53 protein-coding genes, 1 tRNA gene, 1 pseudogene and 1 riboswitch (1 of these 56 running past the window's edge) are annotated in these 55,180 nt (G+C 66.5%); of the genes and pseudogenes, 25 read left to right on the top strand and 30 right to left on the bottom strand.

Annotated elements, in window-relative coordinates; all coding sequences use genetic code 11:
• Positions 1-134: 134 nt before the first annotated feature.
• From KAK09_RS03580 to KAK09_RS03540, 9 genes are all read right to left on the bottom strand, one after another.
• Complete coding sequence (locus KAK09_RS03580) at positions 135-830, bottom strand: ABC transporter ATP-binding protein (protein ID WP_210877484.1); 696 nt, start codon at positions 828-830, stop codon at positions 135-137.
• A complete protein-coding gene (locus tag KAK09_RS03575) occupies positions 814-1,536 on the bottom strand; it encodes an ABC transporter ATP-binding protein (RefSeq protein WP_210877483.1) in 723 nt (240 codons plus the stop codon). The genes KAK09_RS03580 and KAK09_RS03575 overlap by 17 nt, the downstream gene beginning before the upstream one ends.
• Positions 1,533-2,465, bottom strand: coding sequence for an ABC transporter permease subunit (locus tag KAK09_RS03570; protein ID WP_210877482.1), 933 nt, complete (start codon positions 2,463-2,465; stop codon positions 1,533-1,535). The genes KAK09_RS03575 and KAK09_RS03570 overlap by 4 nt, the downstream gene beginning before the upstream one ends.
• On the bottom strand, positions 2,462-3,382 hold the full coding sequence (locus KAK09_RS03565; RefSeq protein WP_210877481.1) for a branched-chain amino acid ABC transporter permease: 921 nt from the start codon (positions 3,380-3,382) through the stop codon (positions 2,462-2,464). Before KAK09_RS03565 ends, KAK09_RS03570 begins: the two co-directional genes overlap by 4 nt.
• Before the next feature lie 16 nt (positions 3,383-3,398).
• Positions 3,399-3,995 carry a hypothetical protein gene (locus tag KAK09_RS03560; protein WP_210877655.1) on the bottom strand — a complete coding sequence of 199 codons (597 nt, stop codon included), beginning with the start codon at positions 3,993-3,995 and terminating at the stop codon, positions 3,399-3,401.
• Between the two features lie 35 nt (positions 3,996-4,030).
• Entirely contained in the window at positions 4,031-5,320 is a 1,290-nt protein-coding gene (locus KAK09_RS03555; protein ID WP_210877480.1) for an ABC transporter substrate-binding protein, read from the bottom strand.
• Between the two features lie 95 nt (positions 5,321-5,415).
• On the bottom strand, positions 5,416-6,765 hold the full coding sequence (locus KAK09_RS03550; protein WP_210877479.1) for a hypothetical protein: 1,350 nt from the start codon (positions 6,763-6,765) through the stop codon (positions 5,416-5,418).
• The gene (locus KAK09_RS03545; RefSeq protein WP_210877478.1) at positions 6,762-7,481 is read right to left on the bottom strand and encodes a 2-dehydro-3-deoxygalactonokinase; all 720 of its coding nucleotides are present in this window, start codon (positions 7,479-7,481) and stop codon (positions 6,762-6,764) included. The genes KAK09_RS03550 and KAK09_RS03545 overlap by 4 nt, the downstream gene beginning before the upstream one ends.
• A complete protein-coding gene (locus KAK09_RS03540; protein ID WP_210877477.1) occupies positions 7,478-7,897 on the bottom strand; it encodes a protein tyrosine phosphatase family protein in 420 nt (139 codons plus the stop codon). The genes KAK09_RS03545 and KAK09_RS03540 overlap by 4 nt, the downstream gene beginning before the upstream one ends.
• Positions 7,898-8,022: 125 nt before the next feature.
• Between KAK09_RS03540 and dapB the strand changes: the two genes are divergently transcribed.
• Positions 8,023-8,841: a 4-hydroxy-tetrahydrodipicolinate reductase gene (dapB, locus tag KAK09_RS03535; protein WP_210877654.1), complete on the top strand. Its 819-nt coding sequence runs from the start codon at positions 8,023-8,025 to the stop codon at positions 8,839-8,841.
• Between the two features lie 60 nt (positions 8,842-8,901).
• A complete protein-coding gene (locus KAK09_RS03530) occupies positions 8,902-9,252 on the top strand; it encodes a dihydrodipicolinate reductase (RefSeq protein ID WP_210877476.1) in 351 nt (116 codons plus the stop codon).
• Positions 9,253-9,259: 7 nt separating this feature from the next.
• Here the strand turns inward: KAK09_RS03530 and KAK09_RS03525 are convergent, their stop codons facing one another.
• Positions 9,260-9,442, bottom strand: coding sequence for a DUF1674 domain-containing protein (locus KAK09_RS03525; RefSeq protein WP_210877475.1), 183 nt, complete (start codon positions 9,440-9,442; stop codon positions 9,260-9,262).
• A 65-nt stretch (positions 9,443-9,507) separates the two neighbouring features.
• Here KAK09_RS03525 and KAK09_RS03520 point away from each other — a divergent pair, with 65 nt between their 5' ends.
• The 9 genes from KAK09_RS03520 (at position 9,508) to KAK09_RS03480 (ending at position 21,136) form a co-directional block, all read left to right on the top strand.
• Positions 9,508-10,767 (top strand): RsmB/NOP family class I SAM-dependent RNA methyltransferase, encoded by a 1,260-nt coding sequence (locus KAK09_RS03520; protein ID WP_210877474.1) that lies wholly within the window; start codon positions 9,508-9,510, stop codon positions 10,765-10,767.
• 86 nt (positions 10,768-10,853) lie between these two features.
• Complete coding sequence (locus KAK09_RS03515) at positions 10,854-12,596, top strand: heparinase II/III family protein (protein WP_210877473.1); 1,743 nt, start codon at positions 10,854-10,856, stop codon at positions 12,594-12,596.
• 32 nt (positions 12,597-12,628) lie between these two features.
• Complete coding sequence (purH, locus tag KAK09_RS03510) at positions 12,629-14,218, top strand: bifunctional phosphoribosylaminoimidazolecarboxamide formyltransferase/IMP cyclohydrolase (RefSeq protein WP_210877472.1); 1,590 nt, start codon at positions 12,629-12,631, stop codon at positions 14,216-14,218.
• A gap of 10 nt (positions 14,219-14,228) precedes the next feature.
• Positions 14,229-14,699, top strand: coding sequence for a signal peptidase II (gene lspA, locus KAK09_RS03505; protein WP_210877471.1), 471 nt, complete (start codon positions 14,229-14,231; stop codon positions 14,697-14,699).
• 51 nt (positions 14,700-14,750) lie between these two features.
• Positions 14,751-15,278, top strand: coding sequence for a DUF3035 domain-containing protein (locus KAK09_RS03500; RefSeq protein ID WP_210877470.1), 528 nt, complete (start codon positions 14,751-14,753; stop codon positions 15,276-15,278).
• A gap of 65 nt (positions 15,279-15,343) precedes the next feature.
• Entirely contained in the window at positions 15,344-16,669 is a 1,326-nt protein-coding gene (locus tag KAK09_RS03495) for a M16 family metallopeptidase (RefSeq protein WP_210877469.1), read from the top strand.
• Entirely contained in the window at positions 16,666-17,979 is a 1,314-nt protein-coding gene (locus KAK09_RS03490) for a M16 family metallopeptidase (RefSeq protein ID WP_210877468.1), read from the top strand. Before KAK09_RS03495 ends, KAK09_RS03490 begins: the two co-directional genes overlap by 4 nt.
• Positions 17,980-18,137: 158 nt before the next feature.
• Positions 18,138-19,487 (top strand): aminotransferase class III-fold pyridoxal phosphate-dependent enzyme, encoded by a 1,350-nt coding sequence (locus tag KAK09_RS03485; protein ID WP_210877467.1) that lies wholly within the window; start codon positions 18,138-18,140, stop codon positions 19,485-19,487.
• A gap of 134 nt (positions 19,488-19,621) precedes the next feature.
• Complete coding sequence (locus tag KAK09_RS03480) at positions 19,622-21,136, top strand: YifB family Mg chelatase-like AAA ATPase (protein WP_210877466.1); 1,515 nt, start codon at positions 19,622-19,624, stop codon at positions 21,134-21,136.
• A gap of 129 nt (positions 21,137-21,265) precedes the next feature.
• Here the strand turns inward: KAK09_RS03480 and KAK09_RS19195 are convergent.
• The 5 genes and pseudogenes from KAK09_RS19195 to KAK09_RS03460 form a co-directional block, all read right to left on the bottom strand.
• Positions 21,266-21,361: pseudogene (locus tag KAK09_RS19195) on the bottom strand (protein NO VEIN domain-containing protein); the annotation flags it as partial.
• A 348-nt stretch (positions 21,362-21,709) separates the two neighbouring features.
• A tRNA-Ser gene (locus KAK09_RS03475) sits at positions 21,710-21,799 on the bottom strand.
• A gap of 71 nt (positions 21,800-21,870) precedes the next feature.
• Positions 21,871-22,845, bottom strand: coding sequence for a quinone oxidoreductase family protein (locus KAK09_RS03470; protein ID WP_210877465.1), 975 nt, complete (start codon positions 22,843-22,845; stop codon positions 21,871-21,873).
• Positions 22,846-22,907: 62 nt separating this feature from the next.
• On the bottom strand, positions 22,908-23,762 hold the full coding sequence (locus KAK09_RS03465; RefSeq protein ID WP_210877464.1) for a universal stress protein: 855 nt from the start codon (positions 23,760-23,762) through the stop codon (positions 22,908-22,910).
• Between the two features lie 13 nt (positions 23,763-23,775).
• A complete protein-coding gene (locus tag KAK09_RS03460) occupies positions 23,776-25,266 on the bottom strand; it encodes a SulP family inorganic anion transporter (RefSeq protein ID WP_210877463.1) in 1,491 nt (496 codons plus the stop codon).
• A gap of 299 nt (positions 25,267-25,565) precedes the next feature.
• Between KAK09_RS03460 and surE the strand changes: the two genes are divergently transcribed.
• From surE to KAK09_RS03445, 3 genes are read left to right on the top strand one after another with little or no spacing between them, the layout of a single operon-like run.
• The gene (gene surE / locus KAK09_RS03455) at positions 25,566-26,348 is read left to right on the top strand and encodes a 5'/3'-nucleotidase SurE (RefSeq protein WP_210877462.1); all 783 of its coding nucleotides are present in this window, start codon (positions 25,566-25,568) and stop codon (positions 26,346-26,348) included.
• Positions 26,345-27,001: a protein-L-isoaspartate(D-aspartate) O-methyltransferase gene (locus tag KAK09_RS03450; RefSeq protein WP_210877461.1), complete on the top strand. Its 657-nt coding sequence runs from the start codon at positions 26,345-26,347 to the stop codon at positions 26,999-27,001. The genes surE and KAK09_RS03450 overlap by 4 nt, the downstream gene beginning before the upstream one ends.
• Positions 27,002-27,045: 44 nt before the next feature.
• Positions 27,046-28,242, top strand: a complete 1,197-nt coding sequence (locus KAK09_RS03445) for a peptidoglycan DD-metalloendopeptidase family protein (RefSeq protein ID WP_210877460.1) — start codon at positions 27,046-27,048, stop codon at positions 28,240-28,242.
• Between the two features lie 55 nt (positions 28,243-28,297).
• On the opposite strand, the gene nusB is transcribed toward KAK09_RS03445, so the two are convergent.
• The 3 genes from nusB to ribB are packed head-to-tail and all read right to left on the bottom strand — an operon-like array spanning position 28,298 to position 30,466.
• Entirely contained in the window at positions 28,298-28,774 is a 477-nt protein-coding gene (nusB, locus tag KAK09_RS03440) for a transcription antitermination factor NusB (RefSeq protein WP_210877459.1), read from the bottom strand.
• A complete protein-coding gene (locus KAK09_RS03435; protein ID WP_210877458.1) occupies positions 28,771-29,316 on the bottom strand; it encodes a 6,7-dimethyl-8-ribityllumazine synthase in 546 nt (181 codons plus the stop codon). The genes nusB and KAK09_RS03435 overlap by 4 nt, the downstream gene beginning before the upstream one ends.
• Position 29,317: 1 nt before the next feature.
• On the bottom strand, positions 29,318-30,466 hold the full coding sequence (gene ribB, locus KAK09_RS03430) for a 3,4-dihydroxy-2-butanone-4-phosphate synthase (protein WP_210877457.1): 1,149 nt from the start codon (positions 30,464-30,466) through the stop codon (positions 29,318-29,320).
• 136 nt (positions 30,467-30,602) lie between these two features.
• On the opposite strand from ribB, the gene KAK09_RS03425 reads away from it, so the two are divergent.
• Positions 30,603-31,919 (top strand): serine hydroxymethyltransferase, encoded by a 1,317-nt coding sequence (locus tag KAK09_RS03425; protein ID WP_210877456.1) that lies wholly within the window; start codon positions 30,603-30,605, stop codon positions 31,917-31,919.
• A gap of 6 nt (positions 31,920-31,925) precedes the next feature.
• Here KAK09_RS03425 and KAK09_RS03420 read toward each other — a convergent pair whose 3' ends face one another.
• The 4 genes from KAK09_RS03420 to KAK09_RS03405 all read right to left on the bottom strand — a co-directional run bounded on the left by KAK09_RS03420 (position 31,926) and on the right by KAK09_RS03405 (position 37,079).
• A complete protein-coding gene (locus tag KAK09_RS03420; RefSeq protein WP_210877455.1) occupies positions 31,926-33,206 on the bottom strand; it encodes a DUF3422 family protein in 1,281 nt (426 codons plus the stop codon).
• A gap of 220 nt (positions 33,207-33,426) precedes the next feature.
• Positions 33,427-34,911, bottom strand: a complete 1,485-nt coding sequence (locus KAK09_RS03415) for an NAD(P)(+) transhydrogenase (Re/Si-specific) subunit beta (protein ID WP_210877454.1) — start codon at positions 34,909-34,911, stop codon at positions 33,427-33,429.
• A 13-nt stretch (positions 34,912-34,924) separates the two neighbouring features.
• On the bottom strand, positions 34,925-36,499 hold the full coding sequence (locus KAK09_RS03410; RefSeq protein ID WP_210877453.1) for a Re/Si-specific NAD(P)(+) transhydrogenase subunit alpha: 1,575 nt from the start codon (positions 36,497-36,499) through the stop codon (positions 34,925-34,927).
• Positions 36,500-36,626: 127 nt separating this feature from the next.
• On the bottom strand, positions 36,627-37,079 hold the full coding sequence (locus tag KAK09_RS03405; RefSeq protein ID WP_247651045.1) for a methyltransferase family protein: 453 nt from the start codon (positions 37,077-37,079) through the stop codon (positions 36,627-36,629).
• A 432-nt stretch (positions 37,080-37,511) separates the two neighbouring features.
• On the opposite strand from KAK09_RS03405, the gene KAK09_RS03400 reads away from it, so the two are divergent.
• The 3 genes from KAK09_RS03400 to KAK09_RS03390 all read left to right on the top strand — a co-directional run bounded on the left by KAK09_RS03400 (position 37,512) and on the right by KAK09_RS03390 (position 41,299).
• Complete coding sequence (locus tag KAK09_RS03400) at positions 37,512-38,264, top strand: SDR family NAD(P)-dependent oxidoreductase (RefSeq protein WP_210877452.1); 753 nt, start codon at positions 37,512-37,514, stop codon at positions 38,262-38,264.
• 10 nt (positions 38,265-38,274) lie between these two features.
• Complete coding sequence (gene kynU, locus KAK09_RS03395; RefSeq protein WP_210877451.1) at positions 38,275-39,468, top strand: kynureninase; 1,194 nt, start codon at positions 38,275-38,277, stop codon at positions 39,466-39,468.
• A 250-nt stretch (positions 39,469-39,718) separates the two neighbouring features.
• Entirely contained in the window at positions 39,719-41,299 is a 1,581-nt protein-coding gene (locus KAK09_RS03390) for a Hint domain-containing protein (protein ID WP_210877450.1), read from the top strand.
• Positions 41,300-41,320: 21 nt separating this feature from the next.
• Here KAK09_RS03390 and KAK09_RS03385 read toward each other — a convergent pair whose 3' ends face one another.
• Positions 41,321-42,097 (bottom strand): gamma-glutamyl-gamma-aminobutyrate hydrolase family protein, encoded by a 777-nt coding sequence (locus tag KAK09_RS03385; RefSeq protein ID WP_210877449.1) that lies wholly within the window; start codon positions 42,095-42,097, stop codon positions 41,321-41,323.
• Positions 42,098-42,265: 168 nt separating this feature from the next.
• Positions 42,266-42,451: a DUF2256 domain-containing protein gene (locus KAK09_RS03380; RefSeq protein ID WP_210877448.1), complete on the bottom strand. Its 186-nt coding sequence runs from the start codon at positions 42,449-42,451 to the stop codon at positions 42,266-42,268.
• 109 nt (positions 42,452-42,560) lie between these two features.
• Between KAK09_RS03380 and pepN the strand changes: the two genes are divergently transcribed.
• The 3 genes from pepN (at position 42,561) to KAK09_RS03365 (ending at position 47,092) form a co-directional block, all read left to right on the top strand.
• Complete coding sequence (gene pepN, locus KAK09_RS03375; protein WP_210877447.1) at positions 42,561-45,113, top strand: aminopeptidase N; 2,553 nt, start codon at positions 42,561-42,563, stop codon at positions 45,111-45,113.
• A gap of 140 nt (positions 45,114-45,253) precedes the next feature.
• The gene (locus KAK09_RS03370) at positions 45,254-46,522 is read left to right on the top strand and encodes a hypothetical protein (protein WP_210877446.1); all 1,269 of its coding nucleotides are present in this window, start codon (positions 45,254-45,256) and stop codon (positions 46,520-46,522) included.
• A 144-nt stretch (positions 46,523-46,666) separates the two neighbouring features.
• A complete protein-coding gene (locus tag KAK09_RS03365; protein ID WP_210877445.1) occupies positions 46,667-47,092 on the top strand; it encodes a c-type cytochrome in 426 nt (141 codons plus the stop codon).
• On the opposite strand, the gene KAK09_RS03360 is transcribed toward KAK09_RS03365, so the two are convergent.
• Both KAK09_RS03360 and KAK09_RS03355 read right to left on the bottom strand, forming a co-directional pair.
• Positions 47,065-48,111, bottom strand: coding sequence for a GGDEF domain-containing protein (locus tag KAK09_RS03360; RefSeq protein ID WP_210877444.1), 1,047 nt, complete (start codon positions 48,109-48,111; stop codon positions 47,065-47,067). The genes KAK09_RS03365 and KAK09_RS03360 overlap by 28 nt on opposite strands.
• Positions 48,108-48,710: a heme NO-binding domain-containing protein gene (locus KAK09_RS03355; protein WP_210877443.1), complete on the bottom strand. Its 603-nt coding sequence runs from the start codon at positions 48,708-48,710 to the stop codon at positions 48,108-48,110. Before KAK09_RS03355 ends, KAK09_RS03360 begins: the two co-directional genes overlap by 4 nt.
• A gap of 101 nt (positions 48,711-48,811) precedes the next feature.
• Positions 48,812-48,910, top strand: a riboswitch (TPP riboswitch).
• A gap of 34 nt (positions 48,911-48,944) precedes the next feature.
• On the opposite strand from KAK09_RS03355, the gene KAK09_RS03350 reads away from it, so the two are divergent.
• The 4 genes from KAK09_RS03350 (at position 48,945) to KAK09_RS03335 (ending at position 51,877) form a co-directional block, all read left to right on the top strand.
• Positions 48,945-49,670: an ABC transporter ATP-binding protein gene (locus KAK09_RS03350; RefSeq protein WP_210877442.1), complete on the top strand. Its 726-nt coding sequence runs from the start codon at positions 48,945-48,947 to the stop codon at positions 49,668-49,670.
• A gap of 12 nt (positions 49,671-49,682) precedes the next feature.
• Positions 49,683-50,339: a TenA family protein gene (locus KAK09_RS03345; RefSeq protein ID WP_210877441.1), complete on the top strand. Its 657-nt coding sequence runs from the start codon at positions 49,683-49,685 to the stop codon at positions 50,337-50,339.
• Entirely contained in the window at positions 50,336-51,079 is a 744-nt protein-coding gene (locus tag KAK09_RS03340) for an ABC transporter permease (protein WP_210877440.1), read from the top strand. The genes KAK09_RS03345 and KAK09_RS03340 overlap by 4 nt, the downstream gene beginning before the upstream one ends.
• A 117-nt stretch (positions 51,080-51,196) precedes the next feature.
• Positions 51,197-51,877: an NYN domain-containing protein gene (locus tag KAK09_RS03335; RefSeq protein WP_210877439.1), complete on the top strand. Its 681-nt coding sequence runs from the start codon at positions 51,197-51,199 to the stop codon at positions 51,875-51,877.
• A 17-nt stretch (positions 51,878-51,894) separates the two neighbouring features.
• On the opposite strand, the gene KAK09_RS03330 is transcribed toward KAK09_RS03335, so the two are convergent.
• The 4 genes in view from KAK09_RS03330 to KAK09_RS03315 are tightly spaced (at most 53 nt apart) and all read right to left on the bottom strand, a layout consistent with a single transcriptional unit that may run on beyond the window.
• A complete protein-coding gene (locus KAK09_RS03330) occupies positions 51,895-53,457 on the bottom strand; it encodes a trimethylamine methyltransferase family protein (RefSeq protein ID WP_210877438.1) in 1,563 nt (520 codons plus the stop codon).
• A gap of 53 nt (positions 53,458-53,510) precedes the next feature.
• Entirely contained in the window at positions 53,511-54,419 is a 909-nt protein-coding gene (locus KAK09_RS03325; RefSeq protein WP_210877437.1) for an EamA family transporter, read from the bottom strand.
• Positions 54,416-55,111, bottom strand: coding sequence for an HAD family hydrolase (locus KAK09_RS03320; RefSeq protein WP_210877436.1), 696 nt, complete (start codon positions 55,109-55,111; stop codon positions 54,416-54,418). Before KAK09_RS03320 ends, KAK09_RS03325 begins: the two co-directional genes overlap by 4 nt.
• On the bottom strand, positions 55,108-55,180 hold the 3' portion of the coding sequence (locus tag KAK09_RS03315) for a DUF3572 domain-containing protein (RefSeq protein WP_210877435.1). 212 nt of this gene lie beyond the right edge of the window; 73 of the gene's 285 nt are visible here — the last part of the coding sequence; the start codon falls outside the window, past its right edge; its stop codon occupies positions 55,108-55,110. The genes KAK09_RS03320 and KAK09_RS03315 overlap by 4 nt, the downstream gene beginning before the upstream one ends.

Here is a 55,180-nt window from a genome sequence, read left to right as displayed (position 1 = left end):
CGGCAGATCCATCGGATCAAGGGGCGGTTGTCTATGTGGCGGGGGTCATCCTCCGGCTTGACCGGAGGATCCCGTGGCCGAGAGACCCTCGGATCCAGTCCGAGGGTGACGGTGCGCCCCCGGTCCCGCGCCCCTCAAACGCCGAGATAGCGATCCGCGCGCGCGCGGTCGGCGCGCAAGGTCTCTGCCGTCATCTCCTCGGCCAGCCGCCCGTTTTCCAGAAACGCCACCCGGTCGGCGACCGAGAGCACCGCGTCAAGGCGCTGTTCGACCAGCAGGACCGCCACCCCCTCGGCGCGCTTTTGTGCCACCACCTCACGGATCGCGGCGATCATCGAGGGTTGCAGCCCCTCGGTCGGCTCATCGAGCAAGAGCGCGCGGGGGGCAAGACAGAGCGCGCGCGCCAGCGCCAGCATCTGCTGCTCGCCACCCGAGAGCGTTTCGGCGCGCTGGCGCAGGCGGTCGCGCAGGCGGGGAAAGAGGTCGAGCACCTCGTCGCGCAAAACCCCGCCGCCGCCGCCCGCCATAAGCCCGATTTCGAGGTTTTCGGCCACGCTCAGCCCGGCAAAGAGGCGGCGACCCTGCGGCACATAGCCCAGACCAGCCCCCGGCACACGATACGAGGGCAGCGCATCAAGCCGCGTCTCGCCCAGCCAGACCTCACCGCCCATGGGGGCCAACAGCCCCATCGCCGCGCGCAAGAGCGTGGTCTTGCCCGCGCCGTTGCGGCCCATGAGGCACAGGATTTCGCCGGAGGCCACGGTGAGCGAGACGCCGTGCAGCACCTCCGCCGCGCCGTATCCGGCGCGCAGATCAGCGATCCGCAGCATCCCCGCCCCCCAGATAGGCCGCCTGCACGGCACGGTTGGCGTGAATCTCGAGCGGCGTGCCCTCGGCTAGGATGCGCCCCCCCGCCATCACCGTGATGCGCTCGGCCAGGGCCATGACCACGGCCATGTTGTGCTCGATCAGAAGGATCGTGACCTCGCCCGCCAGATCGCGAACAAGCGCCTGAAATCCCTCGATTTCACCTTCGCTCAGGCCTTGGGTCGGCTCGTCAAGGATCAGAAGGCGCGGGCGCTGGGCAAGGCCCATGGCGATCTCCAGCAGGCGCTGATGGCCATAGGCCAGATCGCCCGCCACCTGATCGGCGCGCGCCTCAAGCCCGACGCGGACGAGCGCCTGCGTGACCGCCTGCACCAGCCCCGCCCCGCGCACCCGCCGCCTTGCGGCCAGCGTCACGTTCTCTGCCACGCTCAGCCCCGCGAACACGGATGTGATCTGGAACGTATAGGCCATCCCCAGCCGCATCCGGCGATGCGCGGGCAGGCGCGTGATGTCGCGCCCGTCAAAGATGACCTGGCCTCGCGTGGGCGCGATGCGGCCTGCGATCATGCCCACCAGTGTCGTCTTGCCCGCGCCGTTGGGGCCGATGAGCGCGCGCACCTCGCCTTCGGGCAGGTCGAGATCGACGCCATCCACGGCGCGCAACCCATCGAAATCGCGGGTGAGGCCGCGCACCGACAGAAGGCTCATGGCAGCCCCCGCCAGAACCTGCGGCGCACCTCGCCCATGATGCCCTGCGGCGCGAAAAGCGTCAACCCCACCAGCGCCACCCCGGCAATCAGCATGTAGGCGGTGGTGAGGCCGGAACTCAGGTCGATGAGATAGAACATGAAAAGCGTGCCGATGAAGGGGCCTAGCACGGTGCCCGCACCACCCAGGAGCACCCACAGAAGCGGCAGGATCGAATATTGCACGCTTGCGAATGTCGCGCCGACATAGCCGAAAAGCATCCCGTAGACCGCCCCCGCCACCGCCGCCATCGTGCCAGAGGCAACCATCGCGGCAAATCTGTGCGCCTGCGTGTCATAGCCCAGCATCCGCACCCGTTCCTCGTTCTCGCGGATCGCCACCAGCACCCGGCCGAACGGCGCGCGCACCAGCGCAAGGCTCAGAAGCAGGCAAATGGAGAAGAGAACCAGAGCCGCCAGATAGCGCGTGCCGGGCGCACTCAGATCCATGCCCCAGAGCACTCGCCCCGCTTGCGCCAGAACAAAACCCTCGTCGCCCCGTGTCCATTCGCCGAAATGCAGGATGGTGAGGAACCCCGCCTGCGCGAACATCAGCGTGACGATCATGAAGGCCACGCCCGAGGTGCGCAGCGCCAGCGCCGCAACAAGGGCCGAGACCACCGCGCCCGACGCGATCCCGAGCATCAGCCCCGCCCCCGCGCCAAGCCCGAGATGCTGCACCCCCATGCCCATCCCATACAGCCCCGCCGCGAAGAAGAGCGCGTGGCCAAGGCTCAGAAGGCCAGTGTAGCCGAAGAGCAGGTTATAGGCCAAAGCGTAGCTTGCCAGCACCATCACCCGTGCCAGATTGCCATGGTGATAGGCGGGCAGCAGGAAATGCGCCGCCAGAAGCGCCGCGATTAGGCCAAGATGGAGCACCAGCGCCCTCACCGCCCGCGCGCCCCGAAAAGGCCCTGCGGGCGGAACACCAGCACCAGTGCCACCAGCAGCGTGGCAAGGATCTTGGCCAGCGTCGGCGAGAAGAAAACCGAGATGATCCCGTCAGACAGCCCGATCAGCACCGCCGCCAACAGCGTGCCCGGCAGGCTGCCAAGCCCGCCGATGATCACCACGATGAACGACAGCAGAAGCGGATCCGCCCCCATCAGGTAATGCGCCTGTTGAATCGGCACGATCAGCACGGCGGCAAGCGCGGCCATCCCCGCCCCCAGCCCGAAGGTCAGCGCATAGACCCGCTCCACCGGCACGCCGAAGGCGGTGGCCATCTCGCGGTCGGCCTGCGTGGCGCGCATCACGAGCCCCACCCGCGTGCGCGCCAGAAACAGCCACAGCGCGCAAAGCACCGCCCCCGCCGCCCCGATCACGGTAAGCTTCCATGTGGTGATCCCCAACCCCCATGGCCATGTGAGCGCCCAGCCGTCCGGCCCCCGCTCGAGCCATGGCAGGGCGATGCGGGCGTTGAACGGGGCCACCACGGGGCGCGCATCGGGACCATAGGTCATCAGGGTGAGTTGTTGCAGGATATAGAGCAGGCCGATGGTAGCGACGATGGTGCGCTCGGGATCATAGGAGAGGCGCTTGAGGATGGTCACATCCGCCGCCACGGCGAGCGCGCCCACAAGGAGCGGGGCCACCACCAGCGCCAGCGCAAAGCCCCAGGGCCCCGCCACCGCCTGCGTCACCCACCACGCCAGCACCGCGCCCAGCATGAAGAACTCGCCATGGGCGATGTTGACCACCCGCATGACGCCGAAGACAAGGCTGAGCCCTGCCGCCGTCAGCGCCAGCACGGCCGCTGTCACCGCGCCTTCGAGCGTGGCGAGCATGAGGTGGGGGCCGAACTCCATCAGTGCTGCGCCCCGCTCATTGCGGCACGAACTCCATCCCGCCCATGAGGATGCGCTGATCCTCGGTGAGGGTCACGATCTGCCCGTGGCGGCGCTCCAGCGCACGCGCGACGACCTCGTTGCGCGGCTTCCAGACATACATCGGGTCATGGCGCACCGCGACCCATGTAAGCCGCCCGCCCTTGCGCCACGGGTCAAGAACGATGCCCTCGTCAAAAGCCGCACCCTTCGCGCTCACGATGGCGGTGGAATGTTCCAGCCGAAACACGTTGTCGGCATTCGCAACCGCGCGATGCAGGTCGAGCGTGGCGAATCGCTCTTGCTTCAGCCGGTCCTCCATGTCACGCGCCCAGTGCCAGCATAGACCGCGCGGCTTGAGCCCCATGTTGACCTTGGTGTTGTGGATCAGCGGCGGATCGGTGATCCGGTATTGCAGCGCCAGCGCGTGCGTATGCGCGTAGGAGAGGCGCGCGGCGCGCGCCGCTTCGTCGCGGTCCACCTCGGGGTCAAGCCCGGCGATGGCGGCGGCAAGCCGCGCCACCTCCTCCGCCTCGGCGGGGGGCGGGGGCGCGCCGCAGCCGGCCAGCGCCAGAAGCGCCAGCCCCTGCACCATCTGCCTGCGCGTCACCGCCACCTGCGCTTGCCTCCTCAGAACGGCTGTTGGGTGTAATCCACCTCGTCGGGATAGAGCGTATCCTCGATCGATGTGCGATGCACGCGGATAAGCCGCCCGCCCTCGACCCGGCTGATGTTCTGGTGGCCAAAGACCTGATGGGTGCGCCCGTTGAAGCGCTTGGCGCCCTGCGGATGCGCCAGCCCCTCGGGCATGTCCTCCATGGCCTCGACCGCCTCGATCAGCGCGGCACGGTGCTGCGGACCGGCGTATCCCGCCGCCTCCATCCCCGCCTTGATGACGTGCAGCGTCTCCCAGCAGCCGAACATGTGGCCATAGGTGGACACGTCGCGCGGATCGGCCATCGAGGCGCCACGGTCGTTGACACCAACGGCGGCACGATAGAATGCCTCATGCTCGCTCTGATCGGGTTGTGCATGGCGGCACATGCCTTCCCAGAAATGGCTGCCCTCAAGAAATTCAAGGCCAGGGCTGTCGATGGCAACCGCCTCAAGGCTGTCGATGAAGCCGAACAGTGCCGGCCCCTGCCCGCCGAAGAACTCGCCCAGTTCCTTGACAAAGGTCAGGACGGCAGGACCCACCATGACGTGATAGAGCACCTCGGTATCGCGCGGGATGCGCGGGAAATACTTGGTAAAGGAGGTCTCTGTCGGCGGAATCGCGATCTTTTCCAGCACCGTGCCGCCATTCGCCTCGATCGCCGGAACAAGATTGTCGCGGTGATCATAGCCGAAGCCGTAATCGGGAAAGATCATCGTGACCTTCTTGCCAAGCGTTTCGGTGATGAAAGGGGCCATCGAGATGACCTGGCTTTTCACATCCGTGATGCCGGGCTGAAGCGTGTAGCGATTGAGCATCCCGCTAGCGACATGATGGCCCTCGGAGACCACGAAATAAGGCAGCTTCAACTCGCCCGCGCGCGGGGCGGAGCCGATCACCACATGGCTGAAGAGCGGGCCAAAGACCACATCCACCCGGTGCTGATTGGCGAACTTCTCCACCACTTCGGCGCCGCGCTTGGGGTCGGTGCCGTCATCCTCGGCCACGATCTCCACGGGCCGACCATTGATGCCGCCACCCTCGTTGATGAGATTGACGGCCGCTTCGACCGTGCGGCCATACCAGCGGCCATAGGCCGCGCCGATGCCGGTGCGATGGACCTGAAAGCCCAGCCGGATCGGCGCAGCGCTCTGGGCATGGGCGTAGCGCGCCCAAAGGGGCAGGCTCGCCGCGGCGGCACCAGCCGCGAGCGTTCCGAGCGCGCCACGGCGAGAGATGGCGGTGAGATCGGTCTTGATGGTCATGGGCGGGTCTCAGCTCTGTTCTGGTTGCGATCGGCAAAAGTGCCGCTCGCGCGCAAATTGCGCAGACTGCCCCCCATTGTCCAGCCTCCTGACCCTCAGATACCGCGTGGCGTGGCGAGAAGCCACAGGCCGAAGACGGTGTAGGCAACCATGAAGAGGGCCAAGGGGGCCTGTCCCAGGACGGCGCGGCGCACCGACTGGCCCGCGCGCAGCGCCACCGCATGCGCCAGCATCAGCGCGATGACATGGCCTGCCACGACGGTGCCCGCCTGCGTGAGCCAGATCAGGCGCACCGGGCCGGGATGGCTCAGAAATCCGGCGGTGACGTGGTAATCGCCCAAATGCAGCGCCTCGACGATCCCGGCCAGCACATACTGGCCGTCGAGCAGCAGCGCCGTCAGGTAATGCGCGATGTGATAGGCCAGCGCGATCGGCAACAGTGTCGGTGCGTAGAGGCGGATGAGGTGGGCCGTTCGTGCCGGCTCGCCGGCCAGATGCGCGCCGAGGGCAAGCGCGGCGGCAAGGATGGCGATCAGCGCGGCATTGGCGATGCCGAGACCCGCGACATTCACCGCCACCACCGCCGAGCGCCCCGGAAATTCCAGCGGATTGGTGCCGATGAGTCCCAGCCACCAGAAGGTCTCGTTGAGCCCGTCGAAACTGCCGCTGCCCAGTAGAAGCAGCATCATGACCGCCAGCCCCAGCGATGGGCGGGGGCTGCGAAGTATCTGCCAACCCGGCAAACCCAGCGCCCGCCGCGCTCCCCGCCGCCCGAAAATCCCCATCCGCCCGTAGGCGCGCAAGAATACGCCCAGCGCCTCGCCGCGCACAAGCCAGCGCGGGCCGAAAAGCACCACCGCCACCAGTGTCAGCATCCAGTAGCCGCCCGTCACCACCGCCAGCCGCGCCGGATCGGCTGGGGCGGGATCGGCCAGCAGAAAGCCTGCAAAGGCGAGAAACCCCAACGCGGCAGGCCAGTGCCCCCAGCGGCGCGGATAGCGCAAAAGCGGCGCACGGCGCCTGAAGAGGCCGGCCAGCCCCGTCCACGGGTTGATGCGGGACCAGATATCGCCGATCAGCCCCTGAACCGCCACCAGTCCCATCCAGAATACCACCCAGACCCCGAGCGAAAGCGGATTGCCCAGCGGATCGCGCGATCCGGTCCAGCCCTGCCACACCGCCCAGAGCAGCAGTGCCGCCGACAGCAGGCTGAGGGTCGGCCCGCCTCTGGCCCGCCGCCAGAGCGCCACAGGCCGAAGCGGCGCCAACGCCGCCCGTCCCGGCAGCAGCGCGAGCAGGACCACCGTGAGTACCACCACCGCTCCGCCCGCTGCGATATAGATGCCGGTGGGCAGGAGCAGCACAAAGCCCTGTTCGGAGGCATGCGCCTGCGCCTGTCCCGTCAGCGCGAGCCAAAGCGCCGCCGCCGCCCCTGTCCGCCTCATGCGCCGCGCCCGGCAAGGGCCGCGAAAGCCGACGGCAAAAGCATGTCAGGGTCGTGGCATGTTACCGGCACACCCTGCGCCGCGAGTGCCGCCGCCCGCCCCGAGGCGGTCCCGTCGGGGGCGACGAGGGCAAGGCTCTGGCCCAGCCAGTAGGGCCGCGCAGCCGCGAGCTCTGCCCCGAGCAGATGGCCGGTCAGCACCGCGGGCCGGCCCGTCACCTCGGCCACGCGCAGATGCGCGGCAAGGCGCTCGGGGCGGCTGATGCTGTCGGCAAGGGCCGCCGGGTCAACCTCTTTCGCGCCGCCCAGCGCCATGACGAGGCGAGGGGTTAGGAAGCTGAGGCAACTGACCGCCTCGCGCGCGCTCAGATGCACCCAATGGGCCAGCGTCGGGGTCAGCACGCAGGCGACCCCGTCCCAGTTCGGCGCGGCCTCGGTCAGGCCGATGAGCAAAAGCCGCGTCCAGCCGTCGAGCACATCGGGCGGCGATACCTGCTCAAGGCCCGGCAGGGTCGGGCCGCTTTCGGGCAAGAGGCGGGCGGGCAGGCGCGCGGCCACGCCTTCGCCCACGCGCAGCACCGGGCCGGTCGCCCGATCAAGCGATGCGATCGCTTCGTCCGCGCTGACCCCGCCCGCCTCGGCCAGCACGCGCACGCCGTCGAGCGCAAAGGCACGGCCCCCACGCCCGTCATGGCCACAAAGCCGCCAGCGACTCATCGCCCGGATTGCAACTGCGCCACGAGGCCCGACATGTCATAACCCGCATCCGAGGCGCGGCGCAGGATTTCCTCGGCCCCGAGCGTGTCGATTTGCGTCATGCTCCACATCACGGTGCAGCGCGTGCCGGTGCGGCAATAGGCGAGGATGGGCTTGGGCAGGGTGTCGAGCGCTGTGCTGAACGCCTCGGCATCGGTGCGCGTCATCTGCCCCGAGATGATCGGCAGGAACTGCACCTGGAGCCCTGCGGCGCGGGCGGCCTCGGCCACGGCTTCATAGACGGGCTGGCCCATTTCCTCGCCATCGGGGCGGTTGCACAGGATCGCGCGATAGCCGGCTTCTGCGATGTCGGGCACGTCCGCGACCTCGATCTGGGGGGAGACGGAAAAATCCTCGGTGATCTTGCGCAGGTCCATGACGCTCTCCTTGGCTGGGCTGGCGCCGATATGCGCGCGAATCGCGGCCAAGATCAATGCCGCCGCCTTGCCGGGGGCGCGGGCGCGGGCTAAGCAGACGGCGAATGAACAAGGGAGCGCGGGATATGGGCGATCTGCCGGGTATCGTGATCAACGGCGTGTCGGGGCGCATGGGGCAGATGCTGGTGCGCGTGGTGGGCGAAAGCGCGCAGGCGCGGCTTACAGGCGCGCTGGAACGGCCCGGACATCCCTGGATCGGGCAGGATCTGGGCCGTGCCATGGGCGGGGCGGATCTGGGCGTAGTGGTAAGCGACGACCCGCTTGAGGTGGTGGCTACCGCCCATGCGGTGATCGACTTTACCGCCCCCGCCGCGAGCGTCGATCTGGCGACGATCACGGCGCAGGCGCGGGTGGTGCATGTGATCGGCACGACCGGGTTCGAGGACGCCCACCTGAAACGGCTGGCGGCGGCGGCGCGCCATGCGGTGATCGTGCGGGCGGGCAACATGAGCCTTGGCGTGAACCTGCTGGTGCAACTGACGAAGCGCGTGGCCGCCGCGCTGGACGAGAGTTTCGACATCGAGATCGTCGAGGCCCATCACAACCAGAAGGTCGATGCGCCCTCGGGCACCGCGCTGATGCTGGGCGAGGCGGCGGCAGAGGGGCGCAACGTGGTGCTCGAGACGGTGGCCGACCGGGGCCGCGACGGGATCACGGGGCGGCGCGAGCGCGGCCATATCGGCTTTGCCGCCATTCGCGGCGGCGATGTGGTGGGCGAGCATGACGTGATCTTTGCCGGCGCGGGCGAGCGTGTGGTGCTGCGCCATATCGCCACCGACCGGGCGATTTTCGCCCGTGGCGCGCTGCGCGCGGCGCTCTGGGGTCAGGGAAAGAACCCCGGTGAATATGACATGATCGACGTGCTCGGGCTCAGGGCGGAGTGATCCGGGCGGGCCCGGCCTGCGTAATCAAATGGTGACACGTTTTCTCTCGAACGGTTTGCCATGCGATACGCAATTGCTCTCATTCTCCTTTTCGGGCTGGCGCTGCCTGCGCGCGCCGATTTCGCGCCCGTGACCGAGCGTGATGGCTTTGTCTCGCTCATCTCTGGCCGCGACCTCACCCGCTTCGGCATCCGCCTCAAGGTGACGCCGGACGGTCATATCCGGGGCCGCGCCTTTGGCCGCGACGTGCGCGGCGCGTGGCGGTGGGACGGGGATTATTTCTGCCGCAGCCTCTATTGGGGAGAGATGGACCTTGGCCCCAACTGTCAGGCGGTGCGCCTGAATGGCGACACCATACGGTTCATCTCGGATCAGGGCACGGGGCAGTTCGCCGATCTCTACCTGCGCTGATTGCGCCCTAGAAATCGACGGCGATACCCTTTTTCTCCCAATCGCCATAGCGCACCGGCTCCAGCCCCTCGCGGCGGCCGCCCAACTCCCTGGGCAGGTCAAGCGCTGCGGCCTTGCGGCGGCGCTCTTCGGCCTCGGCAAGGGCGCGTTGGGCAGCAGGGGGAAGATCGCGGGGCGTGTCGTCGGTCATGGCGCTTTCCTCGGGGGTTTGGCATTGATATATCGCGCGCCTGTCCGAAGGCCAAGGAAAAGCCCATGACCCATCCAAGCCCCGCCCGCGTCGCCGCCGCGCGCCTGCTCGATCAGGTGCTGGGCGAGGGGCGGCTTTTGTCCGAGAGCATCGGAACGCTAGACCGGCTGCCGCCCCAGGATCGCGCGCGCGCGCAGCGTCTGGCGATCGGGGCGCTGCGCGGTCTTGAGCGCGCCGACCGTCTGCTCGCGCGGCATCTGCGCAAGGCGCCCCCCCTGCCCGTGCGCAACGTGCTGCGGATCGCAGTGGTGGAACTGGCGCAAGGCGGCGAGGCGCATGGGGTGGTCAGCGAAGCTGTCGGGATCGTGGGCGCAAGCCCGCGCCACGCCAAGCTCAAGGGTCTGATCAACGCGGTGCTGCGCAAGTTGGCGGAAGAGGCCCCGCGCGCGTGGAACGATCTGCGCGTGCCACGCCTGCCCGAGTGGCTGCGCGACCCGCTGGTGGCGGCCTGGGGCAAGGGCGCGGTGGCCGCGATGGAGCGCGCGCATCTCGCGGGCGCGCCGCTCGATCTGACGGTGAGGGACGGGGCCGAAGACTGGGCGGCGCGGTTGGGCGGCGAGGTCCTGCCGACCGGATCGGTGCGGCTGAGCGATCCGGGGCAGATCTCGGCCCTGCCGGGCTATGCCGAAGGGGCGTGGTGGGTGCAGGACGCCGCTGCCGCCCTGCCTGTGCGGGTGTTGGCCCCGAAACCGGGCGAGGTGGTGCTTGACATGTGCGCGGCACCGGGCGGCAAGACGCTGCAACTGGCGGCAGGCGGTGCGCGGGTGGTGGCGGTGGACCTTTCCGAGCGGCGCATGGCGCGGGTGGCCGAGAACCTTGCGCGCACGGGGCTTGCGGCGGACTGCGTGGTCGGCGACGCGCTGGCGCAGACCGGAGACTATGACGCGGTGCTGCTCGATGCGCCCTGTTCGGCCACGGGCACGATCAGGCGGCACCCGGATTTGCCCTACGCCAAGGACGGGGCCGAGATCGGCGCACTGATCGACATGCAGGCAATGATGCTCGATCACGCCATATCGCTTCTGCGCCCCGGTGGGCGGGTGGTGTTCTGCACCTGCTCGCTTTTGCCTGATGAGGGGGAATGTCAGGTGGAGGCGGCGCTGGCGCGGCATGAGGGCCTTGTGGTGGACCGCGACGCGCTGGCATTGCCCGGGGTGGACCCCGCGTGGATCACCGAGGAGGGCGGGCTGCGGCTGCGGCCCGATTACTGGCCCGAGAAGGGCGGCATGGACGGATTCTATATGGCGTGCCTGCGGCGCGGATAGACGCGCCCGGCGCAATCTGGCGGTGACTCGGGCGCGCAGGGCCCGTATAGTCCGCCACGAGCGCCGCAAGAAGCGTGCAGAGGCACATGTCGCAACCGCAATCCCTGTCCGCGCGCTGGGCGCGTCTGAGAAACCGGCTGGCCGCGCGGCGCGCGGCGCTGAGCCGTCCGGCGACGGCCTTTGTCTCGCAGCCCGAGCCGCGCAGCATCGGCTATCTGGCGCGGGGCCGGCAACTTTGCGCAGGCAATCTGGTTTTCGGCGGTCATCTGGTCGAGGCCCCCGGCGTGATACTCTGGGATGTTCCCGCGCCCGATGCGGCCTTCGCCGAGGAATTGCAAGGTTTTGGCTGGCTCGACGATCTGGCGGCGGCAGGGGACGCGGCGGCACGCGCCAAGGCGCAGGCCTGGCTCTGGGCGTGGATCGCGCGCTACGGGCGCGGAGACGGACCGGGATGGACACCCGATCTGGCTGGACGACGACTTATCCGCTGGATCAGCCATGCGATTTTCCTGCTGCGGGGGCAGACGCCCGAGGCGTCGGAAGCGTTCTTTCGCTCGCTGGCGCAGCAGGCGCGATTCCTTGCCTGGCGCTGGCGCGCGGCGGCACCGGGGCTCAAGCGGTTCGAGGCGCTGACCGGGCTGGTCTATGCCGGCGTGTCGCTGGAGGGCATGGAGCACCTAACGGACGAGGCGCGCACGGCGCTGGCGCGGGAATGCGCGCACGGCATCGACGCGGGCGGCGGCATCCCCTCGCGCAACCCCGAGGAACTGCTGGAGGTGTTCACCCTGCTGACCTGGGCCGCGCTTGGCCTGAGCGAGGCAGGGCAAAGCCCCGACGAGGCGCATTGGCGCGCAGTGGAGCGGATCGCACCCTGCCTGCGGGCGCTGCGCCATGCCGATGGCGGGCTGGCTCGGTTTCATGGCGGCGGACGCGGCCTGGACGGGCGGCTTGACGGGGCGCTGGCAGCAAGCGGGGTCAAGGCGCGGGCGGGCACAGGGCTGGCCATGGGCTATGCGCGACTGGCGCGCGGCCGAACGAGCGTGATCGTGGACGCCGTCGCGCCGCCCTCGGGCGCGGCCTCAATCGGCGCACATGCCTCGACACTCGCGTTTGAACTCACATCGGGGCGGCGGCCGGTGATCGTGAACTGCGGCTCTGGCACGAGTTTCGGTACCGACTGGCGCCGCGCGGGACGCGCCACGCCATCGCATTCGACGCTGGTGCTGGCAAACGGATCGAGCGCGCGGCTGAGCAGCGACAAGCGCCACCCAGACCGGCTGGCAGAGGCGCCGCGCGACGTGCCCGCGCAGATCGTGCAGGCCCCCGACGGGCTGGGCTTCGAGGGGGCGCATGACGGCTATCTGCGCGGCCATGGCCTGACCCATGCGCGCAGGCTGGATCTGTCGGCGGACGGGCGCGCCCTGGTGGGCGAGGACATGCTTCTGTCGCTGGACGAGGCCGACAAGGGCCGATTCGACCGCGCGCTCGATGCCACGCGGCTGCATGGCGTGCCATTCGACATCCGGTTTCACCTGCACCCCGATGTAGAGGCCTCGCTCGACATGGGGGGCACGGCGGTGTCGCTTTTGCTGCGCAGCGGCGAGATCTGGATCTTCCGCGCCGATGGCGGGTCTGCTTTGGCCTTGCACCCGAGCGTCTATCTTGAAAAAACGCGCCTCAAGCCGCGTGCGACAAGACAGATCGTTCTGTCTGGCCGCGCGACGGGCTATGCGACCCGCATTCGCTGGTCCCTGGCCAAGGCGCAGGAAACCCCGGTCGGCATCCGCGATGTCACCGGGGAGGCGCCCGAACCGGAGACCGAGGACTGATTTTCGACGCCACAGCACAGGACCACATCCCGATGACCGATCTCGCGCCCATCACCCGCGCCCTCATTTCCGTTTCCGACAAGACCGGCCTGATTGATCTGGGCCGCGCGCTGGCCGACCGGGGGGTGGAGCTTCTGTCCACCGGCGGCACGGCCAAGGCGTTGCGCGAGGCGGGGCTGACTGTGCGCGACGTGGCCGATGTCACGGGTTTTCCCGAGATGATGGACGGGCGCGTGAAAACCCTGCACCCGATGGTGCATGGCGGCCTTCTGGCGCTGCGCGACAATCCCGAGCATCAGGCGGCAATGCAGGCGCACGGGATCGGCCCGATCGACCTTCTGGTGGTGAACCTCTACCCGTTCGAGGAAACCGTGGCGCGCGGCGGAGACTATGACGACTGCGTCGAGAATATCGACATCGGCGGCCCGGCGATGATCCGCGCCGCGGCAAAGAACCATGCTCATGTGACCGTGGTGGTGGATGTCGAGGATTACGAAAAAGTGCTTGGGGACATGGATCAGCACGGCGGCGGCACCTGTCCGAACTTCCGCCGCAAGCTGGCACAACGCGCCTATGCCCGCACCGCCGCCTATGATGCGGCGGTCAGCACATGGCTCGCCGGGGCCATTGGCGATGCCGCGCCGCGCCGCCGCGCCTTTGCCGGCACGCTGGCGCAAACCCTGCGCTATGGCGAGAACCCGCATCAGGCGGCGGCCTTCTATGTGGACGGCTCTGACCGGCCCGGCGTGGCGACGGCCCGGCAGGTGCAGGGCAAGGAGCTGAGCTACAACAACATCAACGACACCGATGCGGCGTTTGAGCTGGTCAGCGAATTCGCCCCCGCCGATGGCCCCGCCTGCGCCATCATCAAACACGCCAACCCCTGCGGCGTGGCGCGCGGCGCGACGCTGCTTGCGGCCTATAAACACGCGTTCGACTGTGACCGCACCTCGGCCTTTGGCGGCATCATCGCGCTCAACCAGCCGCTCGATGTCGCGACCGCCGAGGAGATTGCCGAGATTTTCACCGAAGTGGTGATCGCCCCCGGCGCGGATGCCGGCGCAATGAGTATTTTTGCCAAGAAAAAGAACCTGCGCCTTCTGCTGACCGAGGGGCTGGCCGATCCCGCCACGGCGGGGCGGATGTTCAAACAGGTCTCAGGCGGGTTTCTGGTGCAGGACAAGGATAACGGCCATATCAGCGCCGCCGATCTCAAGGTCGTGACCAAACGTGCGCCCGACCCGCGCGAACTGGCCGATCTTCTGTTTGCATGGAAGGTGGCGAAACACGTCAAATCCAACGCCATCGTCTATGTGAAGGACGCCGCCACCGTGGGCGTGGGCGCAGGCCAGATGAGTCGGGTCGATAGCTGCCGCATCGCCGCGCGCAAGGCGGTGGACATGGCCGAAACTCTCGGGCTTGCCGCACCGCTGACCCAAGGCAGCGTCGTGGCGTCGGATGCGTTCTTTCCCTTTGCCGATGGCCTCCTGACCGCGGCCGAGGCAGGCGCCACCGCCGTCATTCAGCCCGGCGGCTCGATGCGCGACGACGAGGTGATCGCGGCGGCGGATGAGGCAGGGCTGGCGATGGTGCTGACCGGCATGCGCCATTTCCGGCACTGAGGCGGGGCGGATGCGGCTGGTCTTCTGGACGGCGTTCTGGGTCTTTCTGCTCGATCAAGCGACGAAATATCTCGTGGTCCATATGCTCGATCTGCGGATGCTGGGGCGCATCGATGTCTTGCCACCCTATCTCAACCTGCGGATGGCGTGGAATTACGGGATCAATTTCGGGCTGATGGCGGGTGACAACCCGTTAACCCGCTGGGGGCTCATCGCCGTGGCGCTGCTGATTTCCGGTGCCGTTCTCTGGTGGATCGCTCATGAGGGCGCGGGGCGGTGGCACCGGATCGCGGCGGGGCTGCTGGTAGGGGGCGCGCTTGGCAATGTCGTGGACCGGCTGATTTACGGGGCTGTCGCGGATTTCCTCAACATGTCGTGCTGCGGGATCGATAACCCCTATGCGTTCAACGTCGCCGATATCGCGGTCTTTGCGGGCGCATTCGGCATTGTTCTGCTGCCTTCGGAGAAAAAGCCCTCGTGACCTCGGCGCGGGGATGCGATACATGGTCGTGAAACGTGCAGGAGAGTGGCGATGTGGATGCCGCGCAAGACCGTTCTGATGCTCATGGCCGCCGCAATCGTGGCGGGCTGCGGCGGGCGTGACCGCGAAGTGTCGCTGGCCAAGATCCGCCATACCGGCAACGGGCCGGACGAGTTCTCGATCATCCCGAGCAAACCGCTGGAAATGCCCTCGGACATGGCCGCGCTGCCCGCGCCAACCCCCGGCGCGCCGAACCGCACCGACCAGAACCCCTTGGCCGACGGCGTTGCCGCGCTTGGCGGCAATATGGCGGTGACGCAGGCCGAGGCACCTTCGGCGGCCGATGCCGGGCTTCTGGCCCATGCCACCCGCTATGGTCGCGACCCAGCGATCCGCCAGACGCTTGCCGCCGAGGATATCGATGTTCGCCGCAGCTATGGGCAGGTCAACATTTTCCGCATCCTGCCCGGCGACGATTACGTTCAGGCCTATGAACGGCAATGGCTTGACGCCCATGCCGAGGAACTTCGCCTGCGCAATCGCGGTGTGCGCACGCCGGCAAGCCCGCCCGCGCCCTGACGCGGCTTGAAACCCGGCCGACCAGACGTATCTTTAACTCAACGTCCCCAGACCGGAGTGCCGCCATGCGCCGACTTCTTGCCGCCTGCCTTGTGAGTCTCGCTCCGCTTGCAGCCATGGCCCAGCAGGTGACGCATTTCACGCTGGAAAACGGCATGGAGGTGGTGGTGATCGAGGACCGGCGCGCCCCGGTGGTGACGCATATGGTCTGGTATCGCGCCGGATCGGCGGATGAGGAACCGGGCGTCTCGGGCGTGGCACATTTTCTGGAACACCTTCTGTTCAAGGGTACCGACACGCTGGCACCGGGCGAGTTTTCGGCCACGGTGGCGCGCAACGGCGGCTCGGACAATGCGTTCACCAGCTACGACTACACCGCCTATTTCCAGCGCATCGCCGCCGATAGACTCGATCTGGTGATGGGGATGGAGGCGGACCGGATGGTGAACCTTCGGCTAGACGAGGCCGACATCCTGACCGAGCGCGATGTCATCATCGAAGAGCGCAATCAGCGGGTCGAGAACAGCCCCTCGGCGCTCTACCGCGAGCAGAAAAGCGCGCTGCAATATCTCAATCACCGCTACGGCGTGCCGATCATCGGCTGGCGGCACGAGATGGAGGCGCTCGGGCTTGACGATGCGCTTGCCTATTACACCCGGTATTACGCGCCCAACAACGCCATTCTCGTGGTCGCGGGCGATGCCGACCCGGGCGAGGTGCGCGCGCTGGCCGAAAAGCATTACGGCGTGATCCCGGCCAATCCCGACCTGCCCCCGCGCGCCCGCCCGCAAGAGCCGCCGCAACTGGCCGAGCGGCGCATGACTTTCCGTGATCCGCGCGTGTCGCAACCCTATGTCAGCCGCTCCTACCTTGCCCCCGAACGCGACAGCGGCGCGCAGGAGCGCGCGGCGGCGCTGACCCTTCTGGCGCAGCTTCTGGGCGGCGGACAGACCGCCGTGCTGACCCAGAAATTGCAATTCGAGAGCCAGATCGCGGTGCAGGTGGGGGCCTGGTATTCAGGGATGTCGCTTGACAGCACCACCTTCGATCTTGTGGTTGTGCCCGCCCCCGGCGTGACGCTGGCCGAGGCCGAGGCGGCGATGGACGATGTCCTGACCGGCTTTCTGGAAACCGGCCCGGATGCCGCGCATCTGGAGAGGATCAAGAGCCAGCTGCGCGCGCAGGAAATCTATGACCGGGACGATGCCTCGTCGCTGGCACGGCGCTATGGCGCGGCGCTGACACAGGGGTTGACCGTGGCGGATGTGCAGGCCTGGCCCGACATCCTGCAGGCGGTCGGTGCCGAGGATATCATGACCGCCGCGCGTGACGTGCTTGACCGACGGCAATCGGTGACGGGCTGGCTGATGGCCCCGGAGGTGACGCAATGATCCGTTTCGTTCTGACGCTCGTCCTGCTGGCCGCAGCCCTGCCCGCGCGCGCGGGTGTCGAGGTGGCCGAGATCACCACGCCGGGAGGCCTCAACGCCTGGCTGGTCGAGGATCATTCGATCCCCTTCGTGGCGCTGGAGTTGCGCTTTCGCGGTGGCACCTCGCTTGATGCGACGGGCGCGCGCGGGGCGACCAACCTGATGGTGGGCCTTCTGGAGGAAGGTGCGGGAGAGCGCGACGCGCGTGCCTTCACGCAGGCGACCGAAGAACTGGCCGCGCGCTTCGGCTATAGCGCAAGCGACGACGCGGTGAGCATCTCGGCACGGTTCCTGACCGAGAGCCGCGAGCCTTCTGTGGACCTTCTGCGCGACAGCCTGATCGCGCCACGCTTTGACGATGACGCCATCGAGCGGGTGCGCGCGCAGGTTCTGGCGGGGCTGCGTGCAGCCGAGACCAACCCGCGCGACATCGCCAGCCGCGAGGCGGCGCGGCTCATTTATGGCACCCACCCCTACGGCTCCAAGCGCGAGGGCACGCCCGAGAGCGTCGCCGCACTCACGCGTGACGATATTCTTGAGGCGCACAAGGGCGCGCTTGCCCGCGACCGGGTCTATATCAGCGCCGTCGGCGACATCACCGCCGACGAGCTTGGCGCGCTGCTCGATCACCTGCTCGGCGACCTGCCCGAGACCGGCGCGCCGCTGCCGCCGCGTGCGGAACTGACCCTGCCCGGCGGTGTCAAGCTGGTGGATTTCGCCACGCCGCAATCCGTCGCGCTGTTTGTGCAACCGGGCATCGACCGGCATCACCCGGATTTCTTCGCGGCCTTCATCCTCAACCATATTCTTGGCGGCGGCGGGTTTGAAAGCCGGCTGATGACCGAGGTGCGCGAGAAGCGCGGGCTGACCTATGGCGTCTATTCCTACATCGCCGACCGCGACGCGGCGGAGGTCTGGACCGGCTCGGTCGCCTCGGCCAATGACCGCGTGGCCGAGGCCATCGCCGTGATCCGCGCCGAATGGACGCGGCTGCGCGACGAGGGCGTGACGGCGGAGGAGTTGGAGAACGCCAAGACCTATCTGACCGGGGCCTATCCGCTGCGATTCGATGGCAACGGCACCATTGCCTCGATCGCCGTGGGGATGCAGATGGACGGGCTGCCCACCGATTACATCGTCAACCGCAACGACATGGTGAACGCGGTCACCCTCGACGAGATCAACCGCGTGGCGCGCGAGTGGCTTGACCCTGAGGCGCTGACCTTCGTGGTTGTGGGGCAACCCGAGGGGCTGGAAAGCACGGTGAACTGAACGGGGGGGGGGCGTCTTCGCCGATCCTCTCGCGCATCGGCGCTTGTTTGGGCGGACAGCGTGCCACGCAGCCGCGCATCTGTCCACACGCCCTCTGGACAGTTCCCGTGCGCGGTGGCAGAATTTGATCAAATCCTACCCCCTCCCGGAGCACCACAATGAAAGACGACAATTTCCTGCGCGAGATGAACGCCCGCCACCTCTGGCAGCCGATGGGCCATCCCGGCGAGGCGCAGCGCAACGCGCCGCGAATCATCAAGACCGCCGAAGGCGTGCGCCTGCACGACATCGACGGCCATTCGGTCGTGGATGCCGTGGGCGGGCTTTGGTGCGTCAATCTCGGTTATTCCAATGACGCGGTGAAACAGGCGATTTCCGATCAGCTTTGGCAATTGCCCTATTACTCGGGCTTTGCGGGCACCACCAACCCGGCCGCCATCGAGGCCTCCTACGCGGTGCGCGAATTCTTTGCCGAGGACGGGATGGAGCGGGTATTCTTCACCTCGGGCGGGTCGGACAGCGTCGATACCGCGCTGCGCCTTGCCCGCCAATACCACCGCCTGCGCGGCGAACCCACGCGCACCAAGTTCCTCAGCCTCAAGAAGGGCTATCACGGCACCCACTGGGGCGGCGCGAGCGTGAACGGCAACAACCGCTTCCGCATCGGCTATGAGCCGCTTCTGCCCGGCTGTTTCCACATCCCCGCGCCCTATGCCTATCGCAACCCCTTTGACGAAAGCGACCCGGCGCGCCTTGCCGAGAAGATCGCCGCCGCCATGGTGGACGAGATCGAGTTTCAGGACCCCTCGACCATCGCGGCCTTCATCATGGAGCCGATCCTCGGCGCAGGCGGCGTGATCGTGCCGGATGCGTCCTTCATGGGCCACATGCGCGCGATCTGCGACCGCTACGGCATCCTGCTCATTTCCGACGAGGTGATCTGCGGCTTCGGGCGCACCGGCGACTGGACCGGGGCGCGGCATTGGGGGGTCAGGCCCGACCTGATGACCATCGCCAAGGGCATCACCTCGGGCTATTTCCCGGTGGGCGGCGTGCTCATCTCGGGCCCGGTGGCCGAGGTGTTCGAGACCTCGGACGCGCGTGGCGCGATCTGGACGGGCTATACCTATTCGGCCCATCCCGTGGGCGCGGCAGCGGTGGTGGCCTGCCTGGCCGAGACGCTGCGGCTTGATACCAAGACCAATGCCGCCGCGCGCGGCACACAGCTTTACGAGGGCGTCAGGCGATTGGCCGAAAAGCACAGCATCATCGGCGATGTGCGCGGCGGGCATGGCCTGATGACCGGGATCGAGATCGTCAGCGACCGCGCGGCCAAGACGCCGATGGACGCGGCCACCATGCAACGCATCCACACCGCCACCTATGACGCGGGCGCGATGGTGCGGCTTGGGGCGCATAACGTGCTGATGTCGCCGCCGCTGGTGATTTCCGAGGCGGAGGTGGACGTGATCCTCGACGCACTCGACGCGGGCTTTTCGGCGGCCTGAAGCAAGCGTGGGGCGGCGGGGCCTGCACCCGCCGCCCCGACGGCTTCCATGTCGGCTTCCCCGTGACGCGTTAACCATTCTTAAACCTCGCGGCGCTACCCGTTAACCCTGACGAATTTCCGCGTGGGGAGAACATGGTCGCACGCGCCTATACCGTGGCTTTCGAAGGGGTCGAGGCGCGCCCGGTCGAGGTGCAATGCGCCGTGCTCGCGGGCGTGCCGGGCTTTGCCCTCGTGGGCCTGCCCGACAAGGCCGTGTCGGAGGCGCGCGAGCGGGTGCGCGCGGCGCTCTCGGCGCTGGCCATCTCGCTGCCCTCCAAGCGCATCGCGGTGAACCTCTCGCCCGCCGACCTGCCCAAGGAAGGCAGCCATTTCGACCTGCCCATCGCGCTCGCCCTGCTCGCCGCGCTCGACATCCTGCCCCATGACGCGGTCGAGGGCACCACGGCGCTTGGCGAGTTGTCGCTCGACGGCACGCTCGTGCCCGTCATCGGTGCGTTGCCCGCCGCCATGTCGGCAGCCGAGGAGAACCGCATCCTGCTCTGCCCGCGCGCCTCGGGCGCAGAGGCCGCCTGGGTGGGCGCAGCGCAGGTGATCGGGGCGGGCTCGCTCGCCGATGTGGTGCGCCACTTCACCGGCGAATGCCCCATCGCGCCCTCGCTACCGGGCGAGGTGAGCGGGCCACCGCCGGGGCGTGACCTGCGCGACGTCAAAGGACAGGAGCGCGCCAAGCGCGCGCTCGAAATCGCCGCCGCGGGGCGGCACCACATGATGATGGTGGGCCCGCCCGGCTCTGGCAAATCCATGCTCGCCGCGCGCCTGCCGGGGATACTGCCGCCGCTCAACCCCGCCGAGGCGCTGGAAACCTCGATGATCCACTCGGTCGCGGGCCTCATCTCGGACGGCGGGATCAGCCGCACGCGCCCTTACCGAGAACCGCATCACACCGCCTCGATGGCCGCGATCACCGGCGGCGGGCGCAGTGCCAAGCCCGGCGAGATCAGCCTAGCCCATAACGGCGTGCTTTTCATGGACGAGTTTCCCGAATTTCCCCGCCCCGTGCTCGAGACCCTGCGCCAGCCGATCGAGACCGGCGAGGTGATGATCGCACGCGCCAATGCCCACGTGAAATATCCCTGCCGGTTCCTTCTGGTCGCTGCCGCGAACCCCTGCAAATGCGGGCACCTGAGCGATCCCGCGCGCGCCTGTTCGCGCGCGCCAAATTGCGGCGAGGATTATATGGGGCGCATTTCCGGCCCGCTGATGGACCGGTTCGACCTGCGTCTCGACGTGCCGCCAGTGGCCTTTACCGATCTCGACCTGCCCGCAAGCGGCGAAGGATCGGCCCAGGTGGCCGAGCGGGTCGCGGGCGCGCGGGCGCTGCAACAGGCGCGTTTCGCGCATCGGCCCGACATGCGCCTCAATGCCGATGCCGAAGGCGAGACCCTCGAAGAGATCGCCACGCCAGATACGGAGGGCCGCGCGCTGCTCAACCGCGTGGCAGACAGGTTCGGGTTGACCGCGCGCGGCTATCACCGGGTCTTGCGGGTGGCGCGCACGATCGCCGATCTCGATGGCTCGGATGCCGTCCGCCTGCCCCATATCGCCGAGGCCGTGAGCTTTCGCATCACGACGATCAAAGAGACCTGAACCAATCCGCCAGAACGCGCAAGGTGGCCCGCGCCTCGGGCAGGATATTGTGGAAGATCGGCCAGACATACGGATGATTCGGCCTGACATGCAGCACGCTCGCCACACCCTGCGAGCGGTTGTTCGACTGTTGTAGAAACGGCCCGCCATGTCCTTGGCCAGCATCGCTAAGTAATCCGCGACGATCAGGTCGTTTTCTTCATCTGTCCAGGGCACATTCGACATGCCGCCAGGCTATGAGCGGAAAGTCTGTTTGTCATCAGAGACTTCTTGCGGTCATTCGCGCCACCCCGCACAACCACGCCGCCTTCAGGTGTCTCTGACCGTTTCGATAGCGGTCGAACCTCCCTCAACTGCGGCGCAACACATTTTCCGCAAGCATCTAAACGACGGACAGTTTTGAATCCGTCTCGATTTAGATGAAGGGCGGATGGAAAGAGACGCAAGGCGTTCAGAGACTGATTTCGGCCGAAACGCCAGTCTCCGAAAGTCGGATGGCATCGCTAAACCCCTTTGAAACAAAAAGAAAAAAGGCCATCACAGGAGCCTCGTCTCAGGTTCACGAATGGTTTGTGGCGGAGACGATGGGATTCGAACCCACGAGACCCTTCCGGGCCTACTCCCTTAGCAGGGGAGCGCCTTCGACCACTCGGCCACGTCTCCGCCGATGCGTATAGCGGGGGCAATGGCGGGAGCACAAGGCACAATTTGCCTTGCCACCACGAATCCGCATCTCAGAGCGTGATCACCGTCGAGCCGGTGGTTGCACGCGCTTCAAGGGCGCGATGCGCCTCGGCGATCTGCTCCAGCGGGTAGCGGCGGCCGATATTGGGGCGCACCACGCCGCTCTCTACCTTGTCGAACAGGTGCCGCGCCATGGCCTGGCAGCGGGCATGATCGGCGAGGAAGGTAAACAGCGTCGTGCGGGTGAGCTTGAGCGAGCCTTTGGCCGCGAGCGTCAGCAGGCTCACCGGCGGCACGGGGCCCGAAGCATTGCCGAAGGAGATCATCATGCCCAGCGGCTTCAGGCAATCGAGCGAGCGCTCGAACGTGTCCTGGCCCACCCCGTCCATCACCACATCGACGCCCGCGCCGCCGGTGAGCGCCTTGACCTCTTCGACGAAATCGCCGGAGCGGTAGTTGAGGCAGATGTCGGCACCATTCTCGACCGCCAGCGCGCATTTCTCGTCAGTCCCGGCGGTGCCGATGAGGCGGATGCCCTCGGAGCGCGCCCATTGGCAGGCCAGAAGACCGACGCCCCCGGCGGCGGCGTGGAAAAGCACGGTCTGCCCCTTTTCCAGCGGCCAGACCCGGTGAAAGAGATATTCCACCGTCATACCCTGCAACATGATCGAGGCGGCATCTTCGAAGGAAATCCCCTCGGGCAGTGGGCAGACCTGGGCTGCGGGCATGACGCGCGCCTCAGCATAGGCACCGGGCGGGATGGCGGCATAGGCGGCGCGGTCACCGGGGCGCAGATGGGTCACGCCGTCGCCCACGGCCTCGATCACGCCCGCCGCCTCCATCCCGAGGGCATGGGGCAGCGTCAGCGGATAGAGGCCGGTGCGCTGATAGACGTCGATGAAGTTGAGCCCGCAGGCCGCGTGGCGAATGCGGACTTCGCCGGGTCCCGGCGCGCCCACCTCACGCTCGACCACCTGCAAGACCTCCGGTCCGCCCGTTTTCTCGATAACCACCGTGCGTGCCATGGCGCGCTCCTTCCTGTCTGTTCGGGGCGCAGTCAACACCAGCCGTCGGACCCTGGCAAGCCTCAGCGCACCAGCACCACCGGCACCTTGCACGAGCGCATCATCTCGGTCGTGGTCGAGCCGATGATCAGGCTGCGAATGCGGCTGTGACCATAGGCGCCCATCACCACCATGTCGAAACCGGCCTCGTCCACCAGCTTGCCGAGCGCGGTTTCGGGCTGACCGGAGACAACCTCTGTTGTGGCCGCGATCCCTGCCGCCTCGAGGCGCGCGCGCGCCTCGTCAAGACCCTTGCGCGTCTCGGGCGTGGCGGTGCCGACGGTGGCCACCTGCACCGCGAGACCGCTGAACAGCGGATTGCCGGCGACGAAATCCACGGCCTTCATGGCCGAGGTGCCGCCGTCATAGGCCACCAGCACTTTTTCGATCGGGCGAAAGGCGCGGGCGGCGACAAAGACGGGCCGGGTGCTTGCGCGCACGATACGCTCCAGATTGGAGCCGAGATGCCCCTTGGCGAAATCCGCCGCCTCGCCGCGCTTGCCGATGAGGATCATGCTGGCATCTTGCTCGACCTCGGTCACGCTCTCGACCAGATCGCCATGGCGCAGCCGCGTGGTGATCTCGTTGATGCCAGCGCGGTCGAGGATGGCGCGGGCGTCTTCGAGGATCGCGCGCCCGCGATGCGCGACCAGACGCGCGCGCTGTGCGTCAAGCTCGGCCAGCTCTTCCAGCAAGGCCGAGCGCGCACCAAGCCTGATCGCGCCCGACAGGTCCTGTTTCTCCGTCCCCTCGCGACGCCCCAGAACGTGCAGCAGTTCCACCGCCGCGCCGGTGCGCTGCGCGATCCAGGCGGCGTGCTCGCAGACCGATGCCGAATAGAGCGAGCCGTCCACAAGTGCGATGATCTTGTCTGTCATGGTCCTCATCTCCTCAATGCGCCATCAGCTTGTTCATTGCGCCGGGCTTGTCGTGAATGGCAAGCTTGTCGACGATGGTTTCTGTCGCCTCGTTCATCCCGATGATCTCGACCTCGGCCCCGTCGCGGCGGAACTTGAGGATCACCATGTCCAGCGCCTGCACCGACGAGATGTCCCAGATATGCGCGCGGCTGACGTCGATGATGACCTTTTCCAACGCTTCCTTGAAGTTGAACGCGTTCATGAAATCCTCGACCGAGCCATAGAACAACTGCCCCTCGACCACATAGGTGCGGTGGCTGCCGCTTTTGGTGATGTCGGTCGTGACCTTGAAAAGCTGCGCAATCTTGCCGGCAAAGAAGATCCCCGACAGAAGCACGCCCACCAACACCCCGATGGCGAGGTTGTGGGTATAGACCACCGTCACCACCGTGGCGATCATCACAACCGAGGACGAGCGCGGATGCTCGCGCAGATTGCGGATCGACGACCACGAAAAGGTGCCGACCGCGACCATGATCATGATCGCCACCAGCGCCGCCATCGGGATCATGCTCACGACATCGCCCAGCCCCACAACCATCGCCAGCAGAAACACGCCCGCCGAGAAAGACGACAGCCGCCCGCGCCCGCCGGATTTCACGTTGATGATCGACTGACCGATCATCGCACAACCCGCCATGCCACCGATGAACCCGGTCGCGGTATTGGCGATGCCCTGCCCAACCATTTCCTGAGAGCGGTTGGATTTGGTGTCGGTCAGATCATCGACGATGGTCTGGGTCATCAGGCTTTCGAGCAGGCCCACGATGGCCACGGCCATGGAATAAGGCAGGATGATCGTCAGCGTCTCGAAGGTGAGCGGGATTTGCGGGATCAGAAACACCGGCAGCGTGTCGGGCAGCGCGCCCATGTCACCCACGGTGCGCACATCAAGGCCAAGGAAAAAGGCCACCACCGTCAGCACCACGATCGTCACCAGCGGCGAGGGCACCGCCTTGGTCAAGAGCGGGAAAAGATAGATGATCGCAAGCCCCCCCGCCACCAGCGCATAGGTCATCCAGGTGACCGTGCGCGGATCAAGTTCCGGCAATTGCGCCAGAAAGATGAGGATTGCCAGAGCGTTGACAAAGCCGGTCATCACCGATTTCGACACATAGCGCATGACAAATCCCAGCCGCAGCACCCCCGCCGCGATCTGGATCAGCCCCGCCAGCACCGTCGCGGCCAGCAGATATTCCAGACCATGATCGCGCACCAGCGTGATGAACAACACCGCCGTCGCCGCCGTCGAGGCCGAGATCATGCCCGCCCGGCCGCCGGTGATGGCGATCAGCACCGAGATCGAGAAGCTTGCATATAGCCCCACCTTGGGGTCAACGCCCGCGATGATCGAAAAGGCGATAGCTTCGGGGATGAGCGCCAGCGCCACCACCAGGCCGGCGAGGATATCGCCCCTGACATTGCCGAACCATTGCGCCCGATAGGCGTCGAGAGAAATCATGCGTGAATCCGTTTCCTGTCCGGCCTGCGGTGCAGTCCGGTTGTCCTTGTTGTTCGCGTGTGGTGCGGGGAACCGGCGACCGAAGGCCCTTGACAAAGCCTGACCGCTCCGCCGCCTCTCCCCCCTAACCGTCTGTCGCGCACCTGCCAACCGGAAATTGCGGCATTGCAGCATTGCGTCACGTGCAGGGCTTGGCCGCCGTACAGGCCCGTGTCTGCCCATGCAGCCATGATGCGCGCGGCGCTTGTTGCCTGCCCGTGGGCGCGATAGAGAGAGACCGGGACAACAGGGGCAGGTTCATGCGCATTCTGATCACCAATGACGACGGCATCAACGCACCGGGGCTTGCGGTGCTGACGGAAATCGCCGCCGCGCTTGCGGGCGATGCCGGTGAGGTCTGGACCGTGGCCCCCGCCTTCGAGCAATCTGGCGTCGGCCATTGCATCTCCTATACCCGCCCCATGATGATCAGCGAAATGGCCCCGCGCCGCTATGCCGCCGAGGGCAGCCCGGCCGATTGCGTGCTGGCGGGGCTCTATGACGTGATGAAGGATGCCCGCCCCGACCTGGTGCTCTCGGGCGTCAACCGGGGCAACAACTCGGCAGAGAACGCGGTCTATTCCGGCACCGTGGGCGCGGCGATGGAGGCGGCACTGCATGGTGTGCCTGCGGTCGCGCTCAGCCAGTATTACGGCCCCGCGCAGCGCGACGCCACCGACCCGTTCGAGGCCGCGCGCGTGCATGGCCTGCCCGTGCTGCGCCGCCTTCTGGACAAGGGCGTGTGGACGCGCGACGATTACGGCATCTTCTACAACATCAACTTTCCGCCCGTCCCGGCGGAGAGCGTCAAGGGCGTGCGCGCCGCGCGGCAGGGCTTTCGCCGCGACATGGGCTTTGGTGTCGAGCCGGCCCACTCGCCATCGGGGCGGCGCTTTCTCTGGGTCACGGGCGCACCGCAACAACAGCCCACAAGCCCCGGCTCGGACGCCGATGTGAACCTCCAAGGCTATATCTCGGTCACGCCGATGCGCGCGGACCTGACAGCGCATGACGCGCTGGAGGCGCTGAAAGCCATCGAATGAGCGACGAGGCCGATCATATCGCCGAACGCAAGATGCAGTTCCTCTTTTCCCTGCGCTCTCGCGGCGTGACGGATGCGCGCGTGCTCACCGCGATGGAGCGAATCGACCGCGGCCCTTTCGTGCGCGGCTATTTCACCGATCATGCCTATGAGGACATGCCGCTGCCCATTGCCTGCGGCCAGACAATCAGCCAGCCCTCGGTGGTGGGGCTGATGACACAGGCGCTCAGGGTGACGGGCCGCGACAAGGTGCTTGAGGTGGGGACCGGGTCGGGTTATCAGGCCGCGATCCTGAGCCAGCTTGCGCGCCGCGTCTACACCGTGGACCGCCACCGACGCCTCGTGCGCGAGGCCAGCGAGATATTCGCCGCGCTTGGTCTCACCAATATCATCGCGCTCACCGCCGATGGCAGCTTTGGCCTACCCGAACAGGCCCCCTTCGACCGGATCATCGTGACGGCGGCAGCCGAGGACCCGCCCGGCCCGCTCTTGGCCCAGCTCAAGATCGGCGGTATCATGGTCGTGCCCGTCGGCCAGTCCGACGCGGTGCAGCACCTCATCCGCGTGACCCGGCACGAGACCGGATACGACTATGACGAGCTGCGCCCGGTGCGGTTCGTGCCGCTGGTCGAAGGGTTGGGGCGCGACGGCTGACCACCCGCAAGAGCCGGGCACAGAAACAGGCAAGGGACAGGAGTATGGGCATGCGACATTTACCGCGACATCTGGCACTCGGCATGGGGCTTGCGGCAGGGCTTGCTGCCTGTAGCCAGCCGCTCGATATCGACATGCGCGGCGCCTTCGGCGACGCACCCAGCACCGCAGCGGCAGCGCGTACCGCCTCGTCCTCTGCGCGCCCGCAACCCGACGCGCGCGGCATCATCTCCTATCCCAGCTATCAGGTGGCGGTGGCGCGGCGCGGCGACACGCTGGCGCGCCTTGCCACGCGGATCGGCACCGATGCCGAGGAACTTGCGCGCTTCAACGGCATCCAGACCGGCGACATCCTGCGCGAGGGCGAAATCGTGGCACTTCCCCACCGCGTGGCCGAGCCCGCAGGCGGGCCGATCCAGCCGCCCTCGGGCGTCGATATCGCTTCGGTCGCGGGCGGTGCCATCGCGCGCGCCGACGCGCAGCGCGTGCAGACCACCGATCTTGACCCCCCGCGCACCACCGCTGCGGCCCCGCAGGCCGGTGCGGAACCCGTGCGCCACAGGGTCGAGCGCGGCGAAAGCGCCTTTTCCATCGCACGGCTTTACAATGTCTCGGTCCGGAACCTGGCCGACTGGAACGGTCTCGGCCCGGATTTCGCCGTGCGTGAGGGGCAGTATCTGTTGATCCCGGTGGCCATGCCTGGCGAGACGGCCGCGCCTTTCGACGCGCGCGAAACTGCCACCGTCACGCCCCCCGGCTCGGGCTCTCCCACGCCGACACCGCCCAGCGCCGCGCGCCCCCTGCCCGCCGAAGAAACCAAACCCGCCGCCGCCCCCGCCACCCCGGTCGCCGCCCCCGATCTGGGCCAGACCGAAACCAGACCGGGCAGCGCGCGCATGATCCAGCCCGTCGAAGGATCGATCATCCGGGACTATGCCAAGGGCCGCAATGACGGCATCGACATCGCCGCCGCGCCAGGCGCGCCCGTAAAGGCCGCCGATGCGGGCACGGTCGCGGCCATCACCGAGGATACCAACGGCATTCCCATCGTGGTCATCCGCCATCAGGGCAGCCTGCTGACCGTCTATTCCAACGTGGGCGCGCTCAACGTCAAGAAGGGCGACACGGTCGCGCGCGGCCAGAAGATCGCCGAGATCCGCCGCGACGGTGCGGCGGCGCTGCATTTCGAGGTGCGCGACGGGTTCGAGAGCGTCGATCCCAATCGCTATCTCGCTCCGTAGCGCGCGCGGCAGGCCGAGCGACGGGCCGGGGCGCGGGGATGCGGCCGCTGCGGGATCAGAACGCCTCGGGCCGCGCCTCGCGCGCCATGTGGTCGAGCACGGCATTGACGAATTTCGCCTCGCGGCCCTCGGGATAGAAGGCCTTGGCCACATCGACGAATTCCATGATCACCACCTTGGGCGGGGTGGCGGTCTGCGTCATCTCGGCACCGGCGGCGCGAAACAGCGCGCGCAACACCGGATCGATCCGCGCGATCGGCCATTTCGCCACCAGCGCCCGGTCAGTCATCTGGTCGATCTTCGCCTGCCAGTTCACCGCCTCGTCGAGCAACCGCCCGAACAGCTTTGCATCCCCCTCGGCCATCTCGACGCCCTCCTCGACCTCCTCGCCGAAGCGGAAATCGAGAAACTCGCGCCGCACCGCCTCGACGGTCTGGCCCGATTGCTCCATCTGGTAAAGCGCCTGGACGGCATAAAGCCGGGCAGCGGATTTCAGGCTGTGCCGGTTCTGGGGGTCGCGCGCGTCGCTCATACGGTGGGGGTATCCTTTTCTGTGCCCGCGATGCGATATTCCTCGGAAGCGGGCTGAAACCCCACCCCCTTGCGCGGGCCGCCCCATTTACGGGCGAGCGCGATCAGATGCAAGGCCGCCGCCGCCGCCCCTGCCCCCTTGTTCATGGCGCCTGGATCTGCGCGCACCTCGGCCTGCGCACGGTTTTCCACCGTCAGGATGCCATTGCCGATGCACACCCCCTCCAGCCCCAAAAGCGTGATCCCGCGCGAACTGTCATTGCACACCGTCTCGTAATGCGTCGTCTCGCCCCGGATCACGCAACCAAGCGCCACATATCCGTCGAAATTCGCCATTCGCTCTGCAATCCCGATAGCGGTGGGAATCTCCAACGCGCCTGGCACCTCGACGATCTCGTGAGTGGCCCCCGTCGCCTCGATCTCGGCCACAGCCCCCGCGATGAGGTTGTCGGCAATGTCGCGGTAGAACGGCGCCACCACGATCAGGAGCTTCACCGGCTTGTCGAGTTCCGCACGTGGCAAGGTATATTCGTGTTCGGCCATTTCACACCTCTTTCAGCGGACGCGTGCCCACAATGCTGATCCCGTAGGCGTCAAGGCCCAGATAGCGCGTGTCGGGGCTGTCCGTGAGAAGGATCAATTCGTGAATGCCCAGAACCGCCATGATCTGCGCGCCAAGCCCGGTCTGCTTGATGATGCGCGGCCCGTCATCCTCCTCCATCTCGCCGGCCAGCTTGGGTCGGGGCTGACGGAACAGGAACACCGCGCCGCGCCCCTCGCGGGCGATGATCTCCATGGCGCGCGGCAGCTTGCCCGCCGGGCCATGGGCAAGCTCTGCGCCGATCCCCAGCACATCCTCCAGCGCGTTGAGCGCGTGCGCCCGCGTCAGCACCGGCGCGCCATCGGAAATGTCGCCCTTGATCAGCACCACATGCTCGGTCCCGGTGATCTGGTCGGCGAAAATCCGCATCTCCCAGTCGCCGCCATGGCAGGATGAGACCGGCGCGCGACCCGTCTCGATCACCAGGTTGTCATGCTTGTGGCGATAGGCGATGAGGTCCGAGATCGTGCCGATCTTGAGTCCGTGCTGCTTGGCAAAGCCGATCAGGTCCGGCAGCCGCGCCATGCTGCCATCCTCGGCCATGATCTCACAGATCACGCCGGCGGGATTGAGTCCCGCAAGCCGCGCGATGTCGACCGCCGCCTCGGTGTGGCCCGCCCGCACCAGCACGCCGCCGCGCCGCGCGCGCAACGGAAAGATATGGCCCGGCGTGGCAAGGCTTGCCATCGTGTTCTGCTCATTGATCGCCGTGGCGATGGTCAACGCGCGGTCATGGGCGGAAATGCCGGTGCTCACCCCCTCGCGCGCCTCGATCGAGACGGTGAACGCCGTCTCATGGCGCGAGGAATTGTTGACTGCCATCATCGGCAGGCCCAGCCGGTCGATCCGCTCAGGCGTCATCGGCAGGCAGATGAGGCCGCGCCCGTGCGTGGCCATGAAGTTCACCACCTCGGGCGTGGCGAACTCGGCAGCAATCACCAGATCGCCCTCGTTTTCACGGTCCTCGTGATCGACGAGGATGAACATGCGCCCCTCGCGCGCCTCGGCGATGATCTCATCGATGCGAGAGATCGCCTCGCGCAGATCGGCCTCCACCGGCCCCGGCGTCTCGAATGCGGCTCTTTCGGTCATCGTGCACCCCCTTCACAAGCCTCGCCCGGATAGCGCAGCCGCGCGGCAATGGCCAGAGCCGAGAGCCCCCGCATTTCCCGTTTGCGCCCTGCACCAGTCTCGCGCAGACTGCGCCCCAGGACCGAAGGAAGAGACCATGACCCTTGCCCGCCGCCCCTGGGTGCCCAACCCTTGCGAAGACTTCACCCAGACCATCGCCGCGCGCACCGCAACACAGGACGCGCAGACCATTGTCGATCGAATCGAGGCGCTGGCCGAGGAAAATCGCCGGATCCACGAGGCCGAGTGCTTCAACCTGAACCCCGCCACCAACGTGATGAACCCCCGCGCCGAGGCGATGCTTGCCTGCGGCATCGGCTCGCGCCCCTCGCTGGGCTATCCGGGTGACAAATACGAGATGGGGCTGGAGGCGATCGAGGAAATCGAGGTGATCGCCGCCACCCTCGCCGCCGAGGTATTCGACGCGGCTTATGCGGAGATTCGCGTGCCTTCCGGGGCCAGTGCCAATCTCTACGCCTTCATGGCCACCTGCCAACCCGGCGACACGATCATCGCGCCCCCTGCCGCCATCGGTGGCCATGTCACCCACCACGGCGCGGGCTGCGCCGGGCTCTATGGCCTCAGGACCGTTGCCGCCCCCGTCGTCGCCGACGGCTATACCGTCGATCTCGACACCCTGCGCGCCCTCGCCCATGCGGTCCGCCCCCGTCTCATCACGCTCGGGGCCTCGCTCAACCTGACCGAGCACCCGGTGGCCGAGACCCGCGCCATTGCCGACGAGGTGGGCGCACATCTTCTCTTCGACGCCGCCCATCAATGCGGGATCATCGCCGGAGGGGCGTGGAAGAACCCCTTGGCCGAAGGCGCGCATCTGATGACCATGAGCACCTACAAGAGCCTCGGAGGCCCGGCAGGCGGGCTGATCGTGACCAATGACGCCGATCTCGCGCAGCGCATCGACGCCATCGCTTTTCCCGGCCTCACCGCCAATTTCGACGCAGCGAAATCGGCCGCGCTCGCCATCACGCTTTGCGACTGGAAAACCCATGGTCGCCCCTATGCCGCGCAGATGATTGCCGTGGCGCAGGCCCTGGCCGAGGCGCTCGGGGCCGAAGGGCTGCCGGTGTTCAAGACCCAAGGCATCGCCACCCGTTCGCACCAGTTCGCGCTTGAGGCGGCGGGTTTCGGCGGCGGTCAGGCGGCCTCGAAACACCTGCGTCAGGCGGGCTTTCTCGCCTGCGGCATTGGCCTGCCGATTGCACCCGTCGCCAGCGACATGAACGGGCTCAGGATCGGCACGCCGGAACTCGTCCGCTGGGGCATGACGCCCGAGCACGCGCCGCGCATGGCCGCGCTGATCGCCCGCGCGCTGCGCGCCAATGACCCTGCGGCGCTTCTGCCCGAAGTATCGGCCTGGCGGCAGGGCTTCGACCGGCTGCACTACGTCACCTGACCGGGGTCAGTGCAGTTTCTTTCGGATCCGCTGCACCATCCACCAGACCAGCGCCACTACCGGCAGCGTCACCGCTGCCGTGACCATACCCTTGGCAACATTCAGAAAATCAGCCAGAGGATAGAGCAGATAGCCCGCCAGCGACACGGCGTAATAACTGATCGCCACCACCGACAGCCCCTCGACCGTGCGCTGAAGCCGCAACTGAACATCCGCCCGCCGGTCCATGCTCTCCAACAGCGCCTGGTTCTGCGCGCTGCGCTCCACATCCACTCGCGTGCGCAACAGATCACCTGCCCGCATCGCCCGGTCCGACATGGCCGCAAGCCGCTCCTTGGTGGCGTTGACCGTGCGCATCGCGGGATCGTAGCGGCGCATCATGAATTCGCCAAAGGTCTGCCGCCCCTCGAACCGATCCTCGCGCAGCGCGCCGATGCGCTGATGCACGATCTGCTCATAGGCCGCCGTCGCCCCGAACCGGAACGAGGATTGCGCCACCAGTGCCTCAAGTTCCGCCGAGACATGCAGAAGCCCCTTGAGCGTCTCCTCCGCGGGCTGCCCCCCCTCGGTCATGTCATTCACCAGACGGCTCAACCGCGTCTCGGTCTCGCCCATCTGGCGGCCCATCTCGCGGACGCGGGCAAAGCCCAGCATCGACATGGCCTTGTAGGTCTCGATTTCGCACAGCCGCTGCACGATCCGCCCGATCCGCCGCTCTCCCGTGCTCGGCGCCACATGCAGCGAAAATCGCTGATGACCTGCCTGGTCAATGCGGAAATCCCCCGCGACCACGCCCGCATCATCGAGCACCCGCGCCACCGCCACGCTCTCGGATACGAACCAGTTGTCGATATCGGTGCGCGTGGCCTCGCGGCTCTGCCAGGGCACCACCCGGATCATCGCCGAGGTGATCCGCACGCCCGGCGCTACATCGAGCCAATCCGCCGGAAAAACCTCGAAATCCGCTGGATCGAAGGGACGGCTGCTCAACCCTTGGGTAAAGACCGTGTAGGTCACCATCTCTGTATGGCTTTCCCACTTGAGCACATGCCGACCGATCTCGCCCGAGTAATGCGTCGCCCCCGGCTGCGGATGCTTGGCACCATATCTGTCGAGCAAAGCCACCAGATGCGTCATGTCCGCCGTCCGGTCACGCTTGGCGGCATCCTGCGACTGCTTGACCGCAAGAAACACCGCCGTGCAAGGCGCGCTCAGCGTCGGAAACGGGCGCGCGTGCAGCTCGTTGGCGAGCATGTAGCGCAGCGGGTGATCCTCGATGGGCGGCATGGCCTTTCTCCTTGTCTCGCGCGCACTCTAGCGCGCGCCCTCACCGGCGCAAAGAGGTTTTTCTTTCAAACACAAACCCTTAGCCGCACACCACCGCATACTGCCCACCGGCCCTTCATCTTGCCGAAAATTCTCGCAATTCCGGCCACGCGCCAGGGCATGCGCAACGAAGAAGGGCGCGGCCACGCGGCCACGCCCCCTTTTTCATCACAAGCCCGGATCACTCGATCTTGGGCAGAAGGCTTGATACGCTGTCCTTGGCGTCGCCATAGAACATCCGCGTGTTTTCCTTGTAGAACAGTGGGTTCTCGATACCGGAATAGCCCGTGCCCTGTCCGCGCTTGGATACGAACACCTGCTTGGCCTTCCACACCTCAAGCACCGGCATCCCGGCGATTGGCGAATTGGGATCATCCTGCGCCGCCGGGTTCACGATGTCGTTAGAGCCGATGACGATCACCACGTCGGTCGAGGGGAAATCCTCGTTGATCTCGTCCATTTCCAGAACGATATCGTAAGGCACCTTGGCCTCGGCCAACAGCACGTTCATGTGCCCCGGCAGACGGCCCGCGACCGGGTGGATGGCGAAACGCACAGTCTTGCCGCGCGCTCGCAACTTCGAGGTCAGTTCCGACACCGCCCCCTGCGCCTGCGCCACCGCCATGCCATAACCCGGCACGATGATGATGCTGTCGGCCTCGTTGAGCGCGGCGGCCACGCCGTCGGCGTCGATGGCGATCTGCTCGCCCTCGATCTCGGCCGCAGGACCTGATGTGCCGCCAAAGCCGCCAAGGATCACGCTGACAAACTGCCGGTTCATCGCCTTGCACATGATGTAGCTCAGGATCGCACCGGACGAGCCCACAAGCGCGCCCACCACGATCAAGAGATCATTACCAAGGCTGAACCCGATTGCCGCCGCCGCCCAGCCCGAGTAGCTGTTGAGCATCGAGACGACCACCGGCATGTCGGCCCCGCCGATACCCATGATCAGGTGATAGCCGATGAAGAACGCCAGCAGCGTCAGCAGCACCAGCGTCCAGCTTCCCGCGCCGCCCAGATACATGATCGTGAACAGAAGCGAGAGCGCCGCCGCCCCGGCATTGAGCATGTGCCCGCCCGGCAGCTTCTTGGCCGCCGTGTTGACCTTGCCTGCCAGCTTGCCATAGGCGATGACCGAGCCGGTGAAGGTGACCGCACCGATCCAGATACCCAGCACCAGTTCCACCCGCAGGATCGTCACCTCCACCGCCGTCTTCTTGGCGACAATGGCGGCAAAACCCGAGAAGGTCTTGGCAAAGGCCGCCGCTTCCGCCACGACCGTCTCGGGCTGAGGATAGGGCAGGTTTGCGCCTGCAAAGGCCGCCGCCACACGCCCGATCTCGATATCGGCGTTGAAGCCCACGAACACCGCCGCAAGGCCGACGAGGCTGTGCATGATTGCCACAAGCTCGGGCATCTGCGTCATCTGCACCCGCGTGGCCAGTTGATAGCCCACGGCCGCACCGAGGGCGATCAGTACCAGCGACAGAAGCCACAGCCCCTGCCCCGGCCCGATCAGCGTCGCCAGAACCGCGATGGTCATGCCGACAATGCCATACCAGATGGCGCGCTTGGCGCTTTCCTGACCGCTCAGCCCGCCAAGGCTGAGGATGAAGAGAACCGCCGCGACCGCATAGGCCGCAATCGTGAATCCGAAATCCATCTCGCCCTCCGCCTTATGATTTCTGGAACATGGCGAGCATGCGCCGCGTCACGAGGAAGCCGCCGAAGATGTTGATCGCGGCCATGAACACCGCGAGCGCGGCCATGATCGTGATCAACATCGAGCTTGATCCGATCTGCACCAGCGCGCCGAGGATGATGATCGAGGAGATCGCGTTGGTGATCGCCATCAGCGGCGTGTGCAAGCTGTGCGACACGTTCCAGATCACCGAGAAGCCCACAAAGACCGCAAGCAGGAACACGATGAAATGCTGCATGAAGCTGGCCGGGGCCACCGTCCCCACGGCCAGCACCAGCGCCGCGCCGATCACCAGCAGGGAGACCTGTCTTTTGGTCTGCGCCTTGAACGCCGCGATTTCCTGCGCGCGCTTTTCCTCGGGCGTCAGCTCCCTGGCCTTTTCCTTGGGCTTGGCGGCGGCGATGGCGGCCACCTTGGGCGGTGGCGGCGGCCAGGTGATCTCGCCCTCATGAGTCACTGTCGCGCCGCGGATGACATCATCCTCCATGTTGTGCACGGCGACACCATCCTTGCCGGGGGTGAGGTCGGTCAGCATGTGGCGGATGTTGGTCGCATAGAGCGTCGAGGCCTGCGTCGCCATCCGGCTCGGGAAATCTGTGTAGCCGATGATGGTGACGCCGTTTTCGGTGACGATCTTCTGATCGGCCACGGTCAGCTTGCAGTTGCCGCCCTTCTCTGCCGCCAGATCGACGATGACCGAGCCGCGCTTCATCGCCTTGACCATGTCCTCGGTCCAAAGCTCGGGCGCTTCGCGGTTGGGGATGAGCGCGGTTGTGATGACGATATCCATCTCCGGGGCCAGTTCGCGGAACTTGGCAAGCTGCGCCTCACGGAATTCCGGCGAGGATACAGAGGCATAGCCGCCTGTCGCGGCCCCGTCCTGCTGCTCTTCCTCGAAGTCGAGATAGACGAATTGCGCGCCCATCGATTCGACTTGTTCGGCCACTTCGGGGCGCACATCGAAGGCATAGGTGATCGCGCCGAGCGAAGTCGCCGTGCCGATGGCGGCAAGCCCCGCCACGCCCGCGCCCACCACAAGCACCTTGGCCGGCGGCACCTTGCCCGCCGCCGTGATCTGGCCCGTGAAGAAACGACCAAAATTGTTGCCCGCCTCGATCACCGCGCGATAGCCCGCGATATTGGCCATGGACGACAGCGCGTCCATCTTCTGCGCGCGGCTGATGCGCGGCACCATTTCCATGGCGATGACGGTCGCGCCCTTCCTGGCGGCCAACTCCAGCCCCTCGGCATTGCCGGCCGGATTGAAGAAGGTAATCAGCGTCTGCCCCTCCCGCAGCCGCTTGAGCTCGGTCTCGGTCGGAATGCGGACCTTGGCGACGATGTCGCACTCCTTCCAGAGCGCGGCGGCGGTCTTGATGACCTCGACTCCCGCCGCCTCATAGGCGGCGTCAGTGAACCCCGCGCGCTCGCCCGCGCCGCTTTCTATGGCGCAGCTATGGCCCAGCTTCTGAAGCTGAAGCGCCGACTCGGGCGTCATCGCGACCCGGTTTTCGCCCTCCAGCACTTCCTTAGGCGTTCCGATCTTCACCTTTCATGTCCCCCTCTGGCAGATCATGGCGTCCTTGGATCCCGGTTTGGCCCGGGTCCGGTGGTTTTTACAAGCGCGGTTATTTCACACTCTTTCCTGACTGGCGATATCAACTTTGACGCAGGGATCACACCCAGCGTCGCGTTTTTTCGCAGTAGCGTGCAAAATCGGCACGGAAGCTGCGGCGCATCCGGTCCTCTTCTGGCTCGATAAAGCGTTTCTCGATCACCCAGACAAAGACGGGAATCAGCGGCAGCGCCAGCACCGCCTCCCATCGCAGGATCAGCCCGGCAAGGATGAGCGCGTCGCCCAGATAGATGGGATTGCGCGTGCGCTTGAATACGCCGGAGGTGATAAGGCGAACGGGCGTCTTGTGCGGGACGATCGTTGTGCGGTGACGGCGAAACTCCAGCGCCGCCAGCGCGATGAGCAAGACACCCGCGCCGACAAGCACCCCGCCCGCGAAATCCACCCAGCCACCGCCAAGGCGCAGCCCCATCGGGAAATACGTCACCTGTCCCCAGGCGAGCATGAGAAATCCGGCCAGCCAGACAGGCGGCATATCGATCCATTTCAGCATGGTGGCGATGCTCCGGTGATGCGTGTCAGCGGCAGGATGCACGGGAGGCAGGGAATGTCAAAACGGGACCGCGCAAGAAGACCGGGACGGGGGCGCTTCTGGCCTGTTGCTGCCATTGGAAGCAGCCGCGCGGTGCCCGACCGCGGGTGGGCGCTGAAACGGCTGTGGAATGCGCTTTATGGTCGCCAAATACTGAAAGGTTTGCGCGGGTTTGCGACGTTGCAAAAGCGCCCGCCCATCACGCCAGAGGCGTGCCGCGTGTATGGGCGCACCTTTGGTGCGACGGGGCGGTCGGGCGCTGCGCGGCGCCGTGCAAGCACGCCTCGATTCCGCGCATTGGCGCTGAACCTCAAGGACCGCAACAGGACAAACACCCCTCTTCCCCCCGCCCCATGTCACCGATAGGCTGACGGCACAATAACCGGAGGCCACATGACACTCGACGGAAAACACGCCCTTGTCACCGGCGGCGGTTCGGGCATCGGGCTTGCCATCGCGCGGGCGCTTGCGGATGCGGGGGCAGAGGTCACGATCACCGGGCGGCGCGGAGCCGTGCTCGACGCGGCGGCCGGCGGCGGCCTGCACCCGCTGGTCATGGACGTGACCGACGAGGCACAGGTGGTGGCGGGCATCAAGGCGGCTGTGGCCGCGCGCGGCCCGGTGCAGATCTGCATCCCCAATGCCGGCATCGCCGAGGGCCGCGCCCTGCACAAGACCGACGCGGCGTTCTGGCGGCAGATCATGGCCACCAATCTCGACGGGGCCTTCTACACCGTGCGCGAATGCCTCACAGACATGCGCCAGACAGATTGGGGCCGGGTGATCGCCATTTCCTCTATTGCAGGCATCAAGGGTCTCAAGGGGGCGGCCGCCTATACCGCCTCGAAACACGGGATGATCGGCCTCATCCGGGCGCTGAGCGAGGATTATCTTGGCACGGGCCTTACCTTCAACGCCATCTGCCCCGGCTATGTCGATACCGAGATCGTCGCCCGCAACGTGACCGCGATTGCCGACCGCGCGGGCGTGAGCGAAACGCAGGCGCGCGCCATGATGGTCGAGGCCAACCGCCACAAGCGGCTCATCGCCCCCGAGGAGGTGGCGCAGGCGGTGCTTTGGCTCTGTGGGCCGGGGTCGGAGAGCGTCAACGGCCAGGCCATCGAAATCGCGGGCGGGCAGTTCTGAGGAGGCGACCATGACCAATTTCACCGCCACGCGCGCGGCATTTCACATGCCCGAGGGCGTGATCTATCTCGACGGCAATTCTCTCGGGCCTCTCCCTGTCGCCGCCGAAGCGGCGATGGCGCGGGCCATGCGCGACGAATGGGGCGAGATGCTCATCACCGGCTGGAACCGCGCCGGGTGGATGGCGCAGCCGCGTGATCTCGGCGACCGCATCGCGCGGCTGATCGGCGCGGAGGCGGGGCATGTGGTCCTTGGTGACACGCTCTCGATCAAGGTCTATCAGGCGCTGGCCGCGGCTCTGCACATGCGCCCAGACCGCCGCGTGATCCTTAGCGACAGCGGCAATTTCCCCTCCGATCTCTACATGGCCGAGGGGCTCGTTCGCGCCCTGGACAAGGGCCATGAATTGCGCGTCGTCACCCCCGAGGAGGTGGCCGGCGCGATCACCGAGGAGGTGGCTGTGACGCTACTCACCGAGGTCGATTACCGCACCGGGCGGCTGCATGACATGACGGCGCTCACCACCCGCGCCCATGCGGCGGGGGCGGTCGCCATCTGGGACCTGGCGCATAGCGCCGGGGCGCTGCCCGTCGATGTGGCGGGCGCGGGCGCGGATTTCGCCGTGGGCTGCACCTACAAGTATCTCAATGGCGGCCCCGGCGCACCCGCCTTTATCTATGTCGCCCCGCGCCACGCCGAGGCGGCCTTTCCCGCCCTGTCGGGCTGGCTCGGCCATGACGCGCCATTCGCGTTCGAGCCGGCCTACCGCGCAGGCGCAGGGATCGAGCGGATGCGCGTGGGCACGCCTCCGGTGCTGGCCATGGCCGCGCTCGGGGCCGCGCTCGATATCTGGGAGGGGGTGGACATGCCGACGCTGCGCGCCCGGTCCATCGAGCTGTCGGAGATGTTCATTGCCGAGGTCGAGCCCGCCTGTCCCATGCTGCGGCTCGCCAGCCCGCGCGACCCGGCAAAACGCGGCTCGCAGGTCTCGTTCCGCTTCGATGAGGGCTATGCCGTCATTCAGGCGCTCATCGCGCGCGGCGTGATCGGCGATTTCCGCGCCCCCGACATCCTGCGTTTCGGCTTCACGCCGCTCTACCTTGGCACGAACGAGGTGCGCGCCGCCGCGCGACACCTGACCGAGGTGATGGCGGGCCGCCTCTGGGACCGGCCCGAGTATCGCACCCGCGCCGCCGTGACCTGAGGGGCGCGGCGCGGCAAATTTCGTGACAGATGGCATGAACGAGCCTCCGAAACGTCACAATGCGATCCCGAACCAGCCATAAGCCCGTATTAGTTTCTGGTGCGGTATCTTGCCGAAGCGGCGGATAGTCAAAAGGGCGCAGGTTTCCATGGACAGAACAACCAGCAGAAAAAGGGCCGGGCCTACCCTTGGGACATTTCCCGCCCTGCCCACCCTTCCCGCTCTTGTTGACTTCTTGCGAGTTTCCTGAATGGCCACGACCTTCGATCTTTTCTTTCTCGGTATCGGACCCGAAATCGACACCATCGAAGGCAATGTGCGATCCGAGAACCACGTCGCCCTCGAGGGGATGATTTTCGGCGGCACGTCCGATCCGCTTGCCGCGCATGTCCAGACGCTGTCACCGGACGGCAATAGCTATGCTGGCGGCGCGAACACCACAGCCTATGATTCGAACAACGCCGCCAGCAACGAAACCTTCATCATCGACGGCATCACGCGCACGCATGACACGTCGATGCTCTACAGCGATACCGTCATCACCTATACCGACGACAGTTCTGCCAGAATCGACGCCATCATCATGCAGGCGACCGACGGGTCGCTCTATCTCATGCCGCCCGCGACCGGGCCGAGCGCGTATTCGGACGCGCTTGAGGCGAAACCGATCGCGTCGATCATCCTCGGCACAGCGAAACCCGCGAACGGCACCAATACCTATGCCCTGTTGGCCGATCGCTACGAACTGACGCTCAGGGATCACATCGTCGAGGGCACGTCGGGTGACGATCTCATCGACACGAATTACACCGGCGACCCTGACGGCGACCAGATCGACGGCACCGACAACGTTGACGACAACAACAACGACAGCGTGCAGGCCGGCGATGGCAACGACACGCTCGAGGGTGGCGAAGGCCATGACTGGCTCGAGGGTGGCGAAGGCCGAGATACGCTCCTTGGTGGCGCCGGCGATGACACCATCATCGTCTCGCAGGGCGATCTGGCAGAGGGCGGCAAGGGCGACGACACCTTCTTCATCGCCGATCTGGGAGAGGCCGACACCGGGTCCATCACCATCATCGGCGGCGAAGGCGGCGAGAGGCGGGGCGACACGCTTGTCCTAACGCCCGATATCAGCCGCGCGGACATCACCTTCACCAATACCGATGATATTTCTGGCGGCCTGTCGGGCACGTTCAGGCTGACCAATGGCACGGTGGTGAATTTCTCCGAGATCGAGAACATCATCTGTTTCACCCCCGGCGCGCGCATTCTGACCGCGCGCGGCGAGCGCCCGATCGAGACGCTGCGCCCCGGCGATCTGGTCATCACCCGCGATCACGGGCCGCAGCCGGTCCGCTGGATCGGGCGGCGTGTGGTGCCCGGCACCGGTGCCTTTGCGCCCGTGCGCATCGCGCCGCCAATGACCACCGAGGGCGGGGGCGGGCTGCTTGTCTCGCCCCAGCACCGGCTGCTTTTCACTGGTTACCAGACCGAACTGATGTTCGGCGAAAGCGAGATCCTGGTCGCGGCCAAGCATCTGGTGAACGGGCAGGATGTCTGCCTCGTGCCCTGCGCGACGGTGACCTATATCCACATCATGTTCGACCGCCACGAGGTGATCTATGCCGAGGGCATCGCCACCGAGAGTTTCTATGCCAGCAACACCGCGCTGGCAGCGGTGGACAATCCCGCGCGAGAAGAGCTTTTCGCGATCTTCCCCGAATTGCGCAGCGCGCCGGGGCGTCACCGGGAAACGGCACGGCCCTGCCTCAAGGCACGCGAAGCGGCCCTTCTGCATGACTTTCTGCGGGATCGCGCCGCCTGAAGGCGCGGAACGGGCGGCGGCTCAGGCCCGCCGCCGAACCGGTGCCCCACGCCCCGCCGCCCAATCGCGGACCGCCTCGCCGAAGGCCGCGAACAGAGGGCGACTGACCGGATCATTGGCGGCATTGTATTCCGGGTGCCACTGCACCGAGAGGGTAAAGCCCGGCGCACCCTCGACATAAAGCGCCTCGGGCGTGCCGTCATGCGCCCAGCCGTCAATCACCACGCTGCGCCCGGGCCGAACGATCCCCTGACCGTGCAGCGTGTTGGTCATCACCTCCTCAGCCCCCATCAGCCGGTGAAACACACCGCCCGGTGCAAAGCGCACCTTGTGGCGCAGGGCGAATTGTTCGTCCATCGTGCCGTCGGGCGGCATCCGGTGGTTGTCACGCCCCGGCAGATCGCGGATCTCGGGATGAAGCGTGCCGCCAAGCGCCACGTTCACCTCCTGAAATCCCCGGCAAATTCCCAGAAATGGCTGCCCCCGCTCGATACAGGCGCGCACCAGCGGCAGGGTGATCGCGTCGCGCGCCCGGTCGAAGGCGCCATGCGCCTCGGTCGGGGCCTCGCCATATTCCTCGGGGTGGACATTGGGCCGCCCGCCGGTCAGCAGGAACCCGTCGCACACCTCCAGCAATTCCGCCACGCCGACATAGCGCGGATCCGCCGGGATGATCAGCGGCATGCAGCCCGCCACATCCGCCACCGCAGAGGAATTGATCGTGCCGCCCGCATGGGTCGGGTAGCGGTTGTCGATCTGATACTGGTTGCCGATGATGCCGACGATCGCGCGGGCCATGACCTTTGATCTTTCTGTCCGATCCGAAAACTTCGATCAAAATACAAGTGGAATGTGAATAACAAAAGGTCATCAGGCGCACAGGTTTTCGTGCGATTGCGCGGATTTCATGCACGGTTTGGTCATTTACTGTCACGAGGATGAATTCCGTGGGCGGCGGGCCCTGCCTCACCGGCCATTCGCATCCCGACCGGCGGCGGCATTGTCGCTCAGACCCCGCGCGCGGCGGCACCGCTCGCTGCAATGGCGCACGGTATCCCAGACACGCGCCCACTTGCGCCGCCAGACCATCGGGCGGCCACAGGTGGCGCAGGTCTTGGCCGGCAGGTCGGGCTTGCGGGGCATCCGGGGCATGTCTGGTCTCTTTCCCGCAATCATAACCCGCATATCCGCGCCGGCCAGCCCCGTTGCAGCCTGCGCCGTCCGCGCATAGGCTCGGGCGCGAAATATCAGGAGACTGCCGATGAAGGACGCGACCCCGCAGCCCGTCTATCTCAAGGATTACACACCCCCCGCCTGGCTTGTGGACGAGGTGCATCTGACCTTCCGCCTCGCGCCCGAGGCCACGCGCGTCCTCAGCCGCATCCGCTTTCGCCCCAATCCGGCGGCGTCAGAGCGCGGCTTTTTCCTTCATGGCGAGGGGCTGCACCTCATGTCCGCGCGGATCGACGGGGCCGAAGTCGCGCCCGAGGTGACAGCCGAGGGGCTGCGCGCCGATGTGCCCGACGCGCCCTTTCTCTGGGAGGCCGAGGTGGAAATCGCGCCCGGGAAAAACACCGCACTCGAAGGGCTTTACATGTCAAACCTCATGTATTGCACGCAATGCGAGGCGGAAGGATTCCGCAAGATCACCTATTACCCGGATCGCCCCGACGTGATGGCCGCCTTTACCGTGCGGATCGAAAGCGACCTGCCGGTGATGCTCTCGAACGGTAATCCCGTGGCCTCCGGGACGGGCTGGGCCGAATGGCATGATCCATGGCCGAAGCCATCCTATCTCTTCGCGCTGGTCGCAGGCGATCTGGTGGCGCATTCCGATCGTTTTACCACCCGGTCGGGCCGCGACGTTGCGCTCAACATCTGGGTGCGGCCCGGTGACGAGGACAAATGCGCCTTCGGCATGGAGGCGCTGAAAAAGTCCATGCGCTGGGACGAGGCGGTTTACGGGCGCGAATACGATCTCGATATATTCAACATCGTCGCCGTGGATGACTTCAACATGGGCGCAATGGAGAACAAGGGGTTGAACATATTCAACTCAAGTTGCGTCTTATCTACTGAAAGAACCTCTACAGATGCAAATTTCGAACGTATTGAGGCAATTATTGCCCATGAATACTTCCACAACTGGACCGGCAATAGAATCACCTGCCGCGACTGGTTCCAACTCTGCCTCAAGGAGGGGTTGACCGTCTTTCGCGATGCCCAGTTCACCGCCGACATGCGCTCGGCCCCGGTCAAGCGCATCCATGACGTGCTCACGCTGCGCGCGCGCCAGTTCCGCGAGGATGCCGGGCCCCTTGCGCATCCGGTGCGGCCAGAAAGTTTCATCGAAATCAACAATTTCTACACCGCAACAGTCTATGAGAAAGGGGCCGAGCTGATCGGGATGCTCAAACGGCTGGTGGGGGACGCCGCCTATGCAAGCGCACTCGATCTCTACTTCACGCGCCATGACGGGCAGGCTTGCACCATCGAGGACTGGCTCCGGGTCTTCGAGGATGTGACCGGGCGCGATCTCTCGCAGTTCAAGATCTGGTATGAAGAGGCCGGAACGCCCCGGCTTCGGGTCATGGATGAGTTCAACAATGGTCGCTATACCCTTCACTTCGAACAGGAAACTCCCGCCACACCCGGCCAGCCGGGCAAGCGTCCCCGCGTCATTCCAATCAGTGTTGGCCTGCTTGGTCAAAATGGTGACGAGGTGCGCGAAACCGCCATTCTCGAAATGACCGAGCCGCGCCAGAGCTTCACCTTCGAGGGTCTGGCGTCACGCCCCATTCCCTCGATCCTGCGGGATTTTTCCGCCCCCGTGATCCTTGATCGCGCCACCGATAACGCCGAGCACGCCTTTCTCCTTGCCCATGACACCGACCCGTTCAACCGGTGGGAGGCCGGGCGCGCACTGGCGCGCGCCACGCTTCTGGCGATGATCCGCGAAGGGGCCGCGCCCGATCCGGCCTATCTCGACGCCGTGCATGCGATGGCGCGAGACGAGACACTCGACCCCGCTTTTCGCGCCCTCGCCCTCGGTCTGCCAAGCGAGGACGACCTCGCCCGGACCCTCCACGCCGCCGGAGACACACCCGACCCGCAAGCCATCTGGCAGGCGCGAGAAGCCCTCGACGACGCCCGCGCCAGGGTAATGGAGACCACACTTGCCCGTCTCTACGCCCGCCACCAGATCACCGACCCCTACCGCCCCGACCCCGATCAGGTGGGCGCGCGGGCGCTGTCCAATGCCGCGCTATCCCTGATCACCCGGCGCGACGGCGGCGCGCAGGCGCAGGCGCAATATGACACCGCCGACAACATGACCCAGCAACTCGCGGCGCTCGGATGCCTCTTGCGCGCGGGCAAGGGGGCAGCGGCGTCAGGCGCCTTCTGTCGGCAATGGTCTCACGACCGGCTGGTGATGGACAAATGGTTCGGCCTGCAGATCCTCGAGGCCGCCCCGGATGAGGCCGCCGCCACCGCCGAAGCCCTCACCCGGCACCCCGATTTCACCCTCCGCAATCCCAACCGCTTTCGCGCCGTGCTCGGATCACTCGCGGCCAATCCAGCCGGGTTCCACCATATCTCGGGGCGCGGCTACCGGCTCATGGCGGATATGCTCATCGCGCTCGATCCACTCAACCCGCAGACCTCGGCGCGGATGTGCTCGGCCTTCGAGACATGGCGGCGTCATGATACCACACGGCAGGCACTTGTCGCGGCAGAGCTTGACCGCATCCTCGCCACGCCCGGCCTCAGCCGCGACACCACCGAAATGCTGAGCCGTATCCGGCGTGCCTGATCACGACGGGCGCCCATGCCGGGAATGGGCGCGCCCGGTTTCTTGCCCGGGCCGCCAATTCCCTGGCTTCTCCGCACCCCTGCCAATATTTGGCCGAATTGTCCAAGCAGGTTGACGCAAACCAGCCAGCCGGAGATGCCATGAGATTCGAACCGCTCTCGCCGCAGGAGCCCATCGCCCGGCCGGCCACCCGAAAACGGCGCAAACCAGCGCCTCTGGCAGGGATCTTGCGGCGCCTCGGGCTTGTGCCCTCTCCCGATCTTGACAGCCTGAGCAAGCGAATCCTGTTGCCCTCGCTGCCGGTCAGCGACGAGGAACATGCGCGCGAGCAGCATTTCTGGGTTGGTCAACGGCTTGCACGCCAGGACGACTGGGAGATTCTGGCCAACGATATCCGAAGGGCCGATCGCCTGCGCCTGCGCACGCCCGCGGGCCAGACGCTCTCGAACCTGATGGCGCAGGGTGCGCGCGCCGATCTCGTGGCCGCGGCAAGGGACGCGATCGCAGACGGGCGCACACCCGATCACGGGGGGCTCGAGGCTCTTGAGGAGGCACGGAACGAGTATCCGGGCTCTTACCCGATCACGCTGGTCGTGGCACTTGCCCATGTGGACATGGGGCGCCTCTGGCGGGACCACGGACGTGACGCCGGTGAACTGCGCTTTCTCGAACATTTCGCGCAGGCCGAGGCCCTGCTCGATGCCTTTGACGCAACGGCGCTCGATGCGCCCTCGATCGCCTCGGCGCAATGCGCGCTTCTGGCGGCGCGCCCCACCCCCCGGCGGCATGTGGCCGACGATTACACCCGGCTCATCGACCTCGATCCCGGCACATCTGCCCATATGCGCGCCCTTGGCGAGGCGCTTTTGCCCTCGCGTTTCGGCAGCCTTGACGAAATCGAGTTGGAAGCACGGCGCTGCGCGGCCCGCACCGACCGTGTCTGGGGCGCGGGTGGCTATGCCTGGGTGTGGCTCGATGCGCTTGCGCTCGACCCCGATGGGCTTGGCGTTGTCGATGCGCCGTTCTTCGTCGAGGGCCTGCGCGCGATCGCAACCCGTCTGCCCGATCAACATGTCATCAACCAGCTTACCGCCTTCTGCGCGCTTGTAATGGCGCCGCATCGACAAGGCAGGCGTCTTGGCCTGGCAAAGGAACGGGCACGTGCAACGATCCATGCCTGTCTGGACTGGCTGGTCGCGGATCACTTGCGCGAACTTCACCCGCTGCTGTGGTCGCAGGCCCTGATCGGGGCGGGCCGCGACACCACCCTGCCTCCACGCCGGACAGTGTTGCAGCATGGGCGCACGACCGCCTTGCGCGCGATCGCCGAACGCTTCGCGGACGATCTGGCCGACGGGCATGCGCTCGCCTTCTCGAGCGCCGGCATGTATCGTCTCCCATCACTCTGAGATCGTCAGGCCCGGATCATCGGTCGCGCGATCGGGACACGTCCTCGTGAAAGGACATGACAAGGGTGTGAGGCACGCCTTTCCCATGTTGTCTCTCCCGCGCGCTATGCCACCTTGTCGGGAGGGAACGCAGGAGAGGCCAGCATGAGACAGAAGCTGACGGCGATTCTGGTGGTGCTGGCCGCGGGAACCGGGCTGCCTGCCTCGGCTGCCGATCCCCAGCGCGGGGAGCGGCTTTTCAATGACTGTCGCGCGTGCCACGCGGTGATCGACGAGACCGGCAAGGTTCGCGAGCGCGGTGGTCGCACGGGTCCCAACCTCTTCGGGGTGATCGGACGGCACGCGGGCAGCGTGCCGGGGTTTCACTATTCAACGTCGATGGTGGCCGCCGGACAGAATGGCCTGCGCTGGAACGAAGCGGATTTCGTTGTCTACGTCCGTGACGCGACCGCATTCCTGCGCGACTATCTTTCGGATCCGTCCGCGCGCGGCAAGATGGCCTACAAACTGCCGGATGAAACCAAGGCGCGCGACATATGGGCCTATCTGGAACGGGTTTCCACCCCCTGATCGGTGCCAGGCACTGGCGGGGGTTTGCCGGGATCGTGGACGACATGGCGGCCGCGCCCCGCCTCCTTGGCGATGTAGAGGGCCTGATCGGCGGCCTCAAGCAGGGCGGGGCCGTTTGCATATGTGTGAAAGCGTCTGAGTGTTCCCCCGATGCTGACAGAGATGCGGTAGCACCGCGCGCCATCGGTGACCGGTTCCTCGAGTGACGCGGCAAGCCGATTCGCAACCGCGTCAAGTGACCCGACATCGTCAACGCCGGGCAGGAGAATCGCGAACTCATCCCCCCCGATCCGTGCGATCACATCCCGCAACCGCAGCGCCGCCTGCATCCGGCGCGCCGCCACCCGAAGCACGAGATCGCCCGCCGCGTGGCCATAGGTGTCATTGACCTGCTTGAAGTAGTCGAGATCGAGATGCAGCAGCGCGAACGGATCCAGCCCCCGGCAGCTGCGCTTGAGTGCATCGTCAAAGGCGCGGCGATTGCGCAATCCGGTGAGTGGATCGGTCAGGGCCTGCTCCTGCGCCGCGAACCGCGCCCCTTCCAGACGGAGGTTGAGGCGGCGCGATTCCTCCATCGCGACGCTTTTGGCCTCAAGCAGATAGAGCATTTCCGTGGTCTGATCGGTCGCCGCGAAATCCGCACCCGTGAGAGAGAAATCGCGCACCGCCTCAACCACTGTGATCCCGAATGACAGGTTAACGATCACCCCCCCTGCCGGTCCGAGCGCACCATCGTCGGGCAACCCGCATACCACGCCCTTGAGCGTATGGCGCCCGGCCGCACGCAGCCGCAGACGGATCCGCCGCCCTTCGAGCGCGACCAGTCCCGCCATCCCGTCAACGCCATGAGGGCACAACACCTCGAACAGGTCCAGAAACCGCGCCCCGATGGCGTCACGCGGCGCAATGATCCGGGCGAGGGTGGGGCCGACCGCGATCAGATGGCCGGTCGGCCCCATGATCGCGGACATCGGGCAAAGCCGCGCGAGGATCGCACCAAGAACCATGACCGTGCTCATCGTGCCACCGGCCCTGCGCCCATATGAAAGGCGCGCCCGTCGGCAAACGCGGCGTCGAGCAGCCGCACCTCGATCAGTTCGCATCGCGCATCCACTCCGCGATGATCCAGCATCACGAGCGCGCCGTAATCGTCAGCCATCGCCCGGATCAGGCCAACCAGGACCGGCCCAAAGCACAGCCCATTCTGCACGCCCCGCGCGACCTCGATCCGGTAAAGACCCTCTCTTTCCAGGAAAAGACGGATCTCCGGCAGGGCCAGGTCGGATATGACAAGACGCGCGCGGTCGGAAAGATCATCAAGGGAATAAAGAAAATCCGTGAAATCCACACCGCTGAACCGCAGCAGCCGACGCACCGCCTCGGTGCGGGGATGCGAGACCAGATAGGTGCCCAGATCCTCGAGCAACTCGTCGGACGCGCGCCCGATCTGTGCGGCCAGCGCACCAATCAGCCGCTCGGTTATCTCGGGTTCGCAGGGCATCAATGGCTCGAATGCCGCCTCGCGCAACGCGAGCGCCTCGACAACCCCGATCCAGAGCGCCTCACCATAATTGTCGCGCACGAACCATTCGATCGCCCGGTTAATCAGCCCGTTCATGTGCCTCTCCACGCCAACGCGCCCAAGCTGGCACGCTTTCTTTAAGAAAAGCTGAACACGCGCCCGAAACTTGCCACGCCTCGCCCCGGATGATAGACCGCGTGTATCCGTTGGGGTGCCCGGAAGGGCTGAGAGGCGCGTGCCAACCCATCGAACCTGATCCGGCTCGCACCGGCGGAGGGAACGGAGCATTCTCATCCCCGTCCCGTGCGCGCCCCCGTCAAAGGACTGGCCATGTGCGCCGCACCCGCGCTTTTGATCGACGGCACCGCCCGGATCGGGACGACGCCGCTTTTCGGGCCGCTGCGGCTCGGGGTCGCGGGCGGGCGGATCACCTGCCTGCTCGGCCCCTCGGGCGTGGGCAAGACCACGCTCCTGCGGCTTGTGGCGGGACTGGACGAGGTGACGCGGTTCGAGGGGCGGATCACCGCCTCTGACGGCCTGCCCCTTGCCGGGCGCATCGCGCTGATGGCGCAGGGGGCGGATCTGCTGCCCTGGCGCGATGTGCTGGGCAATGTGGCGCTTGGGGCGCGGCTGCGCGGGCAGCCGCCCGACCTGCCCCGCGCCCGCGCGATCCTTGACCGGATGGGCCTTTCCGAACACGCCCGCAAACGCCCCCATGCCCTCTCGGGCGGGCAGCGGCAGCGCGTGGCGCTTGCCCGCACGCTGATGGAGGATCGCCCGATTGTCCTGCTGGACGAGCCGTTCTCGGCACTTGACGCGGGCACGCGCGCGCAGATGCAGGACCTCGCCGCCGAGCATCTGACGGGGCGCACCGTGCTGATGGTGACGCATGATCCGGGCGAGGCCGCGCGGATGGGCCACGCCATCCACATCCTCACCGCAACCGGGCTTGAGACCGTCGCGCCGCCACCCGCAAAGGTGCCGCGTGCGGTCGATGATCCCCAGACCCTTGCCGTGCAGGGCCGCCTTCTGGCACGCCTGCGCCCCGCCGCCTGAAAGGAGCCACCCATGCGCCCCACCGACCACCTGCAATCGCTTGTCGCCGAGGACTGGCACGCCGCCACGCATCACCGCTTTACCGGCGATCTTGTCGCGGGCCGCCTGACCGAGGCCCGGATGCTGGCCTATCTGCGGCAGGATCACCTTTTTCTTGGCGGTTTCGTGCGGCTTCTGGCTTCGGCCATCGCCCATGCGCCCACATTGCCGGACGCCATCCCGGCGGCGCAGTTCCTGGCCCTCGTGACCGGGCCGGAGAACACCTATTTCGAGCGTGCGATCACCGCCCTCGGCGGCACGGTCACGCCCCCCGCCCCCGCCCATCCGGTCACCGCCGATTTTCAGGCGCTGATGGCCGAGGCCACGGGCTCGGGCAGTTACCCACGGATGCTGGCGGTGCTGGTGGTGGCGGAATGGTGCTATCTCGACTGGGCGCACCCACATGAGGACAAGGCGCGCGATTTGCCATTCTGGGCCGGAGAGTGGATCACGCTCCACAGCGGCGCGGGCTTCGAGGGCGTGGTGGCTTATCTGCGTGACCAACTTGACCGCACCTGGCCAAAGATCGGGCCGCAGGAGCAGGCCGAGACCGCCGCCCTTTTCGCCCGCGCCACCCGGCTTGAACGCGCGTTCTTTGCCGCCGCCCTCGCAGATTTCGCCACCGCATGACCCGCGTGCTGACCATCGCCGCCTCGACCGCACTGGCGCTTGGCCTGTGGCAGGCGCTGGTGATGCTGGCGAGCCTGCCGCCCTTTATCCTGCCGGGGCCAGGGCGCGTGGCCGAGGCCCTCTGGACAAGCCGTGCGCTCATTGCCGAACACGGCGTGATCACCGCTGCCGAAGTGCTTATCGGGCTGGCGCTCGGGGCGGTGCTGGGCGGGACCTCGGCCATCGGCCTTGCCGCCTCGCCCGTGGCGCGCCGCCTGATCCGCCCGATGATGGTGTTTTCACAGGCGATTCCCGTCTTTGCCCTCGCGCCGATCCTGACGCTCTGGCTGGGCTACGGGCTTGCCTCCAAGATCGCCATGGCGCTGCTGATCATCTATTTTCCGGTCACCTCGGCCTTTTTCGACGCGCTCATGCGCACGCCGCAGCCGTTGCTCGATCTCGGGCGCGTCATGGGCGCGAACGGCACGCGGCTCATGTGGCATATCCGCGTGCCCGCCGCCCTGCCCGGTTTCGCCTCGGGTCTGCGGCTGGCGGCGGTCTATGCGCCCATCGGGGCGATCATCGGTGAATGGGTGGGGGCGTCCAAGGGGCTGGGCTATCTCATGCTTCTGGCCAATGGCCGCGCCAAGATCGACCTCATGTTCGCCGCCCTCATCGTGCTGGCGCTCCTGACGCTCTTGCTGCACGCCGGGGTGGATCGGGGGTGTAGAAGGTGGCTGGATGGGCACTCGGCAGGCTGAGCGGACCCATTCGGCACGCCAGCAGGGATTGCCCGGAATTCGCCCGCCCTTTACCTTGATCCTACCGGATTTTGAGACTCACATCGTCTGGACGCGTATTTCAGGATCACCTTTGCCATGTCTACCCGCCTCTCGGTCTTTGTCGATGCCGACAACATTCCCGCCGCGCAGGCCGGGCACATCCTCGCACTCGCCCGACGACACGGCGCGCCGGATCTTGTGCGCGCCTATGGCAATGCATGCAATCTTCCCGATTGGGAAAGGATGCCCGGATTTCACTTTGTCCATTCCGGCAGTGGCAAGAACGCGACCGACATGCTGATCTGCATCGACGCGATGGAACGCGCGCTTTCCGGGAAATGCGAGGCTGTTATGCTGGTCAGTTCGGATCAGGACTTTACCCACCTCGCCACCCGTTTGCGCGGCTACGGCCTGACCGTGATCGGCGCAGGCGAAGCCAAGACGGTCGAGAGATTGCGCGCAGCGTGTTCCCTGTTCGAGGTGTTGCCCGCAAGCGCGCCGCAATGCCCGAAACCGGATCAGCCCGGAAAGGTCGATCTGATAGACAGGAAAATCAAGGCTGTCATCCAGAAGAACAGCAAGAACGGCCACGGCATTCCAATTACATCTCTGGCGAACCTGATGCGGAGCGAGCACGACTTCAAGATCAGCGAACTGCCCGACAAGACCTGGCGCACCTATCTGACTAAACGCGCCGCGCTCTACAATCTTGACCCCAAGGGGCCGAAGGCGAATGTGCGCTTCAGACCCGAGGGGTTTGCGAACACCCCGGTCTAACGCCCTTCGGAAATCCCTCAGAAATCCGTCGGTGCCCCGCCCTCGGCCTTGCGCCGGGCCACGAAATCCGCCAGTTCCGCGCGCACCGCGCCCTCCATCGGCGGGGCCTCAAAGTCGGCGATGATGTCCTGAAACACCTGATGCGCGCGCGCCGGTGTCCAGACCGCGCCAGCCGACTCCCAAGCCTCATAATTGCGCCAATCAGAGAGGAAGGGCTGATAAAAGGCCGTGGTATAGCGGTCCTGCGTGTGCTGGATGCCAAAGAAATGCCCCTTGTCGCCGACCTCGCGGATCGCCTCTATGGCGATCTCGTCAGGGCCTGTGGCGGTCAGCATCGGGTCCATATAGCGTTGGATTTGCTGCAAAATCTCGCAATCCATGATGAATTTCTCAGGGCTGGCGATCAATCCGCCCTCCAGCCACCCGGCGGCGTGATAGACCATATGCGCCCCCGCCTGCACCGCCGACCACAGGCTGTTCGAAGTCTCCCACATCGCCTGCCCGTCGGGCACGTTCGCAGCACAGACACCAGACGCCCGCAACGGCAGCTTGTAGAACCGCGCCAATTGCCCGGTCATCTGCGTGGCGCGCATGTATTCCGGCGTCCCGAATGCGGGCGCGCCGGATTTCATGTCCACGTTGCTGGTAAATGTGCCAATGGCACAGGGCGCGCCGGGGCGGATCAGCTGCGCCAGCACCACCGCACAGAGCGCCTCGGCAATCGACTGCGCCACCGCCCCCGCCATCGTCACCGGCGCCATGGCCCCGGCCAAGGTGAACGGCGTCACCACCAGACCCTGCCCGCGCCGCGCCAGCCGCATCCAGCCATCGAGCATCGGAAAGTCGTGCTTGAGCGGCGAGGTAGAGTTGATGTTGGTATACATCCGGGGCGTCGCCTCGAATTCTTCGTGTGTCAGCCCCCCCGCGATGCGCACCATCTCCATCACGTCATCGACCCGCTCCGCGCCCAAGGAATAGGCATGCATCGCCTTGTCGGTCAGCGTCAGCTTGTCATAGAGCACGTCCAGATGCCGGACGCTGGCATGAATATCCTGCGGCTCCACCGGATAGCCGCCCGCGAAATGGATGCAGTTGAAATATTGCGTCAGTTTCAGCAGGTTCTGGCACATCTCGCGGGTGCCCGCGACCTTGCGCCCGATCTTCATATCCCAGTAACTCGGCGGCGAGGAGACATTGCCGAAATTAAGGTGATTGCCCCCCATGGTGATACGGCGGTCCGGGTTGCGTGGTGTGATGGTCCAGCTTTCGGGCGCCTTGCCGATCATCTCCATGACGAAATCGCGGCCCATGCGGACATTCTCGCCGTTGATCTCGCAGCCGCCAGAGGCGCGCAGGATCGCCACCGCCTCGGGGTTGAGAAATTCGATCCCGATCTCCTCAAGTATCCGCATGGCGCCATCGTGGATCGCCAGAACACCCTCGGGCGAGAGCGGCTCCACCGGCGAGTCGATGTTCAGCGGCGGGTTCCAGGGCATCTGCTCGATCGCTGCGCCACCGCGCCGCGCGGCATTGCCCGCGCGCCCGCCACTGCGTGTCCTGCGTTTGAGATCTTCGGCCATGTCGCGCCCTCCCGGTGCTCGTCCCGGCCTACGAAACACCGTGCGCGCGCGCGTCACCCGCCGCTTTGCGACGCAGCCTGTCGTTTTTTCAACTCGGCGCGCCGCCGCCGTCCCTCATGCCAGAGATAGAGCGCAAGGCTTGCCACCACCACCGCGCCGCCTGCAAGCATGACCGGCGTCGGCCGCTCCCCCACGCCCAGCCAGACCCAGAGCGGGCCGAGCACGGTCTCCAGCAACAAAAGCAGGCTCACATTGGAGGCGTGCGTGTGGCGAGAGGCAAACGAGAGCGAGAAGAACGACACCGGCAGGATGACAAGGCCGCAAACCGCGATGGCCCAGACCGCGCCCTGCCCCATCTGCGCCGGCCCCGTCACCGCCCAGCCCGTCGCCCCCGCCAGCACCGCGCCAAGCCCGATCACCAGCGCAATGGGCATGTCCGGGCGCGCGCGCAACAGCACGAAGTTGAGCGCCAGCACCAGCGCCACCCCCAGCCCCGCCGCAAGCCCCAGCACCGCGCTGCCCGCGTCCGTGCCGTCGCCCCCCGAAACCGCCAGCGCCAGCCCGGCCATGACCGCGACAATGGCCACCCATGTGGCGGGGCGCGTGCGCTCTGCCATCACCGCCCATGACAAGAGCGCTGCGAAAACCGGGGCCGTGGCCACGCCCAGAAGCATCACTGCCACCGGCGCATGCGCGATGCCAAGGCTGAACAGCGTCATGTTGGCATATTGCGTGACGACAAGCAGCGCGCCCGTGCCGGTGGCCAGCATCGCCAGATCGCGCGCCTTGGCGCGTGCCGTGACGCTCCAGAGGATCAGCATGACCGTCCCCATCATGACTCCGCGCCAGCCCACCATCTGATAGCCCGCCATGCCCGAGAGCCGCATGAAAAGCGCGTCGGGCGTCAGCATCAGCGCACCGAATATGGCCAGCGCCAACCCGAAGAGCGGATGGCGCGTCACGCCAGAAGCCAGCCGGGCAGATGGCCGATATCCGGCAGAACGGCATCGGCCAAGGGCAAAAGATCCTGTGCAATCGCCGTGCCCGTCAGCACGCCGACACAGGCCATGCCCGCCGCGCGCCCCGCGATCAGGTCATGGGTGCTGTCGCCCACCATGACCACGCGCGCCGGGGCCACATTCACCGCATGCGCGAAGGCCAGCAACGGCCCCGGCGCGGGCTTGGCGCCAAAGCCGGAATCGAAGCCTGCGATGAAATCGAACCGCTCCAGAACCCCCGCCGCACCCAGATGCGCGCGCGCGCCGTATTCCGTGTCATTGGTCATCACCCCAAGCCGCAGCCCCTGCCCCCGCAACCCGTCGAGGTAAGGCATGAGCGGCACGGCGGGCGCAAGCGGCGCGCGCGCCGCGCTCAGCATCAGGTGATCTTCGATCGCCGCCACGCTGCGCCCTGGCAGCGCGGTGGCCAGACATTCCGCCGCCTCGCGGTTGGTCCCGGCGATGACCGGGCTTGTCGGGCGGAACCGGCGCACGACAAGGTCGTAATCGACCGTCGCGGCAAGCCGCACGACAAGACCCGCGTCGCCTGCCGCCAGATCATGCAGCACCTCATGCGCCCAATGGCTCCAGGTGGCGTGAAAATCGAACAGGGTCCCGTCCTTGTCGAACAGCACCGCATCGGCGCGCAATCTCATGTCCAGTTCATCTCCTGCCCGCCTGGCAGGGCGGCGCGCGCCCGCATCGGCAGGTCATATTTGTGGCCC

The sequence above is a fragment of the Roseovarius autotrophicus genome (assembly GCF_018069895.1).
GTDB classification, from domain to species: domain Bacteria; phylum Pseudomonadota; class Alphaproteobacteria; order Rhodobacterales; family Rhodobacteraceae; genus Roseovarius; species Roseovarius autotrophicus.
Note: the sequence above shows the minus strand (reverse complement) of the source record. Positions and strands in the feature narration are given on the sequence as shown.

Excerpts from the sequence above, each read along its gene's own strand:
- dapB (WP_210877654.1), top strand. The coding sequence starts at position 8,023 with ATGGGCGATCTGCCGGGTATCGTGATCAACGGCGTGTCGGGGCGCATG.
- KAK09_RS03470 (WP_210877465.1), bottom strand. The coding sequence starts at position 22,845 with ATGGCACGCACGGTGGTTATCGAGAAAACGGGCGGACCGGAGGTCTTG.
- KAK09_RS03350 (WP_210877442.1), top strand. The coding sequence starts at position 48,945 with ATGTGCGCCGCACCCGCGCTTTTGATCGACGGCACCGCCCGGATCGGG.
- KAK09_RS03465 (WP_210877464.1), bottom strand. The coding sequence starts at position 23,762 with ATGACAGACAAGATCATCGCACTTGTGGACGGCTCGCTCTATTCGGCA.
- KAK09_RS03545 (WP_210877478.1), bottom strand. The coding sequence starts at position 7,481 with ATGAGTCGCTGGCGGCTTTGTGGCCATGACGGGCGTGGGGGCCGTGCC.
- KAK09_RS03480 (WP_210877466.1), top strand. The coding sequence starts at position 19,622 with ATGGTCGCACGCGCCTATACCGTGGCTTTCGAAGGGGTCGAGGCGCGC.
- KAK09_RS03385 (WP_210877449.1), bottom strand. The coding sequence starts at position 42,097 with ATGGCCCGCGCGATCGTCGGCATCATCGGCAACCAGTATCAGATCGAC.
- KAK09_RS03420 (WP_210877455.1), bottom strand. The coding sequence starts at position 33,206 with ATGCCGCCCATCGAGGATCACCCGCTGCGCTACATGCTCGCCAACGAG.
- KAK09_RS03400 (WP_210877452.1), top strand. The coding sequence starts at position 37,512 with ATGACACTCGACGGAAAACACGCCCTTGTCACCGGCGGCGGTTCGGGC.
- KAK09_RS03405 (WP_247651045.1), bottom strand. The coding sequence starts at position 37,079 with ATGCTGAAATGGATCGATATGCCGCCTGTCTGGCTGGCCGGATTTCTC.
- KAK09_RS03390 (WP_210877450.1), top strand. The coding sequence starts at position 39,719 with ATGGCCACGACCTTCGATCTTTTCTTTCTCGGTATCGGACCCGAAATC.
- KAK09_RS03515 (WP_210877473.1), top strand. The coding sequence starts at position 10,854 with ATGTCGCAACCGCAATCCCTGTCCGCGCGCTGGGCGCGTCTGAGAAAC.
- purH (WP_210877472.1), top strand. The coding sequence starts at position 12,629 with ATGACCGATCTCGCGCCCATCACCCGCGCCCTCATTTCCGTTTCCGAC.
- KAK09_RS03425 (WP_210877456.1), top strand. The coding sequence starts at position 30,603 with ATGACCCTTGCCCGCCGCCCCTGGGTGCCCAACCCTTGCGAAGACTTC.
- ribB (WP_210877457.1), bottom strand. The coding sequence starts at position 30,466 with ATGACCGAAAGAGCCGCATTCGAGACGCCGGGGCCGGTGGAGGCCGAT.
- KAK09_RS03560 (WP_210877655.1), bottom strand. The coding sequence starts at position 3,995 with ATGGTGCAGGGGCTGGCGCTTCTGGCGCTGGCCGGCTGCGGCGCGCCC.
- pepN (WP_210877447.1), top strand. The coding sequence starts at position 42,561 with ATGAAGGACGCGACCCCGCAGCCCGTCTATCTCAAGGATTACACACCC.
- KAK09_RS03555 (WP_210877480.1), bottom strand. The coding sequence starts at position 5,320 with ATGACCATCAAGACCGATCTCACCGCCATCTCTCGCCGTGGCGCGCTC.
- KAK09_RS03415 (WP_210877454.1), bottom strand. The coding sequence starts at position 34,911 with ATGGATTTCGGATTCACGATTGCGGCCTATGCGGTCGCGGCGGTTCTC.
- KAK09_RS03575 (WP_210877483.1), bottom strand. The coding sequence starts at position 1,536 with ATGAGCCTTCTGTCGGTGCGCGGCCTCACCCGCGATTTCGATGGGTTG.
- KAK09_RS03500 (WP_210877470.1), top strand. The coding sequence starts at position 14,751 with ATGTGGATGCCGCGCAAGACCGTTCTGATGCTCATGGCCGCCGCAATC.
- KAK09_RS03380 (WP_210877448.1), bottom strand. The coding sequence starts at position 42,451 with ATGCCCCGGATGCCCCGCAAGCCCGACCTGCCGGCCAAGACCTGCGCC.
- KAK09_RS03370 (WP_210877446.1), top strand. The coding sequence starts at position 45,254 with ATGAGATTCGAACCGCTCTCGCCGCAGGAGCCCATCGCCCGGCCGGCC.
- KAK09_RS03330 (WP_210877438.1), bottom strand. The coding sequence starts at position 53,457 with ATGGCCGAAGATCTCAAACGCAGGACACGCAGTGGCGGGCGCGCGGGC.
- KAK09_RS03335 (WP_210877439.1), top strand. The coding sequence starts at position 51,197 with ATGTCTACCCGCCTCTCGGTCTTTGTCGATGCCGACAACATTCCCGCC.
- lspA (WP_210877471.1), top strand. The coding sequence starts at position 14,229 with ATGCGGCTGGTCTTCTGGACGGCGTTCTGGGTCTTTCTGCTCGATCAA.
- KAK09_RS03345 (WP_210877441.1), top strand. The coding sequence starts at position 49,683 with ATGCGCCCCACCGACCACCTGCAATCGCTTGTCGCCGAGGACTGGCAC.
- KAK09_RS03435 (WP_210877458.1), bottom strand. The coding sequence starts at position 29,316 with ATGGCCGAACACGAATATACCTTGCCACGTGCGGAACTCGACAAGCCG.
- KAK09_RS03445 (WP_210877460.1), top strand. The coding sequence starts at position 27,046 with ATGGGCATGCGACATTTACCGCGACATCTGGCACTCGGCATGGGGCTT.
- KAK09_RS03520 (WP_210877474.1), top strand. The coding sequence starts at position 9,508 with ATGACCCATCCAAGCCCCGCCCGCGTCGCCGCCGCGCGCCTGCTCGAT.
- KAK09_RS03485 (WP_210877467.1), top strand. The coding sequence starts at position 18,138 with ATGAAAGACGACAATTTCCTGCGCGAGATGAACGCCCGCCACCTCTGG.
- KAK09_RS03460 (WP_210877463.1), bottom strand. The coding sequence starts at position 25,266 with ATGATTTCTCTCGACGCCTATCGGGCGCAATGGTTCGGCAATGTCAGG.
- KAK09_RS03355 (WP_210877443.1), bottom strand. The coding sequence starts at position 48,710 with ATGAACGGGCTGATTAACCGGGCGATCGAATGGTTCGTGCGCGACAAT.
- KAK09_RS03530 (WP_210877476.1), top strand. The coding sequence starts at position 8,902 with ATGCGATACGCAATTGCTCTCATTCTCCTTTTCGGGCTGGCGCTGCCT.
- kynU (WP_210877451.1), top strand. The coding sequence starts at position 38,275 with ATGACCAATTTCACCGCCACGCGCGCGGCATTTCACATGCCCGAGGGC.
- KAK09_RS03365 (WP_210877445.1), top strand. The coding sequence starts at position 46,667 with ATGAGACAGAAGCTGACGGCGATTCTGGTGGTGCTGGCCGCGGGAACC.
- KAK09_RS03540 (WP_210877477.1), bottom strand. The coding sequence starts at position 7,897 with ATGGACCTGCGCAAGATCACCGAGGATTTTTCCGTCTCCCCCCAGATC.
- KAK09_RS03490 (WP_210877468.1), top strand. The coding sequence starts at position 16,666 with ATGATCCGTTTCGTTCTGACGCTCGTCCTGCTGGCCGCAGCCCTGCCC.
- KAK09_RS03320 (WP_210877436.1), bottom strand. The coding sequence starts at position 55,111 with ATGAGATTGCGCGCCGATGCGGTGCTGTTCGACAAGGACGGGACCCTG.
- surE (WP_210877462.1), top strand. The coding sequence starts at position 25,566 with ATGCGCATTCTGATCACCAATGACGACGGCATCAACGCACCGGGGCTT.
- KAK09_RS03340 (WP_210877440.1), top strand. The coding sequence starts at position 50,336 with ATGACCCGCGTGCTGACCATCGCCGCCTCGACCGCACTGGCGCTTGGC.
- KAK09_RS03525 (WP_210877475.1), bottom strand. The coding sequence starts at position 9,442 with ATGACCGACGACACGCCCCGCGATCTTCCCCCTGCTGCCCAACGCGCC.
- nusB (WP_210877459.1), bottom strand. The coding sequence starts at position 28,774 with ATGAGCGACGCGCGCGACCCCCAGAACCGGCACAGCCTGAAATCCGCT.
- KAK09_RS03450 (WP_210877461.1), top strand. The coding sequence starts at position 26,345 with ATGAGCGACGAGGCCGATCATATCGCCGAACGCAAGATGCAGTTCCTC.
- KAK09_RS03495 (WP_210877469.1), top strand. The coding sequence starts at position 15,344 with ATGCGCCGACTTCTTGCCGCCTGCCTTGTGAGTCTCGCTCCGCTTGCA.
- KAK09_RS03360 (WP_210877444.1), bottom strand. The coding sequence starts at position 48,111 with ATGAGCACGGTCATGGTTCTTGGTGCGATCCTCGCGCGGCTTTGCCCG.
- KAK09_RS03565 (WP_210877481.1), bottom strand. The coding sequence starts at position 3,382 with ATGGAGTTCGGCCCCCACCTCATGCTCGCCACGCTCGAAGGCGCGGTG.
- KAK09_RS03550 (WP_210877479.1), bottom strand. The coding sequence starts at position 6,765 with ATGAGGCGGACAGGGGCGGCGGCGGCGCTTTGGCTCGCGCTGACGGGA.
- KAK09_RS03580 (WP_210877484.1), bottom strand. The coding sequence starts at position 830 with ATGCTGCGGATCGCTGATCTGCGCGCCGGATACGGCGCGGCGGAGGTG.